The organism is Streptomyces wuyuanensis (assembly GCF_900103455.1).
GTDB classification, from domain to species: domain Bacteria; phylum Actinomycetota; class Actinomycetes; order Streptomycetales; family Streptomycetaceae; genus Streptomyces; species Streptomyces wuyuanensis.
Map to the genome: position 1 here is coordinate 57,672 of NZ_FNHI01000001.1, position 57,671 is coordinate 115,342.

The 57,671-nt window shown below is 71.5% G+C and carries 45 protein-coding genes and 1 pseudogene (2 of these 46 cut by a window edge); 35 read left to right on the top strand and 11 right to left on the bottom strand.

Going from position 1 to position 57,671, the window contains the following annotated elements; genetic code table 11:
• The 5 genes from BLT82_RS00245 to BLT82_RS00265 all read left to right on the top strand — a co-directional run.
• Positions 1-559, top strand: the 3' portion of a protein-coding gene (locus BLT82_RS00245) for a diaminobutyrate--2-oxoglutarate transaminase family protein (RefSeq protein WP_093651706.1). Its footprint begins 818 nt before the window's first position; 559 of the gene's 1,377 nt are visible here — the last part of the coding sequence; its start codon lies beyond the left edge, outside the window; the stop codon is at positions 557-559.
• A 28-nt stretch (positions 560-587) separates the two neighbouring features.
• Positions 588-2,579: an IucA/IucC family protein gene (locus tag BLT82_RS00250; protein WP_093651707.1), complete on the top strand. Its 1,992-nt coding sequence runs from the start codon at positions 588-590 to the stop codon at positions 2,577-2,579.
• A 122-nt stretch (positions 2,580-2,701) separates the two neighbouring features.
• Positions 2,702-3,499, top strand: coding sequence for a GNAT family N-acetyltransferase (locus BLT82_RS00255; RefSeq protein ID WP_093651708.1), 798 nt, complete (start codon positions 2,702-2,704; stop codon positions 3,497-3,499).
• Positions 3,500-3,558: 59 nt separating this feature from the next.
• Entirely contained in the window at positions 3,559-5,361 is a 1,803-nt protein-coding gene (locus BLT82_RS00260; protein WP_093652190.1) for an IucA/IucC family protein, read from the top strand.
• Between the two features lie 61 nt (positions 5,362-5,422).
• Positions 5,423-7,396, top strand: a complete 1,974-nt coding sequence (locus tag BLT82_RS00265; RefSeq protein WP_093651709.1) for an ATP-dependent DNA helicase — start codon at positions 5,423-5,425, stop codon at positions 7,394-7,396.
• A 147-nt stretch (positions 7,397-7,543) separates the two neighbouring features.
• Here the strand turns inward: BLT82_RS00265 and lexA are convergent, their stop codons facing one another.
• Entirely contained in the window at positions 7,544-8,338 is a 795-nt protein-coding gene (gene lexA, locus BLT82_RS00270) for a transcriptional repressor LexA (protein WP_093651710.1), read from the bottom strand.
• A 525-nt stretch (positions 8,339-8,863) separates the two neighbouring features.
• Here lexA and nrdR point away from each other — a divergent pair.
• Both nrdR and BLT82_RS00280 read left to right on the top strand, forming a co-directional pair.
• Positions 8,864-9,376, top strand: coding sequence for a transcriptional regulator NrdR (gene nrdR, locus BLT82_RS00275; protein ID WP_093651711.1), 513 nt, complete (start codon positions 8,864-8,866; stop codon positions 9,374-9,376).
• A gap of 163 nt (positions 9,377-9,539) precedes the next feature.
• Positions 9,540-12,434 (top strand): vitamin B12-dependent ribonucleotide reductase, encoded by a 2,895-nt coding sequence (locus BLT82_RS00280; RefSeq protein WP_093652191.1) that lies wholly within the window; start codon positions 9,540-9,542, stop codon positions 12,432-12,434.
• A gap of 255 nt (positions 12,435-12,689) precedes the next feature.
• On the opposite strand, the gene BLT82_RS00285 is transcribed toward BLT82_RS00280, so the two are convergent.
• Positions 12,690-13,220: a TerD family protein gene (locus BLT82_RS00285; protein WP_093651712.1), complete on the bottom strand. Its 531-nt coding sequence runs from the start codon at positions 13,218-13,220 to the stop codon at positions 12,690-12,692.
• Positions 13,221-13,440: 220 nt separating this feature from the next.
• Between BLT82_RS00285 and BLT82_RS00290 the strand changes: the two genes are divergently transcribed.
• The 4 genes from BLT82_RS00290 to BLT82_RS00305 all read left to right on the top strand — a co-directional run bounded on the left by BLT82_RS00290 (position 13,441) and on the right by BLT82_RS00305 (position 18,075).
• Positions 13,441-14,046 carry a YdbC family protein gene (locus BLT82_RS00290; protein ID WP_093651713.1) on the top strand — a complete coding sequence of 202 codons (606 nt, stop codon included), beginning with the start codon at positions 13,441-13,443 and terminating at the stop codon, positions 14,044-14,046.
• A 171-nt stretch (positions 14,047-14,217) separates the two neighbouring features.
• Positions 14,218-14,877 (top strand): histidine phosphatase family protein, encoded by a 660-nt coding sequence (locus BLT82_RS00295; RefSeq protein WP_093651714.1) that lies wholly within the window; start codon positions 14,218-14,220, stop codon positions 14,875-14,877.
• Positions 14,878-14,889: 12 nt separating this feature from the next.
• Positions 14,890-15,798 carry an ADP-ribosylglycohydrolase family protein gene (locus BLT82_RS00300; protein ID WP_093651715.1) on the top strand — a complete coding sequence of 303 codons (909 nt, stop codon included), beginning with the start codon at positions 14,890-14,892 and terminating at the stop codon, positions 15,796-15,798.
• Positions 15,799-16,098: 300 nt separating this feature from the next.
• Positions 16,099-18,075, top strand: a complete 1,977-nt coding sequence (locus BLT82_RS00305; protein ID WP_404202393.1) for a DUF4153 domain-containing protein — start codon at positions 16,099-16,101, stop codon at positions 18,073-18,075.
• A gap of 299 nt (positions 18,076-18,374) precedes the next feature.
• Here the strand turns inward: BLT82_RS00305 and BLT82_RS00310 are convergent, their stop codons facing one another.
• Positions 18,375-19,928, bottom strand: a complete 1,554-nt coding sequence (locus BLT82_RS00310) for an MFS transporter (RefSeq protein WP_093652193.1) — start codon at positions 19,926-19,928, stop codon at positions 18,375-18,377.
• 124 nt (positions 19,929-20,052) lie between these two features.
• Between BLT82_RS00310 and BLT82_RS00315 the strand changes: the two genes are divergently transcribed.
• The 3 genes from BLT82_RS00315 (at position 20,053) to BLT82_RS00325 (ending at position 22,183) form a co-directional block, all read left to right on the top strand.
• On the top strand, positions 20,053-20,679 hold the full coding sequence (locus BLT82_RS00315; RefSeq protein ID WP_093651716.1) for a TetR/AcrR family transcriptional regulator: 627 nt from the start codon (positions 20,053-20,055) through the stop codon (positions 20,677-20,679).
• A 72-nt stretch (positions 20,680-20,751) separates the two neighbouring features.
• Complete coding sequence (locus BLT82_RS00320) at positions 20,752-21,462, top strand: ribonuclease HII (protein WP_093651717.1); 711 nt, start codon at positions 20,752-20,754, stop codon at positions 21,460-21,462.
• 103 nt (positions 21,463-21,565) lie between these two features.
• Entirely contained in the window at positions 21,566-22,183 is a 618-nt protein-coding gene (locus BLT82_RS00325; RefSeq protein ID WP_093651718.1) for a hypothetical protein, read from the top strand.
• Between the two features lie 365 nt (positions 22,184-22,548).
• On the opposite strand, the gene BLT82_RS00330 is transcribed toward BLT82_RS00325, so the two are convergent.
• Together BLT82_RS00330 and BLT82_RS00335 are read right to left on the bottom strand one after the other, a co-directional pair.
• Entirely contained in the window at positions 22,549-23,178 is a 630-nt protein-coding gene (locus BLT82_RS00330) for a hypothetical protein (RefSeq protein WP_093651719.1), read from the bottom strand.
• Positions 23,179-23,397: 219 nt separating this feature from the next.
• Positions 23,398-23,951: pseudogene (locus tag BLT82_RS00335) on the bottom strand (phosphoribosyltransferase family protein); the annotation flags it as partial.
• 254 nt (positions 23,952-24,205) lie between these two features.
• On the opposite strand from BLT82_RS00335, the gene BLT82_RS00340 reads away from it, so the two are divergent.
• Positions 24,206-24,649: a hypothetical protein gene (locus tag BLT82_RS00340; RefSeq protein ID WP_093651720.1), complete on the top strand. Its 444-nt coding sequence runs from the start codon at positions 24,206-24,208 to the stop codon at positions 24,647-24,649.
• Positions 24,650-24,802: 153 nt separating this feature from the next.
• Here the strand turns inward: BLT82_RS00340 and BLT82_RS38525 are convergent, their stop codons facing one another.
• Positions 24,803-24,925 (bottom strand): hypothetical protein, encoded by a 123-nt coding sequence (locus BLT82_RS38525; protein WP_280142439.1) that lies wholly within the window; start codon positions 24,923-24,925, stop codon positions 24,803-24,805.
• Positions 24,926-25,026: 101 nt separating this feature from the next.
• Between BLT82_RS38525 and BLT82_RS37670 the strand changes: the two genes are divergently transcribed.
• The 10 genes from BLT82_RS37670 (at position 25,027) to BLT82_RS00395 (ending at position 39,227) form a co-directional block, all read left to right on the top strand.
• Complete coding sequence (locus BLT82_RS37670) at positions 25,027-25,338, top strand: hypothetical protein (RefSeq protein WP_244291764.1); 312 nt, start codon at positions 25,027-25,029, stop codon at positions 25,336-25,338.
• Between the two features lie 10 nt (positions 25,339-25,348).
• A complete protein-coding gene (locus tag BLT82_RS00350; protein ID WP_093651721.1) occupies positions 25,349-25,960 on the top strand; it encodes a hypothetical protein in 612 nt (203 codons plus the stop codon).
• A 21-nt stretch (positions 25,961-25,981) separates the two neighbouring features.
• Positions 25,982-26,845: a histidine kinase gene (locus tag BLT82_RS00355; protein ID WP_093651722.1), complete on the top strand. Its 864-nt coding sequence runs from the start codon at positions 25,982-25,984 to the stop codon at positions 26,843-26,845.
• Positions 26,846-27,069: 224 nt separating this feature from the next.
• Positions 27,070-29,229 carry a RecQ family ATP-dependent DNA helicase gene (locus tag BLT82_RS00360; RefSeq protein ID WP_093651723.1) on the top strand — a complete coding sequence of 720 codons (2,160 nt, stop codon included), beginning with the start codon at positions 27,070-27,072 and terminating at the stop codon, positions 29,227-29,229.
• 181 nt (positions 29,230-29,410) lie between these two features.
• Complete coding sequence (locus BLT82_RS00365) at positions 29,411-31,123, top strand: DUF4192 family protein (RefSeq protein WP_093651724.1); 1,713 nt, start codon at positions 29,411-29,413, stop codon at positions 31,121-31,123.
• Between the two features lie 708 nt (positions 31,124-31,831).
• The gene (locus BLT82_RS00375) at positions 31,832-32,590 is read left to right on the top strand and encodes an NUDIX hydrolase (RefSeq protein ID WP_093651725.1); all 759 of its coding nucleotides are present in this window, start codon (positions 31,832-31,834) and stop codon (positions 32,588-32,590) included.
• 160 nt (positions 32,591-32,750) lie between these two features.
• The gene (locus tag BLT82_RS00380) at positions 32,751-35,123 is read left to right on the top strand and encodes an ATP-binding cassette domain-containing protein (protein ID WP_093651726.1); all 2,373 of its coding nucleotides are present in this window, start codon (positions 32,751-32,753) and stop codon (positions 35,121-35,123) included.
• 105 nt (positions 35,124-35,228) lie between these two features.
• Positions 35,229-36,170, top strand: coding sequence for a FadR/GntR family transcriptional regulator (locus tag BLT82_RS00385; protein WP_093651727.1), 942 nt, complete (start codon positions 35,229-35,231; stop codon positions 36,168-36,170).
• Positions 36,171-36,514: 344 nt separating this feature from the next.
• Complete coding sequence (locus tag BLT82_RS00390; RefSeq protein WP_280142440.1) at positions 36,515-38,086, top strand: RNA polymerase sigma factor; 1,572 nt, start codon at positions 36,515-36,517, stop codon at positions 38,084-38,086.
• Between the two features lie 307 nt (positions 38,087-38,393).
• A complete protein-coding gene (locus tag BLT82_RS00395; protein ID WP_093651729.1) occupies positions 38,394-39,227 on the top strand; it encodes a S1 family serine peptidase in 834 nt (277 codons plus the stop codon).
• Between the two features lie 231 nt (positions 39,228-39,458).
• Here the strand turns inward: BLT82_RS00395 and BLT82_RS00400 are convergent, their stop codons facing one another.
• A complete protein-coding gene (locus BLT82_RS00400; protein ID WP_093651730.1) occupies positions 39,459-39,689 on the bottom strand; it encodes a DUF7455 domain-containing protein in 231 nt (76 codons plus the stop codon).
• A 435-nt stretch (positions 39,690-40,124) separates the two neighbouring features.
• Between BLT82_RS00400 and BLT82_RS00405 the strand changes: the two genes are divergently transcribed.
• The 3 genes from BLT82_RS00405 to BLT82_RS00415 all read left to right on the top strand — a co-directional run bounded on the left by BLT82_RS00405 (position 40,125) and on the right by BLT82_RS00415 (position 44,530).
• A complete protein-coding gene (locus BLT82_RS00405) occupies positions 40,125-42,242 on the top strand; it encodes a DNA gyrase/topoisomerase IV subunit B (protein ID WP_093651731.1) in 2,118 nt (705 codons plus the stop codon).
• Between the two features lie 135 nt (positions 42,243-42,377).
• A complete protein-coding gene (locus tag BLT82_RS00410; RefSeq protein WP_244291765.1) occupies positions 42,378-42,941 on the top strand; it encodes a DUF485 domain-containing protein in 564 nt (187 codons plus the stop codon).
• The gene (locus BLT82_RS00415) at positions 42,938-44,530 is read left to right on the top strand and encodes a solute symporter family protein (protein WP_093651732.1); all 1,593 of its coding nucleotides are present in this window, start codon (positions 42,938-42,940) and stop codon (positions 44,528-44,530) included. Before BLT82_RS00410 ends, BLT82_RS00415 begins: the two co-directional genes overlap by 4 nt.
• Before the next feature lie 52 nt (positions 44,531-44,582).
• Here the strand turns inward: BLT82_RS00415 and BLT82_RS00420 are convergent, their stop codons facing one another.
• Both BLT82_RS00420 and BLT82_RS00425 read right to left on the bottom strand, forming a co-directional pair.
• A complete protein-coding gene (locus BLT82_RS00420; RefSeq protein WP_093651733.1) occupies positions 44,583-45,293 on the bottom strand; it encodes a response regulator in 711 nt (236 codons plus the stop codon).
• A gap of 13 nt (positions 45,294-45,306) precedes the next feature.
• The gene (locus BLT82_RS00425; protein ID WP_093651734.1) at positions 45,307-46,983 is read right to left on the bottom strand and encodes an ATP-binding protein; all 1,677 of its coding nucleotides are present in this window, start codon (positions 46,981-46,983) and stop codon (positions 45,307-45,309) included.
• Positions 46,984-47,122: 139 nt separating this feature from the next.
• Between BLT82_RS00425 and BLT82_RS00430 the strand changes: the two genes are divergently transcribed.
• The 5 genes from BLT82_RS00430 (at position 47,123) to BLT82_RS00450 (ending at position 53,306) form a co-directional block, all read left to right on the top strand.
• Positions 47,123-48,130: a LacI family DNA-binding transcriptional regulator gene (locus tag BLT82_RS00430; protein ID WP_093651735.1), complete on the top strand. Its 1,008-nt coding sequence runs from the start codon at positions 47,123-47,125 to the stop codon at positions 48,128-48,130.
• A gap of 154 nt (positions 48,131-48,284) precedes the next feature.
• Positions 48,285-49,766 carry an extracellular solute-binding protein gene (locus BLT82_RS00435; RefSeq protein ID WP_404202409.1) on the top strand — a complete coding sequence of 494 codons (1,482 nt, stop codon included), beginning with the start codon at positions 48,285-48,287 and terminating at the stop codon, positions 49,764-49,766.
• A gap of 3 nt (positions 49,767-49,769) precedes the next feature.
• A complete protein-coding gene (locus BLT82_RS00440; protein ID WP_093651736.1) occupies positions 49,770-50,735 on the top strand; it encodes a carbohydrate ABC transporter permease in 966 nt (321 codons plus the stop codon).
• 19 nt (positions 50,736-50,754) lie between these two features.
• Positions 50,755-51,630 carry a carbohydrate ABC transporter permease gene (locus BLT82_RS00445; RefSeq protein WP_093651737.1) on the top strand — a complete coding sequence of 292 codons (876 nt, stop codon included), beginning with the start codon at positions 50,755-50,757 and terminating at the stop codon, positions 51,628-51,630.
• A 26-nt stretch (positions 51,631-51,656) separates the two neighbouring features.
• A complete protein-coding gene (locus BLT82_RS00450) occupies positions 51,657-53,306 on the top strand; it encodes a glycoside hydrolase family 13 protein (RefSeq protein WP_093651738.1) in 1,650 nt (549 codons plus the stop codon).
• A gap of 183 nt (positions 53,307-53,489) precedes the next feature.
• Here BLT82_RS00450 and BLT82_RS00455 read toward each other — a convergent pair whose 3' ends face one another.
• Positions 53,490-54,731: a citrate synthase gene (locus tag BLT82_RS00455; RefSeq protein WP_093651739.1), complete on the bottom strand. Its 1,242-nt coding sequence runs from the start codon at positions 54,729-54,731 to the stop codon at positions 53,490-53,492.
• Positions 54,732-54,827: 96 nt separating this feature from the next.
• Here BLT82_RS00455 and BLT82_RS00460 point away from each other — a divergent pair, with 96 nt between their 5' ends.
• Complete coding sequence (locus BLT82_RS00460; protein WP_093651740.1) at positions 54,828-55,994, top strand: citrate synthase/methylcitrate synthase; 1,167 nt, start codon at positions 54,828-54,830, stop codon at positions 55,992-55,994.
• Positions 55,995-56,043: 49 nt separating this feature from the next.
• Positions 56,044-57,117, top strand: a complete 1,074-nt coding sequence (locus BLT82_RS00465; RefSeq protein WP_244291766.1) for a CobW family GTP-binding protein — start codon at positions 56,044-56,046, stop codon at positions 57,115-57,117.
• An 84-nt stretch (positions 57,118-57,201) separates the two neighbouring features.
• Here BLT82_RS00465 and BLT82_RS00470 read toward each other — a convergent pair whose 3' ends face one another.
• Positions 57,202-57,671: the final stretch of a DNA gyrase/topoisomerase IV subunit A gene (locus BLT82_RS00470; protein ID WP_093651742.1), read on the bottom strand. 1,978 nt of this gene lie beyond the right edge of the window; 470 of the gene's 2,448 nt are visible here — the last part of the coding sequence; its start codon lies off the right edge, out of view; it ends in the stop codon at positions 57,202-57,204.

Consider the following 57,671-nt stretch of genomic DNA (forward strand, 5'->3'; position numbering starts at 1 on the left):
GATCGTCCCCGACGTGATGGTGCTCTCCAAGGCCATCGGCGGTTCCCTTCCGCTTGCCGTGATCGTCTACCGCGCCGATCTGGATGTCTGGCAGCCCGGTGCCCACGCCGGGACGTTCCGCGGCAACCAGCTCGCCATGGCGGCGGGCGCGGCCACTCTGTCCTTCGTGCGGGAGAACCGGCTCGCGGAACGGGCCGCCACCCTCGGTGCGCGGATGCTGGGGCAGCTCCAGGGCCTCGCCGCCGCCCACCGCTGCATCGGCGACGTACGCGGCAGGGGGCTGATGATCGGCGTCGAGCTCGTGAACCCCGACTCCGACGACACGCAGGCCGACGTCCCGCCGGCCGACCCCGCCCTCGCCGCCGCCGTGCAGCGGGAATGCCTGCGCCGCGGGCTCATCGTCGAACTCGGCGGACGCCACTCCGGCGTCGTCCGTCTGCTGCCTCCCCTCACGCTCACCGACGAACAGGCCCAGGCGGTCCTGGACCGCTTCGCCGACTCTCTGGAAGCGGCCGTGAGCGCACCGCACCTCCGCCACGACACCGGACCGTCTCAGTGATCCCGGACGACACCACAAGGAAGTCCCCGTGAACCACACCCCCGCTGCCGACACCCCAGCACCCGACGGCCGTCCCACCGCGGACCACCACACGGGGCAGAACGGGACGGCGGCCGTCCCCCTCACGGTCGAGCCGGCGACGGTGCCGCGGCAGTCGTCGGGGTCCCCGGAGGCGCAGGACGCCGTTCCCGCACCGGGCACGGCCACGGAGACGGCGGAAGCGCCCGCCGGCACCCCGACGGGAGCGGCGGCCGATCCGCTCGACCACCCCGACCCCCTGGTCGCCGCCGACGCGGGAGCCGTCGAGAACCTCCTGCGCTGCTGGGCCCGGGAGAACAACCTGCCCGCGCCCGAGGGCGACGTCCTGCGCATCCCGCTCCACGCAAGCGGCACCGCCCTGCTCGTGCCCGTCCTCCACTGGTCCTTCGCCGGCTGGCACCGTTTCGGCCCGCCCGCTATCGAAGGCGCTCCGACCGAGGCGCCCCCCGCCGACGCCGTCACCGTCGCCGTTCTCCTCACCCGTGAGCAGGGCGGCAGCGGCGCCGGAACCGGCGGGCCGGCGAGGGGGGACGCGGAAGGGAACCGGTCCGAGGCGGTCGACCTCGCCGGACGTGTCGCGGACTCCGTCCGCCGCACGGCCGAGTTCATCGACGACCGACGGCGGCGCCCCGGCCCGCAGCACGGCGCCGACCTCTTCCTGACGGCCGAGCAGTCACTGATCCTGGGGCATCCGCTGCACCCCACTCCGAAGAGCCGCGAAGGGCTCTCCGACGCCGAAGCCCGGCTCTACTCGCCGGAGTTGTACGGCTCCTTCCCGCTCCACTGGCTGGCCGTCGACCGGGCCGTGCTGGCCGGCGACTCGGCCTGGACGGAAGAAGGCCGCATGGTGCCCGCCGAGCAACTCGCCTCCCGGCTGGCCGGCGACCTTCGCCTCCCTCCGGGAACCGTGGCCCTGCCGCTGCACCCCTGGCAGGCCCGCGAAGTGGCCCACCGCCCGGAAGCCACCGCGTTGTTCGACGCGGACCTGCTGCACGATCTCGGCCCGGCCGGTGAACCATGGCACCCCACCTCGTCCGTCCGTACCGTGCACCGGCCCGGCGCACCGGCCATGCTCAAGCTCTCGCTCGGCGTGCGCATCACCAACTCCCGTCGTGAGAACCTCCGCAAGGAACTCCACCGCGGAGTGGAGGTCCACCGCCTCCTCCGCAGCGGTCTGGGTACGCAATGGCGGGCCGCGCACCCCCGCTTCGACATCGTCCGCGACCCCGCATGGCTCGCCGTGGACGCCCCGGACGGAACGCCGCTGACCGGACTGGACGTCATGATCCGGCACAATCCGTTCGGCGCGGGGGACGACGCCGTCTGCCTCGCAGCCCTCACCGCCCCCCGGCCCTGGCCGGGCCGGACGGGCATCCACTCGCGTCTCGCCGAGGTCATCGGCGGGCTGGCCTCCCGCACGGGCCGCCCCACGGGTGCCGTCGCCGCCGAGTGGTTCCTCCGCTATCTCGACCAGGTCGTGCGTCCGGTGCTGTGGCTGGATGCCACAGCCGGAGTCGCCCTCGAAGCGCACCAGCAGAACACCCTGGTGATCCTCGATCCCCAGGGTTGGCCCGCCGGCGGCCGCTACCGGGACAACCAGGGCTACTACTTCCGCCAGTCGCGCCGTGCCGAGCTCGACCGCCGGCTTCCCGGCATCGGCACCGTCAGCGACACCTTCGTCGACGACGACGTCACGGACGAGCGCTTCGCGTACTACCTCGGCATCAACAACGTCCTCGGTCTCATCGGCGCCTTCGGCGCGCAGCGGCTCGCCGACGAGCGCGTACTCATCGCGGCCTTCCGCCGCTTCCTCGGTTCGGCCCGTGGCCTCGGCTCACCGCTGCCGGAACAGCTCCTGGAGAACCCGACTCTGCGCTGCAAGGCGAACCTCCTCACCCGGCTCCACGGCCTCGACGAGCTCGTCGGCCCGGTCGACACCCAGTCCGTCTACGTCACGATCACGAACCCCCTCAACTCCTGAGGGATACCCATCCCGAAGGGCATCCGCCTCCCCAGCACATACGCCTCCGAAGGAAACCGACCACCCGCGACCGGCACCCATGACAACCGGCCCGCCGAACTGCCGAGAGGAGAGCGCCACCCGTGCCTCCCACCGACGCGAGCGCCGAGACAGGCGGCTCCTCCACCTCCTCCACCGGAGGCGGCGTGGAGGACACCCTCGAACTGCGGCTGCCCGACGAATTCGTGGCGCTCTTCGAAGAGGACCGGCAATCCGGCCCTCCGGCAGCGGCCGACCAGGGCCCCCCGGGCACGACACCACCCGACGGTCCCGAGGGCAAACCCCCCGACCTCGTGCCCTTCCACGGCGAAGACCTGCTGGACGCCCTCGCCGAGTGGGGCGCGGTCGCCACCCCTATCGGTTCCTTCCAGCTCGTGCCCGTCCGGATCGAGCGCGATCTGCAACTGATCAGCCGTTGGATGAACGACCCCGCCGTCGCGGCCTTCTGGGAACTGGCCGGACCGGAATCCGTCACCGAGGCGCACCTCGGCAGCCAGCTGGCCGGGGACGGCCGCAGCGTCCCCTGCCTCGGCGTGCTCGACGGCGTACCGACGGGCTACTTCGAGATCTACCGTGCCGACCTCGACCCGCTGGCGCGCCACTACCCGGCCCGGCCCCACGACACCGGCATCCACCTCCTCATCGGAGGCGTGGCGGACCGCGGCCGCGGCGTCGGCACGACCCTGCTGCGGGCCGCAGCCGATCACGTGCTCGACCACCGTCCCCGCTGCGGACGCGTCATCGCCGAACCCGACCTGCGCAACACCCCCTCCGTCTCCGCCTTCCTCAGCGCCGGCTTCCGCTTCTCCGCGGAAGTCGACCTTCCCGACAAGCGAGCCGCGCTCATGGTCCGCGACAGAGCACTGAGCAAGGTGCTGTGAACGACCCGCTGCCCTCCATACACCGCTCGAACCGCATCGGTTCCATCCGAGGAGTCCCCGTGCCGAAGTCCCCTGCCACCCCAGACTCCGACGAGCCGTCCGCCCTGCTCGCCCCGGCCGAGCTCAACCCCGAGACCTGGCACCGGGCATCGGGCCGGCTGCTCGCCAAGATGCTCGGCGAATTCGCCTACGAGGAGATCGTCGACCCGCTTCCCCGGGGCCAGGACGACGGATACACGCTCCGCCTCGACGACGGGCAGGACCTCACCTTCCGCGCCCGGCGCGGCGCGTACGGCAGCTGGAGGGTCGTCCCCGGCTCCGTCAGGCTCGACGGAGCGCCCTTCGCCGATCCGCTCGGCTTCCTGGCCGCCGCCCGCCACCTCCTCGGTCTCGACGGCGCCACCCTCGGCCACCTCGTACGCGAGCTGAGCACGACCCTGGCAGCCGACTGCAGGCTCGACCACACCGCGCTCCCCGCCGCCCGGCTCGCCGACCTCGACTACGCCGCGCTCGAAGGCCACCAGACCGGTCACCCCTGGCTCGTCCTCAACAAGGGCCGTCTCGGCTTCTCCGCCCGCGACGCCGGACGGTGGGCGCCGGAAGCACGGACTCCGGCCCGTCTTCCGTGGATCGCCGTCAGCACCGGCCTGGCCGCCTACCGGGGCGTGCCCGGACTCGAGACGCCCGAGCAGCTCTACGCCGCGGAGCTCGAGGCCCCCGTCCGCGACGCCTTCACCAGAGCGCTCCGCGAACGCGGCCTCGACCCCTCCGCCTACCTCTGCCTGCCCGTGCACCCCTGGCAGTGGGACCAGGTCCTGCTGCCTCTCTACGCCCCTTCGATCGCCTGCGGCGAGATCGTCCCGCTCACCACGGACGGCGACCTGCGACTGCCGCAGCAGTCCATCCGCACCTTCCTCAACATCAGCCGCCCCGACCGGCACACCGTCAAGCTCCCCCTCTCCGTGCTCAACACCCTCGTCTGGCGGGGGCTCCCCACCGAGCGCACGCTCGCCGCACCCGCCGTCACGTCATGGGTGCACGGGCTGCGCGACGCCGACCCCTTTCTCCGCGACGAGTGCCGAGTGATCCTGCTGGGGGAGGTCGCCTCGGTCACCGTCGAGCACCCGCACTACGACCGGTTGCCCGAGGTGCCGTACCAGTACCGGGAGCTGCTCGGAGCCATCTGGCGCGAGCCCTTGCGGCTGCCCGCCGGGGAGCGGGCCCGCACTCTCGCCTCGCTCCTGCACACCGACGCCGCGGGGCGCGCCTTCACCGCCGAACTGGTCCGACGCTCCGGGCTGACCCCCGCCGTCTGGCTGCGCCACCTCTTCGCCGCCCTGCTCCCACCCCTGCTGCACTTCCTCTACCGCTACGGCACGGTCTTCTCCCCCCACGGGGAGAACGCCATCGTCGTCTTCGACGACCAGGACGTTCCCGTACGCCTCGCGATCAAGGACTTCGTCGACGACGTGAACGTCAGCGCCCGGACGCTGCCGGAACTCGACACCATGCCCGACGACGTGCGCGCCGTCCTGCTCACCGAGGAGCCCGCCTTCCTCACCCAGTTCATCCACTCCGGGCTCTTCGTCGGGGTGTTCCGCTACCTCGCCCCGCTGTGCGAGGAGCAACTGGGAGTGCCCGAATCCGAGTTCTGGTCACTCGTACGCGCGGAGATCCTCCGCCACCAGGCCCGCTTCCCCGAGCTGAAGGAACGCTACGCACTGTTCGACCTGCTCACTCCGCGTATCGAGCGCCTCTGCCTGAACCGCAACCGGCTCCACCTCGACGGCTACCGCGATCGCTCCGAGCGCCCGCACGCCGCCGTCCACGGCACGGTCCGCAATCCACTGGACACGTTATGACGCCACGCGACGGCCGGGACCGGAACGCGCTGTCAGCGGCGCCCCTTAGGGTGGGCGGTCTATGACGAAGCCATCCCTCCCCGAGCTCCTCCACGCCGCGGTCGACGCCGTCGGCGGGGTGGAGCGGCCTGGCCAGGTCACCATGGCCGAGTCCGTCTCCGAGGCCATCGACGACGGGTCCCATCTGCTCATCCAGGCCGGCACCGGCACGGGCAAGTCCCTCGGTTATCTGGTGCCGGCCCTGGCCCACGGGGATCGCGTGGTGGTCGCCACGGCGACACTGGCGCTTCAGCGCCAGCTCGTGGAGCGTGACCTTCCGCGGACGGTGGAGGCCCTGCACCCGCTGCTGCGCCGCCGGCCGGAATTCGCCATGCTCAAGGGCCGGTCGAACTATCTGTGTCTGCACCGGCTCCACGAGGGCGTCCCCCAGGAAGAGGATGAAGGGCTCTTCGACCCGTTCGAGGCCGCCGCCCCCACGAGCAAGCTGGGCCAGGACCTCATGCGTCTGCGCGACTGGTCGGACGACACGGAGACCGGGGACCGGGACGACCTCACCCCCGGCGTCTCCGACCGGGCGTGGTCACAGGTCTCCGTGTCCTCCCGGGAGTGCCTCGGCGCGAGCAAGTGTGCATACGGGGCGGAGTGCTTCGCGGAGATGGCCCGGGAGCGCGCCAAGCTCGCCGAGGTCGTCGTGACGAACCACGCCCTGCTCGCCATCGACGCGATCGAGGGCGCCCCGGTGCTGCCGCAGCACGAGGTGCTCATCGTGGACGAAGCCCATGAGCTCGTCTCGCGGGTCACCGGCGTGGCCACGGGCGAGCTCACGCCCGGGCAGGTCAATCGCGCGGTGCGACGCGCCGCCAGACTGGTCAACGAGAAGGCGGCCGACCAGCTCCAGACGGCCGCCGAGGGTTTCGAGAGGCTGATGGAGCTCGCGCTGCCCGGCCGCCTAGAGGAGATCCCGGAGGACCTCGGGTACGCGCTGCTGGCACTGCGTGACGCCGCCCGCACGGTGATCTCGGCACTGGGCGCCACCCGCGACAAGTCCGTGCAGGACGAGGACGTCGTGCGCAAGCAGGCGCTCGCCTCGGTCGAGTCCGTCCACGAGGTCGCCGAGCGGATCAGCCACGGCTCCGAGTACGACGTGGTGTGGTACGAGCGCCACGACCGCTTCGGGGCGTCCCTGCGCGTCGCCCCGCTCTCGGTCTCGGGGCTGCTGCGGGAGAAGCTGTTCGCCGATCGCTCGGTGGTGCTCACCTCGGCGACGCTCAAGCTGGGCGGCGACTTCAACGGCGTGGGAGCGTCGCTGGGGCTGGCCCCCGAGGGGACCGAGGGCGAGGATCTGCCCGTCTGGAAGGGCGTCGACGTCGGTTCGCCGTTCGACTACCCGAAGCAGGGCATCCTCTATGTCGCGAAGCATCTGTCCCGCCCGGTCCGGGACGGCGGCCGCGACGACATGCTCGACGAGCTCACCGAGCTGATCCAGGCCGCCGGAGGCCGCACCCTCGGACTGTTCTCCTCGATGCGGGCCGCCCAGCTCGCGGCCGAGGAGCTGCGCTCCCGCATCCCCGAGTTCCCGATCCTGCTCCAGGGCGAGGAGACGCTCGGAGAACTGATCAAGAACTTCGCGGCCGACCCCAGGACCTGCCTGTTCGGCACCCTGTCCCTCTGGCAGGGGGTGGACGTCCCCGGTCCCAGCTGCCAGCTGGTGGTGATGGACAAGATCCCGTTCCCTCGCCCGGACGATCCCCTGATGAGCGCGCGCCAGAAGGCGGTGGAGGAAGCGGGCGGGAACGGCTTCATGGCCGTCGCGGCGACACATGCGGCGCTGCTGATGGCCCAGGGCGCCGGCCGGCTCGTACGGGCGACGGGAGACCGCGGTGTGGTCGCCGTGCTCGACCAGCGGCTTGCCACGGCACGGTACGGAAGCTACCTGAAGGCGTCACTGCCCGACTTCTGGTACACGACGGACCGTAACCAGGTGCGCCGCTCCCTCTCCGCGATCGACGCGGCGGCGAAGGCCGACGGGAAGTAGACCGCGGATCGCCGCGGGACCGCTTCTCGAAGCGGTCCCGCCATGCCCCGCGACGGTGCTTCCAGTCCGTGACGCGCAGCGGACACAACAGGGCCCCGGGACCGGCGCAGTGGGTCCCGGGGCCCGGCCAGAGCCGACGGCGTGCGCTCACACCCGCCGAAGCACCGCGACCACCTTGCCGAGGATCGTCGCCTCGTCACCGGGGATCGGCTGATACGCAGCGTTGTGGGGCAGGAGCCATACGTGGCCGTCCTCGCGCTTGAAGCGCTTGACCGTGGCCTCACCGTCCAGCATGGCCGCGACGATGTCGCCGTTCTCCGCGACGGGCTGGCGGCGGACGGTGACCCAGTCGCCGTCACAGATCGCGGCCTCGATCATCGAGTCGCCGACGACCTTGAGGACGAACAGCTCGCCGTCGCCGACGAGCTGCCGGGGGAGGGGGAAGACGTCCTCGACCGACTCCTCGGCGAGGATCGGACCACCGGCGGCGATCCTGCCGACCAGCGGCACATAAGAGGCCGCGGGCTTGCCCGTGGTGTCCGTGGGCTGCGTGGCGGGCTGGTCGGAGCCGCGCACCTCGTAGGCCCGGGGCCGGTGCGGGTCGCGGCGGAGGAAGCCCTTGCGCTCCAGGGCCATCAGCTGGTGGGCCACGGAGGACGTGCTGGAGAGGCCCACCGCCTGGCCGATCTCACGCATCGACGGCGGGTATCCACGGCGCTGCACCGAGTCGCGGATGACCTCGATGACCCTGCGCTGGCGGTCCGTGAGGCCGGAGCTGTCCGCGCGGATCCCCGGAGGTCGACCGGGCAGCGAACGAGCGGGGCGCGCGGGCTCGGCGCCCTCCGGGGTCGTGGCTGCGTCATTCATGGCATGCACCGGCTCGAATCGGTTCTGGGAGCGGTCCTGGGCAGTGATGGTGGCACTGTCAGCGGTGGTGGTCACGTCGGCCCCTCTCGAGATGGTCTCCCTAGCTGGACAACGGTAGTTGCTTTCGAAAGGTTGCGCCAAACACACGTTCGAGTGAAAAAACGCAGATCACCTTACGCTCGCACGTGACTGGGTGTATGGGGGGCGGCGGTCGCGCCGGTGGTTCGGGTCATCACAGTAGCCCTCACGGCCGGGCGCGAGGCCGCGGGGGTGTCCGTCCCAGTCTGTCACCAGAGACCGGGGAAGGGGGCGACCGCGGCCCCCGGAATCGGCCGTGCCGGGCGTCTGCCGTAACCTCGTGGCCGGCCCGGCGGGCGCCGGTGAACCGCGCGGCTCGCACCCCGGCCACGCGACACGCGTCGGGGCGGGATTGGCAGCCAAACCCCAGATCTAGTGGTTGGATTGTCCCGGCCACCCAGAAGTTGTGGTCCCCGGTCCATCAAGACCGCGGCGATCGCCTATGCTTGTGGCTGCTTCGAGGGGGGGCTCATGCGCCCCTGCGGGGCTGTTCAGTCGTGCTGCGAAGGAGGGTTGGGAACCATGCACTGCCCCTTCTGCAGGCACCCTGACAGTCGTGTCGTCGACAGCCGGACCACCGACGACGGCACGTCGATCCGCCGCCGCCGCCAGTGCCCCGACTGCTCCCGTCGTTTCACGACGGTCGAGACGGCGTCGCTGATGGTGATCAAGCGCAGCGGGGTGACCGAGCCCTTCAGTCGCAACAAGGTCATCTCCGGCGTGCGCAAGGCGTGCCAGGGGCGGCCCGTGACCGAGGACGCCCTCGCCCAGCTCGGCCAGCGGGTCGAGGAGGCGGTGCGCGCCACCGGAAGCGCCGAGCTGACCACCCACGACGTGGGTCTGGCCATACTCGGCCCCTTGCAGGAGCTCGACCTCGTCGCGTACCTGCGCTTCGCGTCCGTGTACCGAGCGTTCGACTCGCTCGAAGACTTCGAGGCCGCCATCGCGGAGCTCCGTGAGCAGCGGCCACCCGCAGAGGAGGGCGGGCCCGGTGCGACCCAAGAGGTCCCCGAGCCCGCCAGAGCCGCCGACTGATCCACCGGCCCGCGGGGGCGGGCCCGGGGATCGGCCGCAGAGCGGCTGACGAGACATGTCACGGGTCCTGCGCACGGCGCTGCGCCCGTGACAACAGACAGAGACCGTGCCACGGGAAGAACTGGGCACTTCAGGGCGTTTTTGCCCGTATATGGGAGGCGGCATGACAGAGACGACGAGCGGCCCGGCACGAGGTTCCCGAGCCAAGGGGACCAAGGCTGCCGCGGCCCGACAGGGGCTGCGCATCGAGCGCGTCCACACCACCCCCGGCGTGCACCCGTACGACGAGGTGGCGTGGGAGCGCCGTGACGTCGTCATGACCAACTGGCGCGACGGCTCGGTCAACTTCGAGCAGCGTGGCGTCGAGTTCCCCGACTTCTGGTCGGTGAACGCGGTCAACATCGTCACCAGCAAGTACTTCCGCGGGGCCGTCGGCACCCCGCAGCGAGAGGTGAGCCTCAAGCAGCTCATCGACCGCATCGTGAAGACGTACCGCAAGGCCGGTGAGGACTACAAGTATTTCGCCTCGCCCGCCGACGCGGAGATCTTCGAGCACGAGCTGGCCTACGCCCTCCTGCACCAGATCTTCAGCTTCAACTCGCCGGTGTGGTTCAACGTCGGCACGCCCCAGCCGCAGCAGGTCTCCGCCTGCTTCATCCTGTCCGTCGACGACTCCATGGAGTCGATCCTCGACTGGTACAAGGAAGAGGGCATGATCTTCAAGGGCGGCTCCGGAGCCGGCCTGAACCTCTCCCGGATCCGCTCCTCCAAGGAACTGCTGTCCTCCGGTGGCAACGCCTCCGGACCGGTCTCCTTCATGCGCGGCGCCGACGCCTCCGCCGGGACGATCAAGTCCGGCGGTGCCACCAGGCGGGCCGCCAAGATGGTCATCCTCGACGTCGACCACCCCGACATCGAGGACTTCATCGAGACCAAGGTCAAGGAGGAGGAGAAGATCCGCGCGCTGCGCGACGCGGGCTTCGACATGGACCTGGGCGGCGACGACATCACGTCCGTCCAGTACCAGAACGCCAACAACTCCGTCCGCGTGAACGACGAGTTCATGAAGGCCGTCGAGTCCGGCGGGAAGTTCGGCCTCCGCGCCCGTATGACCGGCGAGGTCATCGAGGACGTCGACGCGAAGTCGCTCTTCCGCAAGATGGCCGAGGCCGCGTGGGCCTGCGCCGACCCGGGCATCCAGTACGACGACACCATCAACCACTGGCACACCTGCCCCGAGTCCGGCCGGATCAACGGCTCGAACCCGTGCAGCGAGTACATGCACCTGGACAACACGTCCTGCAACCTCGCCTCGCTGAACCTGATGAAGTTCCTGAAGGACGACGGCAAGGGCAGCCAGTCCTTCGACGTCGACCGCTTCCAGAAGGTCGTCGAGCTCGTCATCACGGCGATGGACATCTCCATCTGCTTCGCGGACTTCCCGACCCAGAAGATCGGCGAGAACACCCGCGCCTTCCGCCAGCTGGGCATCGGCTACGCCAACCTCGGCGCACTGCTGATGGCCACGGGCCACGCGTACGACTCCGACGGCGGCCGCGCTCTGGCCGGTGCCATCACCTCGCTGATGACGGGCACCTCCTACCGGCGCTCCGCCGAGCTCGCCGCGGTCGTCGGCCCGTACGAGGGCTACGCCCGCAACGCCGAGCCGCACCAGCGGGTGATGAAGCAGCACGCCGACGCCAACGGCACGGCCGTCCGCATGGACGACCTGGACACCCCGGTCTGGGCCGCGGCCACCGAAGCCTGGCAGGACGTGATCCGCCTCGGCGGGAAGAACGGTTTCCGCAACGCGCAGGCCTCCGTCATCGCCCCGACCGGCACCATCGGTCTGGCGATGTCCTGCGACACCACCGGCCTGGAGCCCGACCTCGCGCTGGTCAAGTTCAAGAAGCTGGTCGGCGGCGGCTCGATGCAGATCGTCAACGGCACCGTGCCGCAGGCCCTGCGCCGCCTCGGATACCAGGAAGAGCAGATCGAGGCGATCGTCGCCCACATCTCCGAGCACGGCAACGTGATCGACGCCCCGGGTCTGAAGACCGAGCACTACGAGGTCTTCGACTGCGCCATGGGCGAGCGTGCCATCTCCCCGATGGGCCACGTCCGCATGATGGCCGCGATCCAGCCGTGGATCTCCGGCGCCCTGTCCAAGACGGTCAACATGCCGGAGTCGGCGACCGTCGAGGAGGTCGAGGAGATCTACTTCGAGGCCTGGAAGATGGGCGTCAAGGCCCTCGCGATCTACCGCGACAACTGCAAGGTCGGTCAGCCGCTCTCCGCCAAGAAGAAGGAGGAGGAGAAGGCCGAGATCACCGAGAAGGCCGAGGAGACCATCCGCAGCGCGGTCGAGAAGGTGGTCGAGTACCGCCCCGTCCGCAAGCGCCTCCCGAAGGGCCGTCCCGGCATCACGACCTCCTTCACGGTGGGCGGTGCCGAGGGCTACATGACCGCCAACTCCTACCCGGACGACGGTCTCGGCGAGGTCTTCCTGAAGATGTCGAAGCAGGGATCCACCCTCGCGGGCATGATGGACGCCTTCTCGATCGCCGTCTCGGTCGGTCTGCAGTACGGCGTGCCGCTGGAGACCTACGTCTCCAAGTTCACGAACATGCGCTTCGAGCCGGCCGGTATGACGGACGACCCGGACGTGCGGATGGCCCAGTCGATCGTCGACTACATCTTCCGCCGCCTGGCGCTGGACTTCCTGCCCTTCGAGACCCGCTCGGCGCTCGGCATCCACTCCGCCGAGGAGCGTCAGCGGCACCTGGAGACGGGTTCGTACGAGCCTGCCGACGACGAGGTGGACGTCGAGGGCCTGGCCCAGTCCGCCCCGCGCCAGCAGGAGAGCCTGAAGCCGGTCGCCCAGCCGAAGGCCGAGGTTCCGGCCCCGAAGCAGGCGCACACCTCCGCGGAACTGGTGGAGATGCAGCTCGGCATCAGCGCGGACGCGCCGCTCTGCTTCTCCTGCGGCACGAAGATGCAGCGTGCGGGTTCCTGCTACATCTGCGAGGGCTGCGGCTCGACGAGCGGTTGCAGCTGATCACGAGCGGCGCGCGCCGGGTCTGAGACCCGGCGCGGCCGAACCCGAGGCGTGAACCCCGAGGGAGGGACGCCGGCTCCTCGCCGGCGTCCCTCCCTCGGGCTCTGCGGCCGTGCGGGGGAGCGGTCCGCTCCGACGGCCTTCCGCCGACGGTCTTCCCGGGCGGTGTGGACGGCGGGGGACCGTCCCGCGACCGCCCCCGGAGGGGGTGGCGGGCTCGAACGCCGGCCGGAGCGGGCGACTCCGGAGGCTCGGTCAGGCCGGCGCCGCGCCCATCAGACCGGCGAACTCGGCCGGATCCGCGGTGAAACCGCGCAGGATCGGGCGCAGTTGCCATGCTCCGGCGTCGTCCCTGGTGAACTCCGCGATCGTGGCGGCCGAGGCGTCCGGGACGCCCGAGAGGTCGTCGCTCGCCAGCTCCACCGGGCCGTCGAGTATGCGGACCCCGGTGTTCGGGATGTCGGAGAAGGACTTCTCGGCGTTCCTCTGCTGGATGACGACGCCGACGACGACCCTCGCGTAGGCCGCCGCCAGCCGCTCGAGCTCGAGGGTCATCACCTCGTCCGCGCCGAAGCCCTGCCCGGTGCGGCTGTCCCGGTCCAGGGTGATCGTGCCGTCGGGCGAACGGCTGGCGAAGTGCACGAGGTAGGCGGGCGTGCCGTGCGGGGCGTCCGCCGTGTACGTCGCGGCGACGAGGTCGAGGTCGTGCGCGCCGGCTCCGATGGGGCTGGGGTCCCATTTGAGCGTCACCTGGACCTTCCGGAGCCCTTTGCTGAGACTGCTCACCCGATCTTCCTTCCTCGTGGACGGCGGTGGCTCCGTGCGGGACGGTGGCTTCGGCCGTCAACTCCCGGCACCACGTGCGAACTGTCATCGTGTCATGTGACCGGCGCGCTCCGGGGGCGACCGGGAAGGGGCGGCTCGAACCGTTCGGGCGGGTGACCGGAGGTGCACCTTCACCCGGGAGAGTGACCAAGGCCACGTCCCCTGGCCGTACGATGGCGCGGTGCTGGTCAAGTGGATTCGCTGCACCGTCGTGGACCGCCGAGGGTTCGAGCGCGGGCAGCGGAAATGGGCGGGGCTGCTGGGTGAGCCGGGTTTCCGGGGGCAGGGCGGCGGCTGGAGCAGAGGGCGGCCGGACGTCGCGCACGTCTTCGCGTTCTGGGAGACCCGCGCGTTCTACGACTCCTTCATGGCGCGGTCGCACGACCGGCTCGCGTCCGCGCAGTCGGGCACGTACAAGAACCTCCGGGCGAAGCTCTTCGACCACCGCTTCGACGTGAAGACCGGGTTCGAACCGCGTTTCACGGACGCCGACGTGGTGCGGGTGGCGCACTGCAAGGTACACGAGCACAGGGTCGAGCACTACTCCCTGATGCAGGAGAAGGTGTGGAACCCGGCGATGGCGGGCTCCCCTGGCATGGTGCGGGGGCTCTTCGGCGAAGCACCGGGCAACGAGTTCCTGGTCCTCTCCATGTGGCAGTCGGCCGCGGAGCACGGCAAGTACCGGGTGGAGCGGGTGGAACGGCTGTCCCTCCGGGCGCAGACGGAGGCGGACATCGCCGCGCTGGCCGGTGACGTCGTGGAGCTGGAGCCGTCCTGGACCGTGTGATCCTCCCGGCCGGCTCGGACGCGCGCGACCCCGCCCTGCGGAGGGACGTCCCGGCGGACCGCGGCTTCCGGAGCGGACGGGAGCCGTGGCCGTGTGCACGTGATGTGAGGACACGCCGCCCCCGGCCCTCGGCGCTCCTCGTGCGGGCCGCTCCGATCTAGGGTTTGTCCTATGGCACGACCACGGCGCATCGTCCTCGTCCGGCACGGCGAGTCGGAGGGCAACGCCGACGACTCGGTGTACGAACGCAAGCCCGATCATGCGCTGAGCCTCACCGACCGGGGATGGCGCCAGTCCGAGGAGACCGGCAACCGGCTGCGCGGACTGTTCGGCCACGAGCGCGTCAGCGTCTACGTGTCGCCTTATCGACGTACCCACCAGACCCTCCACGCCTTCCGGCTCGATTCCCGGCTCGTCCGCGTCAGGGAGGAGCCGCGGCTGCGCGAGCAGGACTGGGGAAACTGGCAGGAGAGGGACGCCGTGCGGCTGCAGAAGGCATACCGCGACGCCTACGGCCACTTCTTCTACCGCTTTCCGCAGGGCGAGTCGGGAGCCGATGTGTACGACAGGGTGGGGGCCTTCCTGGAGAGCCTCTACCGGAGCTTCGAATCGCCCGAGCACCCGCCCAACGTCCTGCTCGTCACCCACGGGCTGACCATGCGCCTCTTCTGCATGCGCTGGTTCCACTGGACGGTGCCCGAATTCGAGTCACTGTCGAATCCCGACAACGGCGAGACGAGGATGCTGCTGCTCGGCGAGGACGGCCGGTACACACTGGACAGGCCCTTCGAGCGCTGGTGCACACCCGAGTGGTACGGGATCACCGGATAGAGTGGCGAGGCGATGACCGCTGACTCCTCTCTCGACCGGCGCCTCGACCGCGCCCTGGCCAGCCTGCGCGGGCTGTCCGTGGGAGACGCCCTGGGCTCCCAGTTCTTCGTACCCTCGAACCATCCGCTGCTGAAACGGCGCGCGCTTCCGGCCGGGCCCTGGCAGTGGACCGACGACACCGAGATGGCCTGCTCGGTGGTGGCCGTACTGGCCGCACACAGCCGCATCGACCAGGACGCACTCGCCCGGTCCTTCGCGGTCCACCACGACTTCGACCGGGGCTACGGGCCCGCCGTGAACCGGATGCTGCGGCTGATCCGGGAGGGCGGCGACTGGCGCGAGCTGGCCGCCGAGCTCTTCAACGGACAGGGCTCGTGGGGCAACGGGGCGGCGATGCGCATCGCCCCGCTCGGTGCCTGGTACGCCGACGACCCCGAGCAGGCCACCCATCAGGCGGAGATCTCCGCGTACACGACGCACCAGCACCGCGAGGCGGTCGTCGGGAGCATGGCGGTCGCTGCGGCCGCGGCGCTCGCGGGCTCCCCGGACGGGCCTCCGACGCCGGCCGACCTGCTCGACGGAGTGATCGCGCTCGTGCCGCGCAGCGCGGTGGGACAGGGCCTGCGCCGGGCACGCGACATGCTCGACTACGGCGACGTCGGTACGGTCGCCGCGGTGCTCGGCCGGGGCCGGCGCACGAGCGCGCACGACACCGTTCCGTTCGCGCTCTGGTCCGCGGCCCGGTCGCTCGGCGACTTCGAGACGACCTTCTGGACCACCGCCCAGGTGGGTGGGGACGTCGACACGACCTGCGCCATCGCGGGGGGAGTGGTCGCGGCCGCCGGGGCCGGCGCCCCGCCCGCGCACTGGCTGGAGCAGACCGAGGCACTTCCCGACTGGCTGCCCGCCGGCGTGGCCTGACCGCCGGAGTCCTCCTGGTGCGGAGGGGCGCCGTCCGGCCTGCCCGCCGCACTGTCACGGTCCTGCCACAACCCGGCCTCGACGGGGCCTTCCACGGTGGCCGGGGCTAGCCTGTCGGCCACGCCGCAGCGTTGATCATGACGAGGCGTGCGCCGATGAGACGCCGGGACGACGGGAAGGCCATACCGGCCCCACCGCGGGGCCCGGTGGGGAGGGGGTCCCGTGCCAGACGTACCGTCCATACCGCAAGCCCCGGATTCCGGGCCCGAGCCCGAGCGGGGTTCCGGGCAGGAATCGTTCGTGCAGGACCGGATCCCGGACCGGGACGGCACTCCCGGCGAGGGCTCCGGTGCCGGGCAGCGCTCCGACCCGGTCCCGGCCGCGGAGCCGGCGGGGCCGCCCGAAGTGGGGCCGGAGGACGGGCGCGAGCGGGCCACCGGCAAGGGCGGCGAGACCCGCCCCCGTGCAGAGACGGATGCTTCGTCCGAAGGGGCGGATGCGTCATCGCAGTCGGGCGGACCTGTTGCGGCGGCCGGGCCCGCGGCGGTCGGCATGCCGCGGGAGGGCGCCCGGCCGCACGATGCCGTCGGTGGTGATCCGCGCGCCGGGGTCCCCGGCCCGGCGGTCCCGCCCGGGGCCGGACCGGGCCCCGCCCGCACACATGCGCACCCGCTGCACGGACAGCAGCCGTGGCCGCCACCGGTCAGACGGCCCGAGCCCTGGCTTGCTTCCATCCGGCCCACCCGTCGCGCGCCCGCGCGAGTGGCCACGCTCTGGTGCGCCCTCGCCACCGCTCTGCTCAGCGGCCTGCTGCTCGGTGACGGTCTCGGGGTGAATCTGCTGATCGTCGCGGTGCCCGCCGCGCTGGCCGCGTTCTTCGCGGCCCGGGCCGCCGACCGCCGGCTGCGCCCCTGGACCGCCGTCTGGGCGCTCGGGGGTCTCGCGCTGCTCGTCGTCCCCGCCCTGCGCGACGCGGGCTGGCCGACGTTCCTGGCCGTCGTCACGGCGCTCGCCGTCGGCTCGCTCGCACTTCACGGGGGCCGCACCTGGCCGGGCGTCGTCCTTGGCTCGGTCGGTGTGCTGGACTCGGTGGTGACCGGTCCGGTGTGGGGGTGGCGCGGACTGCGCGAACGGGCGGACGGCTCCCGGGGCCGCTGGGGTCCCGCTCTGCGCGCGACCGGGGTCGCGGCGGTGCTCGTCGTCGTCTTCGGCGCGCTGTTCTCGGGCGCCGACGCGGCGTTCGCGGATCTGCTCGGCGAGCTGATCCCGGACGTCTCCGGAATCGACGCCCCGTGGCGGTTCCTGTTGTTCCTCGTGGGACTGGCCGGAGCCCTCGCCGCGGCGCACACCGCCGCTGCCCCGCTGCGCTGGGACCGTCTCACCCTGCGCCGGGGCGGCGCGAGGGGCAGGGTCGAGTGGGCTCTTCCCCTGATCGTCCTGGACCTGCTCTTCGCGGCCTTCATCGCCGTCCAGCTCGCGGTCCTCTTCGGCGGGTACGACAAGGTGCTCCGCGAAACCGGACTCACGTATGCCGAATACGCACGGCAGGGCTTCTGGCAGCTGCTCTGGGCCACGTTGCTCACCCTCGTCGTCATCGGGCTGGCACTGCGCTGGGCGCCGCGCGACGGGGCGCGCGACCGCGCTCTCGTCCGCGCGGTGCTCGGGACGCTGTGCGTGCTCACCCTGGTGGTCGTGGCCTCCGCGCTGCGCAGGATGGACCTCTACGTCGACGCGTACGGGCTGACGCGGCTGCGGATCTCGGTGGCCGCCATGGAGCTGTGGCTCGGACTCGTCCTCGTGCTGATCATCGCCGCGGGACTCCTCGGGAGCCGCTGGCTGCCGCGCGCGGTCGCCGGCAGTGCCGCTGCCGCCGTCCTCGCCTTCGGCCTCGTCTCGCCGGACGCGCTGGTCGCGGAGCGCAACGTGGAGCGCTTCGAGGCCGCCGGGAAGATCGACGTCCGCTATCTCCGCGACCTGTCGGCGGACGCCGTTCCCGCTCTCGACGCCCTTCCCGAGCCGGTGCGCTCGTGCGCGCTGCGGGAGATCGAACTCGACCTGCGGGAGACGGAGCAGTCCTGGTACGACACGAGCTGGGGTCAGGCCCGGGCAAGGGAGATCCTGGAGAGGCGGCCCGCGTCGGCGGGCGGACCGTCCTGCCCGGACCACGGGCGGTACGGAGGGGACGGGGACCCGTACGACGGAACCCGTGACGGGTACGACGAGGACGCCGACCCCGGCGACCTCGAGGACTTCGACCCGGGTACCGGCATGGACTGACGGCGCCCCGCACGGGCGCGTGCCGGCACGGACCCGCCGCACGCCGCCCGTACGGTTCGGCATGCGGCGGGGTGCGGTCCGCTCCCCCGAGGACGGACCGCACCCCGCCCGACTGCCCGCCGACCCAGGCGGTGTTCGGGAACCGGCGCCCTCCGCCCCGCAGGGCGGGCTCGCTGCGCCTCGTGCGTGCAGTCGCACGGCGGAGATCACCCTCGTACCGGACGTACTCGGATGACTCCGGCCGCACGGCGACTGCGCGTGGTCGGACGTCGTGAGGCGGCGGGAGTGCCCGCACACGCCTAGGCGACAGGGCCGCCCGATCCGGCGTTCCCGGCGAGCGCGTCCAGGTCGCTCCTGCGCACGCGTACCACCAGGACCGCCGTGAGCAGCGCCAGGAGCACCATGCCGACCGCGGCGAGGAACGACGTCGAGATCCCCTCGGTGAGGACTTCGTGGCCCCAGGGGGCCGGCAGCTCCCGCGTCCTGGCGAACTCCGCCTGTTGCTCGGGGGAGGCCTGGGCCATGAACGCCGGGGCCTGCCGCTCCGCCTCGTCCCGGCTCGCCGTCCCGAACACGGTGACCAGGATGGACAGCCCCAGCGAACCACCCACCTGCTGCGTCGCGTTGAGCAGTCCCGAGGCCGCGCCCGCCTCGTGCGGGGCGACGCCGGAGACGGCGGTCAGCGTCAGCGTCACGAAGTTCAGTCCCATGCCGAAGCCGAAGAGCACCATCGGTCCGAGGACTCCGCCGAGGTACGAGCTCTCCGGGCTGATCAGCGTCTGCCAGAACAGACCCAGCCCGGTGATGGCGGAACCCGTGACCATGAAGGGCTTCGGGCCGAGCACGGGAAGCAGCCGCTGCGAGAGGCCCGCGCCGGTGATGATCGCGACCGTGACCGGAAGGAAGGCCAGACCGGCTTCGATCGGGCTGTAACCGAGCACGTTCTGCACGAACAGGACGATGAAGAAGAACATGCCGAACATCGCCGCGGCCAGGCTGAGCATGATCACGTACGTGCCCGAACGGTTCCGGTCGGCGAACATCCGCAGCGGCGTGATCGGCTCCCTGGCCCGGGACTCCACGAGGGCGAACGCGCCGAGCAGGAGCACCGCGGCGCCGAACGAGCCCAGGGTGAGCGTGTCCCGCCAGCCCTCCTCGGAGGCCCGGATGAACCCGTAGACCAGTGAGGCCATGCCGGCGGTGGACGTCAGTGCCCCCGCCACGTCGAACCTGCCCGGATGCCGCTCCGACTCGCTGATGTACAGCGGAGTCAGGAAGGCGATCAGTATGCCGATGGGCACGTTGACGAACAGGACCCAGCGCCAGTCGAGCCACTCCGTGAGCATTCCACCGGCGAGCAGTCCGATGGCGCCTCCCCCGGCGGAGACGGCCGCGAAGACGCCGAACGCCCGGTTGCGCTCGGGACCTTCGGGGAACGTGGTGGTGATCAGCGCCAGTGACGTCGGTGAGGCGATCGCACCGCCGACGCCCTGGAGCGCACGCGCCGCGAGCAGTTGCCAGGGCTCCTGGGCGAATCCGCCGAGGAGCGAGGCGAGGGTGAAGATCAGGATGCCGGTCATGAACACCCGGCGCCGTCCGAGGATGTCACCGGCCCGGCCGCCGAGGAGCAGCAGTCCGCCGAAGGTCAGCGTGTAGGCGCTGAGCACCCAGGAGAGGTCCGTGGTCGAGAAGGAGAGCGCGTCCTGGATGTGCGGAAGCGCGATGTTCACAATCGTCGCGTCGAGTACCACCATGAGTTGGCAGGCCGCGATTACGGTGAGGGCGATGCCGGGACGGCCTTCCCGGCGGGCCGCTCCCCGCCTGCCCTGTTTTTCCAGCTGAGAGGTGGTCACCATGGTCCCCCCGTCCATGAGTCAGTGAACGGTCCCGTTCACTGCGTCGTCCACGGTAGTGAGTCCCCAACAGTGAACGCAAGCGTTCACTGCGCTGCCGCACTGCTTCAACGGAGAGTTCTTGATGGGTACTTCGCGATCCGGGGCCGCCGCTCGGCCGGGGTCGGTGACGCTGCGCCGCCGCGGTCCGGTGCTGGAGCAGGCGATCCTCGACGCCGCGCTCGAACAGCTGAGCACGGTGGGCTGGGGCGGTCTCACCATGGAAGGGGTCGCGGCCGGCGCCAGGACGGGCAAGGCCGCGGTCTACCGCCGCTGGCCCTCCAAGGAGGACCTGGTCGCCGACGCGCTGGAGGCCGGGCTGCCCTCGCTCGGGGAGGCGCCGGATCACGGATCGGTTCGTGAGGACCTCTATCAACTCGCCCGCCGGATGCGGGCGGCGATGTTCTCGAAGCCCGGATGCGCGCTGCGTGCGGTTCTTCACGAATGCGACACGACAACGGCCGAGCGCTTCCACGGGCTGATCGCCAGCGGCGTCATCGAGCCGTCGGTACGGCTCTTCCGGCAGGTGGTGCGCCAAGGTGTGGCCCGCGGTGACGTGCGTTCCGACGCCATGGACGACATGGTCTTCGACGTGATCCCGGCGATGATGATGTACCGGTCCAAGGTGTGCGGAAGCGAATGGCGGGACGCGGACATCGCCGACATGATCGATCGCGTCATGGTGCCGCTGCTGTGTCCGCGGGACGGCTGAGGGCGGGCGCGTCCGGCAGAGGGGGAGCCGGGGTGTCGCCGCCGCGCCGCGCGGCGTAATCTGTCTGGCGCCATGCCGTACGAACCACCCACGCACACCGTTGAGCGCTCACTCCGCGCCACCACCGGTGCCAAGATCATCGCCGGTGTCGACGAGGTCGGGCGAGGGGCCTGGGCCGGTCCCGTCACGGTGTGCGCGGCCGTAACGGGGCTGCGCAGGCCCCCCGAGGGGCTGACCGACTCCAAGCTGATCACTCCCAAGCGCCGGGCTGCCCTGGCGGCGGAGCTGGAGACGTGGGTGACCTCCCACGCGCTCGGCCACGCCTCACCGGAGGAGATCGACGACCTGGGCATGACGGCGGCCCTGCGGCTTGCGGCCGTGCGGGCTCTGGACGGGCTTCCGGTCCGGCCCGACGCGGTGATCCTGGACGGCAAGCACGACTACCTGGGCGTGCCCTGGCGGGTCCGGACGGTCATCAAGGGCGACCAGTCGTGCGTCGCCGTCGCTGCCGCCTCGGTGATCGCCAAGGTGCGGCGGGATGCGCTGATGGCCGAGCTCGGACTGGAGTCGGCGGCGTTCGAACCGTACGCGTTCGCCGAGAACGCCGGCTACCCGTCGCCCGTGCACAAGGCGGCGCTGCACGAACTCGGCCCCACGCCCTTCCACCGGCTCTCCTGGGCCTATCTCGACGCGATGCCCCGCTGGCGGCATCTGAAGAAGGTCCGGATCTCCGTGGAGGCGGCCGCTCTGGAAGGCGGGGGCCAACTCGGCTTCGACTTCTGAACCGGCCGTACCGGGAGTACTGTGCCGACCGGCCTGACCACCGGTCGCACTCATGTGCCACCCGCCGGTGCGCGTCGCACCGGCGTTTGATAGATATCCACTCATGCCTCTCATCCCCGAGGAGCCTCAGATTCACGAGAGTGCCCAGGGTCCCCGCGCTGCATCGGCCGCAGGCCGCATCGCGCCGACCCCCCGTCCCGTACCCGGTCCGCGCAGCGTGGCCGCTTCCCGTCCCGGGCGCCCCGGCCCCGGGCCGGCCAGGCCCGCTCCGCCCGCGCAGCGCGTGCACGGCTCCGCCACTCCGGCGTCGCCACGGCAGGAGAATCGTTCCGCGCCGCAGATCCAGCTCATCCCCGCACCCGCCGAGGGCGCGCTCGACGCCGCCGGCGAGGCCGTCGACCTGCTGCTCGACTCGGGGCGCGCCCCGGGCGAGATCCTGGTGCTGACCACGGGCGAGCAGCACCCCTGGGCGGCCCACGAGCTGTCCTTCGGTGAGACCGCCTACTGGGCCCAGCACGACGCCGCCGACGACGTCTTCTACGCGGACGCCGCCGCGGTGGACCGCGCTTCGTCCCGTCCCGTGGTCGTCGTCGCCGTGAACGGCGGCAACGACGACGAAGCGGCTCGGGCGCTGCCCGTCGCCCTGGGGCGTGCGCGTGCGCTGCTGATCGTGTGCGGTGACCCGCAGCGGGTCAACGCGGCGCTCGGCGCGGGCGTCTGAGCCGACCCGACGGCGCGCACAACCGGACCGGGCGTGGCACCCGAGCCCGTCCGGTGCCACCGTCTGCCCGATGCCCCGTCCAGTCGCGCACGGCGCGGCGGGCGGTGCGCCGGCACACCCGTCGGGCCGTCGTCCGGGTGCGTCACCGTCGGCGAGCGGGCGCCGCCTGAGTCGGTCCGCGAGGCCGCCGTTCGTTCGGCGGCGGGTCGCGTTCGGCGGCTGCCGTCGGGCTGGGGGCCGGTGCCATGACGCCGCCTCAGGCGCAGGCGCGCGCCTCCGGACTCAGCCGGGGGTGCGAGCCCCGGGCTCGGTCGGAGGCGTGAGCCTCCGGGGCCCGAGGCCCGGAACCGCGCTCACCGTGCGACTCAGCGGGCGGCCGTACGCCGCATCGCTTCGGCGGCGCCGCTCGCCGTACGCAACGGTGCCCCGCCGGGACCGGGCAGCAGATCCGCGAATCCGCTCGACCGGGAATCGGAGCTGGGTCGCCGGCCGCCGCGCCCTTCGCCCAGGACCTGCCACCCGCCGCGCGTCAGCGTGATGTACGCCCCGCAGCGCAGACCGTGCAGCGTGCAAGCGTCCCGCAGCCCCCACATCCAGGCGCCGTCCTCCTCCGTCCAACGCTCGTCGCCCTCACGGCAGTAGAGCAGCACGGCGGTGCGCACCGGTGAACGGCGGCGCAGGTCGTGCGGGATGACCCGCCGCAGCTGGGCCAGCAGCGCGTTGCGGAACTCCCAGCCGTCGACCGGGACGGCCCGCCGGGCGAACGAGGCGCTGGCGATGAGCCGTTCCTCGGGATCGAGCACGGCGACGACGGCCGTCGAAGGCGTGGGCTCATGGCGAACGTGCAGGCCGCTCACGACCTCGCGTGGGTTGCGCAGGAGAGGTATCCCCGCTTCCGCCCACTCCGCGGGTTCCAGCAGCCTGGCGAGGCGACTGGCGGAGCCGGCCGATCCATTGAACGTAGTGGCTGCGGACGAGGCGAATCCGAAGGTCACGGTCCTCCCTTCGCATACGCGCCCACAGTGCGGGCAGGGTCGGGTGAGGGCGCACCGCGGCATAGCCCTTGCGGACCGCGACCGGACCGGGCGGGGGGCGGTGGTTCCAATTCTTGCGGGCTCGAGGGCAGGCGGCAACGAGCAATTGAGGCCGCTGACTGGAATGGGCAGAAATGGTGCTCATATCCCTGCCCGGCGATGCGCACTGTCACGCTCCCCTTACGCCTGAACTGCCAGGACCAGCGGAAACACCCCCTCAGCTCCCGCTCGGCGCAACAGACGTGACGCGACGGCGAGGGTCCAGCCGCTGTCCGAAAGATCGTCCACGAGCAGTACCGGGCCGCCGGCTTCCGCCACCGCCCGCGCCAGATCCGTTGGGACGACGAGGCATTCGTGCAGCCCGCGCACCCGCTGTGCGCTGTTCGTGCGCGAGATGTGCCGGTCCTCCGAACCGTCCGCATACTCGACGGTGCCGAGCAACGGCATCCTCCCGACCTCCGCGATGCGGGCCGCGAGCGAGCCCACGAGCCGCGGCCTGCCGCGCGAGGCGACGGTCACCACCCCCACCGGGCGGGCGTGTCAGCGGCTCCGCAGGACCAACCACCCGGGCCCCGGGCCCAGTCGGCGAGCACGCCGACGACGGCAGCGGCCACATCGGCGGGCACCGGGCCCTCCGGACCCTGCGCGGCGAGCATCGGCCGCAGCCGGTTGCCCCAGCCGATGTCGGAGAGCCGGCCCAGCGCCCGGCCCGTGAACGCCTGCTCGTCCGCGGGAGTGGAGATCGCGTTCACGATCTCCCGCGTGGCTGTGGCAGCGCGTCTCGGCGCATCACGAACCGCCTCTGAGGATTCTCCACGTTCACCATCCGATCCTCACAAATCCTCAATTACCTTCGGATTGCCGCGGAGTTGTCCTCGGCGGGAACCGAAGTCGAGGTCGCCGCGTGATCGATTCTGACGCCCTGCGGTGTCGGACGTACAATGCGACGCGAATTCGTGATCACTGGAGTCGGGGGGTTTGGCGCACGGTGGGCTTTGACGAGGAATGGGCCGAGCTGCGGGCCCAGGCGGCCGAACGCCGCTCCGCGGCCATGCGTTTGAACCAACTCCCCGAGAGCGGACCGGCCCCCGGACCCAGCGGCACGCCCGAGCTCGCCTCGATGCCGGCCGAGAAGAGCGCCGCCGCAGGCGTCATCGAGAACGAGCTGCTGACCAGGACCAGGAAGGCGGGCGGGCATGCGGACGAGGCCAACGGCAGCGCCGTCGGCGCGTTCAGCGGTTGGGCGACGGCGGCCGCGCTGAGAAAGGTGCAAACCACCTGGGACGGGCAGGTGGAGACGCTCATGGGCCGCCTGGGCAAGGAGCGCGACGGGCTCAGGAATACCGTCACCACCCTGACGGGAGTCGACACCGGCCGACGCGACCGCATCAACGGCATCAGGACGCCGTCGGTGTTCAACGGCTACGAGTGAGCGACGGAGAGTTCGCCGGACGGCTCCGAATCGCCCCAGGGAAAAGGGCATGCTGACATATCGCGAAGTCATGACGACCGACTTCGGAAAGCTCTCCACCGCTGCCGACAAGTGGAATTCGATGGCGGAGGAATTCGCGAAGGTCGAGAAGCGCTATCGGGACAGCGTCCAGAAAATCGCGCTCGGCGACGCGTGGAAGGGCGAGAGCGCGAACGCGGCCTCCATGAACTTCGCCGCGACCCGGTACGAGTACCAGGCCGCCCAGACCCAGGCCAAGGCGACGGCGACACTGCTCCACAATGCGCATGCCCAGTTCGTCGAACTGAAGAAGCAGTTGGAGACCGCACGCGCCGACGCCGTCGGCGACCGCCTACGGCGTGGCGAACCTGGCCACGTACGACGCGGACATGATCAAGGCCAACCCCTCGAAGTTCGCCACCGATCTCGGCGGAACGGCGTTCAGCGCGTCGATGACCGCGCTGACCGTGGCTCCCAACCCGGTCACGGCCGGCCTGGCGATCGGCACAGGCGTGGTGTACGCAGGCTGCCTGATCTGGGACAACCACGAGGCCATCGGCGACGGAATCGAGAAGGCCGGCGACTGGGTGGGCGACAGGGCCTCGGATCTCGGCGACGGTATCGCCGAGGGGGCGAAGAAGCTGGGCAGCGCCCTCAACCCGTTCGACTAGCGAGGAACACATGCACACGACCATCAGCCCGTTCACGCTTGCCCAGTGGAAGGAAAAGCAGCCCGCCGGGCGCACGAAGTTCGGCTGGCAGGGCACTTCTCCGGAGCTCGGCGACATCCGGGTGGTGTACCCGGCGGGTCCGGACGTGCCCAACGCGATCGTCACCGCTGTGCACGGCGGTCTGATCCCCACGGCCACGTTCGAGACTCGTGGCATGCACACGGATGTCGTGTCGATGCCGACCCTCAACCGCGCGACGCTCCGGGTGGGCGACGGGCTCGTGCGGATGAGCCGGAACCGCTGGGCGCCGACGCACCGGGGGCGTTCCCTGCACATGACGTATCTGGGCGACGCGTACAGGCTCACGGCGATCAACCGCCGGGCTTACCAGCTGTTCCGCCGGCCGGATGCCGAAGACCCCGGTGTCGTCATCACGGTGCGGCAGTCGGGCCTCGGAAGCGGCAGGAAGATGACCGTGCAGGCGGTGGGACGCGTCCTGCCCGCCGACGTCTCCCTCGCGGCTCTCTTCTCCGGGGTCGACCGGTCCGTGCTCACGCGGCGCGGCGCCGCGCGGGCGGGATTCTCAAGGATCTTCAACTTCTGGGCCGAGTCCCAGTCCTGAGTGACTACCAAGTGAGTGTGTATGCCTTCGTTCGACGTTTCCCGGTCCCGCTTCCGGCTGGCCGACGAGCATCTGATCGTCCTCTCCGAGCTGGCGACGGGGGACGTGGTCCCCGACGAGTTCGCGGCGGCCCGGAAGGAACTGCTGGACTGCGGTCTGATCGATGAGGACGGGAAGCTGTCCGCCGTTCTGCTGCCGCTCGCGGAGACGGTCCTCACCCCGGGCGTGGTCATCTCGCTGGAGACTGCCGGCCGGCAGGGCAAGCTGCACCACGGCGTGCTCATCGGTGAGGAACACGTCGTCGCGCACGAGGCGTGGCCGGGCGCGACCGAGGCCGAGTACTCCTGCGTCGAGCCGAGGATGCTGGTCTGGAAGCTCGCCGACATGGTGAACCTCAAGCAGTCCTCGACCGGCCGGGAAACAGCTCTCTCCGTCGTCGAGACGACCATCGGCACCGTCGAGGCCGGCCTCGCGGTCCTGGAAGGCGAGGACCTCGTCCGGTCCGCTGACGACGAGCGCGAGGCGATCCTCCGGGCCCTCGCGACGGGCGACAGCCTCGGCGAGGCGGCGCTGACGCTCGTCGCCGACCTGATCTCCGGGCTCCGGTCGAGCTGGCGTCTGACCGCGGCCTGGCAGGCTCACCACGAGGGTCGGGACGGTGTGGAGACGCGCGGCTTCGCCGTCTGGGACTGCGGCCCTCTCGGCTACTGGCTGCGGGAACTGCCCGCCGAGCCTGTGGCCGCGCAGCGGATCACCCCGGAGAGCACCTTCAGGCTCGTCCGGGTGGACGCCGAGACGATCTGGACCCGGATCACCGGCCTCCTGCCCGACGAAGGCGAGCTCCGGCACGCCGGCCGTGTCAGGGACGGCCTCGCGCTTTCCTGAACGGACCGGCCCCCGCTGGCCTCCCGCCGCCCAAAGGCTTCGGATTCCGGGTGTCATGGAGGCTCTGACCTGCGAAGGCGCGGGGATCGGGAGCGGGAATCGTCCTGGTCCAGTGCTCGGCCCCTGCCGTCCGCGATCAGTGCGTGGCAGGCGCACCCTTCGTGAGCCCCGCCTCACGCCGGGTGGATTCGCTGATTGTCGGTGCCATCGGGTTGCATGGGGGCATGGACAACCTGGAGCTCCGTGCCGAAGCCGATGCCGTCCTCGCTGAGCTCGTCGGTGCCCCGGGGGGCTCGGCGCGGCTGCGGGAGGATCAGTGGCAGGCGGTGGCGGCCCTGGTGGAGCAGCGCCGGCGCGCACTGGTGGTGCAGCGCACCGGCTGGGGCAAGTCGGCGGTGTACTTCGTCGCCACCGCTCTGCTGCGCCGTCGGGGCTTCGGGCCCACCGTGATCATCTCGCCCCTGCTGGCGCTGATGCGCAACCAGGTCGAGTCGGCGTCGCGGGCGGGCATCCAGGCGCGCACGATCAACTCGGCCAATCCGGAGGACTGGGACACGATCCACGGCGAGGTCGAGCGCGGTGAGACCGACGTTCTCCTCGTCAGTCCGGAGCGCCTGAACTCCGTGGACTTCCGCGAGCAGGTACTTCCCAAGCTCGCGACCACGACCGGCCTGCTCGTGGTCGACGAGGCGCACTGCATCTCCGACTGGGGCCACGACTTCCGCCCGGACTACCGCCGGCTGCGGGCCATGCTCGCCGAGCTCGCCCCCGGAGTCCCGGTGCTCGCCACAACCGCGACAGCCAACGCGCGGGTGACCGCGGACGTGGCTGAGCAGTTGGGCACCGGTGCAGGCGAAGCCCTGGTGCTGCGCGGTCCGCTGGAGAGGGAGAGCCTTCGGCTCGGTGTGGTTCGGTTGCCGGACGCGGCGCACCGCTTGGCATGGCTCGCCGAGCACCTGGACGAGCTGCCGGGCTCGGGGATCATCTATGCGCTGACGGTCGCCGCGGCTGAGGAGGCCACCGCTTTCCTGCGGCAGCGCGGGTTCAAGGTGGACTCGTACACGGGCCGGACGGAGAACGCCGACCGGCTCCAGGCCGAGGCGGACCTCCAGCAGAACCGGGTGAAGGCGCTGGTGGCGACGTCCGCGCTGGGCATGGGGTTCGACAAGCCGGACCTGGGTTTCGTGATCCACCTCGGGTCGCCGTCCTCTCCGATCGCGTACTACCAGCAGGTGGGGCGCGCCGGTCGTGGGGTGGAGCACGCCGACGTCCTGATGCTGCCGGGCAAGGAGGACGAGGCGATCTGGCGCTATTTCGCCGACGCCGCTTTCCCGCCCGAGGCTCAGGTCCGCCAGACCCTGGCGGCTCTCGCCGACGCGGGACGGCCGCTGTCCGTGCCGGCTCTGGAGGCGGCGGTGGATCTCCGGCGGACCCGGCTGGAGACGATGCTCAAGGTCCTGGACGTGGACGGCGCGGTGCGCCGGGTGAAGGGCGGCTGGACCAGCACGGGACAGCCCTGGGTGTACGACACGGAGCGATACGCGTGGGTGGCTCGGCAGCGGGCGGCCGAGCAGGAGGCCATGCGCGAGTACGTGAGCACCTCCCAGTGCCGGATGGAGTTCTTGCGCCGGCAGTTGGACGACGAGGGAGCGGCCCCGTGCGGCCGGTGCGACAACTGCACCGGCGCCTGGATCGACTCCGCCGTTTCGTCCGAGGCGCTGACGGGGGCCGCGAAGGAACTGGACCGCCCGGGCGTGGAAGTCGAGCCGCGCCGGATGTGGCCGACGGGGATGCCCGCACTGGGTGTCGACCTCAAGGGGCGCATCCCGGCCGGCGAGCAGTGCTCCACAGGCCGTGCCCTCGGACGGCTCTCCGACATCGGCTGGGGCAACCGACTGCGCCCGCTGCTTGCCGAGAACGCCCCCGACGGACCGGTCCCCGACGACGTGCTGAAGGCCGCGGTGGCCGTCCTCGCCGACTGGGCGCGCTCGCCGGGCGGCTGGGCGCCGAACGTCCCGGACGCCTCCGCCCGGCCGGTGGGGATCGTTGCCGTGCCTTCCCTGTCCCGCCCGCAGTTGGTCGGCTCCCTCGCTCAGGGAATCGCGTCCATCGGTCGCCTCCCCTACCTCGGCACCCTGACGTACACCGGGCCGGACAGCGGTCACGCGGCCCGCCGCAGCAACTCGGCCCAGCGCCTCAAGGCGCTGTCCGGAAACTTCACCGTGTCCGAGGACCTGGCCGTCTCCCTGGCCGGATCCTCCGGCCCCGTGCTGCTCGTCGACGACTACACCGATTCCGGCTGGACCCTCGCAGTGGCCGCCCGCCTGCTCCGCCGGGCAGGCAGCGCACAGGTCCTTCCGATGGTCCTCGCTGCGGCGGGCTGAGCTTCCCCCGCTCGTGAGCGGACGCAGGCACTGACGTGGTCGAGTGCCGGGCGGTGGTCGTCCCGCGCTCGAACCACCTCCGCGACCACGCGGACGTCCTCCGGCCGCTCCTCCGGTCAGCCTGTGGATAACGTTATCCACAGGGGTCGCGGTCCGCGGTGGTCCGCGAGACCGTCGGGCCATGAACAAGCACCACGAACCCACCGGGCCGGCCGACGAGCAGCAGCAGATCACTCTGCGCGGGCCGGCCGAACTCGCCGACGCCCTGCCGTACATGCTGGGTTTCCACCCGACCGATTCGATCGTGCTCGTCGCGCTCCACGGCGGGCGGGGCCGCTTCGGCGGCCGGCTCCGTCTGGGAATCCCCGAGTCGCAGCACGAGTGGCTGCCCGTCGCCCGCCACCTCGCCGAGTGCCTCATCGAGGGCAGCGAGCGGCGGGGCGCCCGGCCCGACGGCATCGTCGTCTTCCTGTGCCAGGATCCCGCGGAGGCGGAGACAGGCCGGGCGGTGATGGAGCGGCTGCGCCCGCTCGCGCAGTGGCTCCGCACCTCCTGCGGAGCGCTCGACGTCCCGGTCCCAGAGGCGCTGTGCATCTCCGGCGGCCGGTTCTGGAGTTACTGCTGCCCGGATACCCGCTGCTGCCCGGCGGAGGGGACGGCGATGGCGGTTCCCGGTACCTCGGTCATGGCCGCGGCAGCGGCTTACGCGGGCATCCAGGTCAGGGGCTCGCTGCGGGAGATGGAGTCGCGCATCCAGCCGCTGCGGAGCCCGGCCATGGCCGAACAGGAGCGGGCGCTGGACTCCGCGGGTGCGGCCCTGCTGCCGAGGATCCTGCACGGAGGGAGCAGGGAGCAGGTCGGGGCCGAGACCCTGCGGCTCGCCCGTCGGCTGATGAAGCGCCTGGGGGAGAGGGCGACGCTGGACACGAGCCGGTCCTCGGCGGACGCACGCGACGACAGGCTGATCTCCCACGCCGAAGCGGCCGCGGTGATTCTCGGACTTCAGGACCGCGACACCCGGGACCGGGCCGCCGCGTGGATGGAGGGTCCGGACGCCCACCGTGCGCTGCGGCTGTGGCGGGCGCTGGCCCGGCGCTGTGTCGGTCCCTACGCGGAGCATGCGGCCGCTCCGCTCTCGCTGGCCGGCTGGGTGTCCTGGTCCACGGGCGACGAGCCGAGCGCGCGAGTCGCCCTCAGCCTCGCCCTCCGCGTGGATCCGGAGTACGTCTTCGCACGGCTGCTCCACCAGGCGTGCAACGACGGGCTGGACCCCGAGGACCTGCGGCGCTGTCTGCGCACGCCGGGCGCGGCTTTGGAGTCGGCGCAGGCGGCGACGTCCGTGCCCGCCCCGGTCGCCGCCGCTTCCGTGGCCGGCCCGGCGGGATCGGAATCGGCAGTTGCGGAGCTCACGGTCGGCTGTGCGGGGTCCGACCCGGCTTCACCGGAGCTCGCGGCCGGGTCCGCCGGTGGGGAGCCGGCCGCTGCCGAGCCCGGCACCGTGCCGGCGGTTCCCCAGGAGGCCGCTCCGGACACCTCGTCCCCCACCCCCTCCGAACCAGCTGTCCCCGCACCCGAAGTCCCCGAGACGGGAAAGGACACATCCGTCGCCATGGCGAGCCCCGGCGCGGCAGGGGAGCCCGGGCCGCGGACGCCCGGCTCGGTGCAACCCCCGTGTCACCGCAGCGAGGGGGCGCGCAGGCCGCAGTCGCGCTCCGGTCCGGTGCGTCCGGCAGCCCTGAGGAAGAACACGGCTGGCCGAGCTGCCGCTCCGGGAGCCACCCCGTCCACCAGGCGGCGCTCCTCCGAGGTCGACGGCGACACCGCTGCACGGCGCCGGGCCCGATCGGTGGAGCGGCCCGGTGACCGCGGTAGGGGAACGGGTGACGGAGCATGATCGGTCGATCGAAGACCTGGGAGGCGCGGCGGAGCGTGATCGTCCCGTCTCCGCGAGGGCCCGCGTCCGGCCTACCGGCGGTGCCGCACCGCCGGAACCCCGGGCCGTGAGGCGGCCCCGCCCGGTCGGGTCCGGTGCGGTTTGACCGGTGGTGCCCTACGGCCGGACCTCGTGGATCGGGAGGCGCGCCGGGCGAGGCCCCCGCCCGGCCTTCGGGCCGGTTCCTCGCTGTCCCACGCCTCGTCCTGATTCGCCGTCGCCGTCGCCGTCGCCGTCGCCGTCGCCGTCACAGTCGCTGTCGCTGTCGCTGTCGCTGTCGCTGTCGCTGTCGCTGTCGCCGGCCGGTCCGGACCGGCCCGGTGCGGCCGCGTTCGGTCCTGCCCCGACTGCGCCCCGGCGGGTCCTGCCCCGGCCCCGACCCCCGGCACGGGCCGGGCCGGTCAGTCACCGGCCCGTGGCGTCCGGCCGTCCCGGCCCCCGTCCGGCCGGTGACGGGCGCCGCCCGGTGGCCGGGTCATCGGCGGAGCCGAACCAAGGGAGGGCGGAGAGCCGTCGAAGACGTCGTCGGGAGCGCGGGGAGGGCGTAGTTGGGGGTGCGAGTACGGCGGGTCCGGCGCGCGACGGGGCTGTCGATCCGGATCGCCAAGAAGCCGTTGTTCTGATCGCGAAGGGAGTGTTTATCGTCAGGAAGACGACTATGATCGCGGCATGCCCTACGACCCGTCGGCTTTCCCGCCCTTCGCTGTCACCGTCGACCTGGTGGTGCTCACCGTGCGGCGTGATGCGCTGTGCGCTCTGGTCGTGCGCCGCGGTGAGCAGCCGTACCAGGGCCGGTGGGCGCTGCCCGGGGGATTCGTCAGGGCCGACGAGGACCTCACTGGGGCGGCGGCGCGCGAACTCGTCGAGGAGACGGGGCTCTGCGTGCACGACCCCCACTCGCCCGCGCCCGACAACGGCGCCCACCTCGAACAGCTCGCGACCTACGGCGACCCGAAGCGCGACCCGCGGATGCGGGTGGTGAGCGTCGCACATCTGGCACTCGCTCCGGACCTCCCGGCGCCCCGCGCCGGAGGCGATGCGAACAGTGCGCGCTGGGCACCCGTCGAGACGTTGCTGGGCCAGGAGGGCGGTGCGCGGGGCGAGGAGCAGTCCGGGCAGCTCGCCTTCGACCACACACAGATCCTGGCGGACGGCGTGGAACGGGCCCGCTCCAAGATCGAGTACTCGTCGCTGGCCACGGCGTTCTGCCCACCGGAGTTCACGGTCGGCGAGCTGCGGCGGGTGTACGAGGCGGTGTGGGGCGTGGCCCTGGACCCGCGGAACTTCCACCGCAAGGTGACCGGCACCCCCGGCTTCCTGGTGCCCGCGGGCGGCACGACGACCCGCCAGGGCGGTCGCCCCGCACAGCTCTTCCGGGCCGGTGGCGCGACCTTGCTCAATCCGCCGATGCTGCGCCCCGAGGTCTGACTGCAGGGCGGCGTGTGCGCGCAAATGCCGCCCTCGCCCTGACACCCGGCACTACGAGGCTGCGTAGAAAGTCCGAAATGTCGCGTTATCGTGCTGCGGTATCCGCACCTGCCGTGTACCCGCACAGCCGCCGAGCGGTCTCACCTCCGCAAGGGAAGCGATGCTCCAGGCCATCGGACTCACCAGCACCTCCCGTCGGTACCTCACGCCGGCCGTGGACGACCTGACCTTCGAGGCGAGACCGGGCGGCGTCACCGCCCTTCTCGGGGCCAGGGGTTCGGGGAAGAGCACCGCCCTGCGGCTGATGCTCGAACTCGAGGACGGCAGGGGCGTCACGTACTTCCGGGGGCGCCCCCTGCACGCCATCGCGAACCCCGCCCAAGAGGTGGGGGTGCTGTTGGGCGATGTACCGGGCCACCCCGCCCGCACGGCGCGGAGCCAGCTCCGGATGCTCTGCGCCGCCGCGGGAGTGCCGGTGTCGCGCGCGGACGACATGCTCGACCTCGTGGGCATCGCCGCGCTGCGGGACGCGAGGCTGGGTTCGCTCTCGCTCGGCATGGACCGCAGACTGGGTCTGGCCGCAGCGCTGTTGGGGGACCCGCACACGCTCCTGCTCGACGCACCGTCCCGGGGACTCTCACCGCGTGAGCACAGCTGGCTGTTCGGCCTGCTGCGTGCTCATGCCGCGCACGGCGGGACCGTCCTCTACACGACCGCGGACCCCAAGGAGGCCGCCAGGACCGCGGATCGCGTGGTGACGATCGACGGGGGCCGGCTCGTCGCCGACCAGGACGTGGCCGACTTCGCCCGCACGCGACTCCGGCCGCGGGTCGCGGTCCGGACCCCGCACGCCGTCCGGCTCGCCGCGGCGCTGCGCAGTGAGTCACGAGCCGCGCGGCGCTCGGTCGAAGTGGTCACCGAGGACGGCAACCGGCTCTCCGTGTACGGGAGCAGCTGTGCGGAGATCGGTGACGCCGCCTTCCGCCACGGCGTTCTCGTCCATCAACTCGCCGACGAGATCGGAGACGCGGGCCCTCGTCCGGTACCCGCGCCCGAGCAGCGCGCCGAGGCCCCGAGCGGAGTCGCCCTCGCAGCGCCCGAGGCCGGCGCCGCACCCGCCCCGGACCTCCCCGCCGGCCGACGGCTCGCCGAGCGGGACGGCAGCGTTCGCCGGGCATTCCCGCACGGCGGCCCCGCGCATGCGGCGGCGCACCATTCAGGCCCCCGCCCCGCTGCGCCGTACGCTCCCGGCCGCCACCCGGAGCCCCTGCACCGCGCGGCCCCCCTTCCCCAGGCCGCGCTCCACTCCACCCCCGGTTCGGCCGCGGCCGCCATGCCTTCGGGCACCCCGGCCCACGGGGCCGGCCGCGATCCCGACGCCCTCCGTACCGACGCCCTCCGTACCGACGCCCTCCGTCCCGAAGTCCCCGGTTCTGCCGCACTCGGTTCTGTCGTCTCGGGCCCTACTGCCTCCCGCTCTGACACCCCGTCCCACGGTGCCTCCCGCTCCGCCGCCTCCGGTTCTGACGCCTCCCGCCCCGACGCCCTCCGTCTGGAGGCCAAACCCCCTTCTGCCTGGGGTCGCGACGCCTCCGGCAGCCGTTCCCCCGCAGGCATGTCGCGACCCGCGGACGCCCGGGCAGATCGAGCCGATTCCCTCCGAGGCGGTCGGGCCGAACTCCTGGAGCGGGGCCGGGACGCCACGGCCGAAGAGAGCCCATTCCGCCTCCGCCGCGGGGCACCCGGAACCCGGCGGGCTCCGTCGCAGCCGCTCCAGCCGCTGCGGTACGAACTGCGCCGTTTCCTCGGGGTCCGGACGACGTACCTGGTCGCGGCGGCCGTGCTCGTCTGCTCCGCCGCGCTCTCCGCCCTGCTCGCGTACGCCGGCCGCACTCCGCTGCCGGGCCTCCTCGCGGCCTGGCCCGAGGCGCTGCCCCTGCCACCCGCAGCCTTCGGGGCCGGTGTCCTCGGCGCCCTCTCCTTCGGGGAGGAGTCCCGCTATCCCGCGCTGGCGACCGCGCGCGGAACCGTGCCCCGCCGGCTCGGCCTGCTCCTCGCCAAGCTCACGGTGACGGGCACCGCTGCCCTCCTGATCGGCTGTGCCGTCGCCGTACTGGACGCCCAGGTGCTGTGGCTCCTGTACGGGTCGGACCCCGTGCCGTCTGTCGGCAACTGGCGGGCCCTCAGCCTGAGTTGGGCCGGTCTCCTGATCGGCTGCGCCTGGACGGGCCTGCTCGCAGCGGGCACCTTCCGCCCCACGGCCGCGGGTGTGGCGGCGGTACTGGCCGTACCGATGGCGGTCGCCCCGCTCGTGCGGCAGGCGTTCGCCGGACCGTCCGGGCGCTCGGTCGAGGGATTCCCGGGCCGCCTGCGGGAGCTGGTCTGGCTGCAGTGGCCGCATGAGGTGGACCGCTGGTTGCTCGCGGCCGTGCGGGCGCTCGTTCAACCGGTGGGAACGGCGCTGACGTTGTCGATTTCGGTCCTGCTCTGCGCGTACCTGCTCATCAGCCTTCGCGGCAAAGCTCGTTGGTGACCGATTCTGATCACAGTGCGATGAGCTGCCCGTAACTCCCCGAAGAATGACCGTTTCTTCCCGATAAGGCGTCAATTGCGGGGCGAGCGCCGATCACCCTTTCGTGTGCTTTTCACCAAAGACCTCAAGGGCGGCTCGGGGCGCGCCGACAAAGGATGCGTGAGTACCCTTGCGCACACCATGATGACCGCCGCCCGCCCCGTCGAGTCCGGCCTCGCCGGCCCGGGCGATCTCGACCGATACCCCTACCCGGAGGTGCCCGGCGTCGACCGGGTCGGCCCCCCGGCCTGGGACACCGCGGAAAGCGAGTTGGGCCGGGCCGGCCGCCGTGCCGCGGGCAGCCGGGGCCGCGGGCTCCACGGTCAACTCGTCCAGCAGCTGGGCCAGATGATCGTCTCCGGAGACCTCGGGGCCGATCGTCCGCTCGTGCCGGAGGAGATCGGCCAGCGCTTCGAGGTGTCCCGCACCGTGGTCCGCGAGTCCTTGCGGGTCCTCGAGGCCAAGGGCCTCGTCAGCGCCCGTCCGAACGTCGGCACCAGGGTCCGTCCGGTCAGCGACTGGAACCTGCTCGACCCCGACATCATCGAGTGGCGCGCCTTCGGTCCCCAGCGGGACGACCAGCGCCGTGAGCTGACCGAGCTCCGCTGGACGATCGAGCCGCTCGCCGCCCGGCTGGCGGCCGGGCACGGCCGGGAGGACGTCCAGCAGCGCCTCGGCGACATGGTCGAGATCATGAGCCACTCGCTCACGCAGGGCGACGGGATCACCTTCACCCGCGCCGACGCCGAGTTCCACTCGCTCCTGATCCAGGTCGCCGGGAACCGCATGCTGGAGCACCTGTCCGGCATCGTCGCCGCCGCGCTCCAGGTCTCCGGGGGTCCGGCCGCGGGCTGCGACCGCCCTTCCGAGGCCTCCCTCGCCCACCACGCCCGGATCGTCGACGCCCTCGCCGCCGGCGACGCGAACGGCGCCGAATCGGCGATGCGGCAACTTCTCACCGTGCACCCCGAGGTGGAGCGCGTGGTCCCGGCTCCGCGCGAGCACTGACCCGCGGCTGCGGCCGGGCGTTCGAGGCGTACCCATCGTGTGTCGCCGGACCCTGTGGTCCGGCGGCACGATTGTGGGGTCGAATGCTGAATGGACCCCCATTTGGTCGTTTCGTCGCAAATGAGGTGTGACTCGGGCCACGCGGATTGGGCGTAACACTCCTCGAGACAGTGCGATGACCTAAGAGGTGACAGCCGAGGAGGGAATACGGGCGCCGATCACGGCGCTGTTCACTCTCCGAGGTTCATCCCGCGCCGTCGGTACATCCCCAGCCGGCGGTCGTCGGCTCCGGCCCGAGCATGGGCGGGGCCGGAAGCCGTTTCCATCGTTCCGAGAGGTTGTTCGTGTCGGCCAGCACATCCCGTACGCTCCCGCCGGAGATCGCCGAGTCCGAGTCTGTGATGGCGCTCATCGAGCGGGGAAAGGCTGATGGGCAGATCGCCGGCGATGACGTGCGTCGGGCCTTCGAGGCTGACCAGATTCCGCCAACCCAGTGGAAGAATGTTCTGCGCAGCCTCAACCAGATCCTCGAGGAAGAGGGTGTGACGCTGATGGTCAGTGCCGCGGAGTCGCCCAAGCGCACCCGCAAGAGCGTCGCAGCTAAGAGCCCGGCAAAGCGCACCGCCACCAAGACCGTCGCCGCCAAGACGGCCACGGCCAAGACCGCCGCCGCCACCGCGGCGTCGTCGGCCACGGCCGCCGACGACGAGGCCACCACGGCGGACGTCGGCGAAACCGGCGCGCCCGCGAAGAAGACCGCCGCGAAGAAGACGACGGCCAAGAAGACGACGGCCGCGAAGAAGACCGCCGCGAAGAAGACCGCGGCCAAGAAGACGACGGCGGCCAAGAAGGACGCCGAGGAGCTGCTCGAGGGCGAGGAGGCGCTCGAGGAGCCCCAGACGGGCAAGGCGGGCGGCGACGAGCCCGAGGGCGCCGAGAGCGCCGGCTTCGTGCTGTCCGACGAGGACGAGGACGACGCCCCCGCGCAGCAGGTCGCCGCCGCCGGTGCCACCGCCGACCCGGTGAAGGACTACCTGAAGCAGATCGGCAAGGTCCCCCTGCTCAACGCCGAGCAGGAGGTCGAGCTCGCCAAGCGCATCGAGGCGGGTCTGTTCGCCGAGGACAAGCTGGCGAACTCGGACAAGCTCGCCCCGAAGCTCAAGCGCGAGCTGGAGATCATCGCCGAGGACGGCCGCCGGGCCAAGAACCACCTGCTGGAGGCCAACCTCCGACTGGTCGTCTCGCTGGCCAAGCGTTACACCGGCCGCGGCATGCTCTTCCTGGACCTGATCCAGGAGGGCAACCTCGGTCTGATCCGCGCCGTCGAGAAGTTCGACTACACCAAGGGCTACAAGTTCTCCACGTACGCCACCTGGTGGATCCGTCAGGCGATCACCCGCGCCATGGCCGACCAGGCCCGCACCATCCGTATCCCGGTGCACATGGTCGAGGTCATCAACAAGCTCGCGCGCGTGCAGCGCCAGATGCTCCAGGACCTGGGCCGCGAGCCCACCCCGGAGGAGCTGGCCAAGGAACTCGACATGACCCCGGAGAAGGTCATCGAGGTCCAGAAGTACGGCCGCGAGCCGATCTCGCTGCACACCCCGCTGGGTGAGGACGGCGACAGCGAGTTCGGTGACCTGATCGAGGACTCCGAGGCCGTCGTCCCGGCCGATGCCGTCAGCTTCACGCTCCTCCAGGAGCAGCTGCACTCGGTGCTCGACACGCTCTCTGAGCGCGAGGCCGGCGTGGTCTCGATGCGCTTCGGCCTCACCGACGGCCAGCCGAAGACGCTCGACGAGATCGGCAAGGTCTACGGCGTGACGCGTGAGCGGATCCGCCAGATCGAGTCCAAGACGATGTCGAAGCTGCGCCACCCGTCCCGCTCCCAGGTCCTGCGCGACTACCTGGACTAGGACGAGGACGACTCGCACGGCACAGGGCCCGGCTTCCGGCGGAGGGAGCCGGGCCCTTCGTCTGCCGTGGTCCGGAACCTGCCGACCTGCCGTGCTCCGAGCGTGCCGACCGTGTCCGGCCGCGTCCTTCACGCCGCGGGCGGATCCGCCTCCGCTCCGCTCTGCTCCTGCCGGACGATCGTCCGCAGCGCCCGTCCGGGTTCGGCTGCCGGCATCGCCGCTCGCGCAGCGACGTGGCGCGGGTGCGGACGGTGCCCGACTGGCTGACGCTGAGTGGACGGAGAGTACCGGAGAGTCAGGAGAGCGCATGCGACGTCCCATCACCCGACCCTTGACGACGGCCTTGGCCCTGGCCTCCGCTGCGGCTCTGACGCCACTGGTCTCCCCGGCTCCGGCGGCCGCCGACAGCGTGATCATCGGAGGGGCCGCTGTCCGGTCCTCGGAGATCCCCTGGGTCGTCGCGCTGTCCAGCCGTGACCGGTTCGGGGGTACCAGGGCCGGTCAGTTCTGCGGTGGCGTGGTGGTGGCACCGACGAAGGTGCTCACCGCGGCCCACTGCCTCAGCCGCGAGGTGCTGGGGACACCGGTGAGCGAGGTACGGGACCTGCGGGTGATCGCGGGGCGCGAGGATCTGCGCGGGCCCGGCGGGCAGGAGATCCCCGTGCGGAGGGTGCAGCTCGCGCCCGGGTACGACCCCGTGACCAGCTCCGCGGATCTGGCCGTGCTCACTCTCGGCGTCGCGCTGCCCGCGCAGCACGCCATCGCGACGGCCCGTCGCGGGGACGAGGCGTACCGCCCGGGCACGGCGGCGACGGTCTACGGCTGGGGTGACACCACGGGGGCCGGCACGTACGCCCGCACGCTGCACGCCGCGCAGGTGCAGGTGCAGCCGGACTCGGTGTGCGCGCAGGCGTACCCCGGAAGCGTGATGGGGGGTCGCTACATGCCCGCCACCATGATGTGCGCCGGAGACGCGAGGGGCGGACACGACGCCTGTCAGGGCGACAGCGGCGGTCCGCTCGTGGCGCAGGGGCGGCTGATCGGGATCGTCTCCTGGGGCAGCGGATGCGGCCGGGCCGACTCCCCTGGGGTCTACACCCGGGTCGGAGAGGTGCTGCCGACGGTGACCGACAAGCAGTGAGAACAGCGCCCCAGTTGGTGCTGCGCCGAACACTTTCGGCCATGATCGGGCCGAAGTTGGCACCCTGCTGACCGCAGGGAAGGCATAGACGGTCGCTGGGCGTGGTCGCACGAGGACGTCACGTCACCGGCCGGAGCGTGGCATCAAGAGAACGGGCGGCCACCCCCGCGGAGGGGTGGCCGCCCGTCAGCCGGTCCTGGACCGGCCCCTGGCTCGTCGTGGGATGCGAGGTCAGCGCTCGTCTTCTCCGGTGCTGGCCGGTACGGCCGTCAGACGGTCCGTCTCATCCTGTATCTCAGCGGCGATCTTCTTGAGTTCCGGCTCGAACTTGCGCCCGTGGTGGGCACAGAAGAGCAGCTCACCGCCGCTTGTCAGGACGACGCGCAGGTACGCCTGGGCGCCGCAGCGGTCGCAGCGGTCAGCGGCCGTCAGCGGGCTCGCGGGGGTCAGAACAGTAGTCACGTCGCCTCTTCTCTAGCTCGACGAGCTGTCGTACCAGGGTCAACATCCAACCAGGCCGAAAACGTTCCCGCTCGGGCCTTTTCCCTGAAACTTCTTCGTCAAGGTGGCTGTCTGCTGCCGGTTGGCGGCGAATGTGCCGTATTGCTTAGCTTTACGGTTTCGCTTGGTTCTCTGGGCCTTGGGTCCTCCCGGCTGGGTTGCCGGTTGTTCATGAGGACGTGCCCGGAGCCTAAATGGTTCATGCCTGGAAGGGAACGTGATGTGCGCGTCACCCCATCGAGGGATCGAACGTGTATGCGACTCTGGACTAGCATGTTGAATCATGAGGGTGGCGTTACATCGGCTCTACCAGGCCTCGGTACCCTCTGACCGGCGACCGACGCCGGGCCAATACCCCCACACGGCCATATTCAAATTCAGCGAGGAGCGAACCGCGTGACCGCCGAAACGTCCGTGCCGTCCAGTGCGCTGCTGACCGCAGACCGTGACGGTTCCAACTACACCGCGCGGCACCTGCTCGTCCTCGAGGGGCTCGAGGCTGTTCGCAAGAGGCCGGGCATGTACATCGGCTCGACCGACAGCCGCGGCCTGATGCACTGCCTGTGGGAAATCATCGACAACTCGGTGGACGAGGCCCTCGGCGGCTACTGCGACCACATCGAGGTCATCCTCCACGAGGACGGCTCGGTCGAGGTCCGCGACAACGGCCGAGGCATCCCCGTCGACGTGGAGCCCAAGACCGGGCTGTCCGGCGTCGAGGTCGTCATGACCAAGCTGCACGCCGGCGGCAAGTTCGGCGGCGGGTCGTACGCGGCCTCGGGCGGTCTGCACGGCGTGGGCGCCTCCGTCGTCAACGCGCTCTCCGCCCGCCTGGACGTCGAGGTCGACCGGGGCAGTGCGACCCACTCGATCAGCTTCCGCCGGGGCGTGCCCGGCATCTTCACCGAGTCCGGCCCGGACGCCCCGTTCGACCCGGCCAACGGGCTGATGAAGGGCAAGCGGGTGCCCAAGAACCGCACCGGCACCCGGGTCCGCTACTGGGCGGACCGGCAGATCTTCCTCAAGGACGCCAAGCTCTCGCTGGAGACCCTCCACCAGCGTGCGCGCCAGACGGCGTTCCTCGTGCCCGGTCTCACCATCGTCGTGCGCGACGAGCGCGACCTGGAGGGCGAGGGCAAGTCGCAGGAGATCTTCCGCTTCGACGGCGGCATCAGCGAGTTCTGCGAGTACCTCTCCCAGGACAAGGGCGTCTGCGACGTTCTGCGACTGAGTGGTCACGGCACGTTCAAGGAGACCGTCCCGGTCCTCGACGACCGCGGCCACATGACGCCCACCGAGGTCACCCGCGAACTCGGCGTCGACATCGCGCTGCGCTGGGGCACCGGTTACGACACGACGGTCAAGTCGTTCGTGAACATCATCGCCACCCCCAAGGGCGGCACCCACGTCACCGGCTTCGAGCGCTCCGTCACCAGGACGATCAACGAGGTGCTGCGCTCCGCCAAGCTGCTGCGCGTCGCCGAGGACGACATCGTCAAGGACGACGCCCTCGAAGGGCTGACCGCCGTCGTGACGGTCCGGCTCGCCGAGCCGCAGTTCGAGGGTCAGACCAAGGAGGTCCTCGGCACCTCCGCGGCCAACCGGATCGTCGCCAACGTGGTCGCCAAGGAGCTCAAGGCGTTCCTGACCTCGACCAAGCGCGACGCCAAGGCGCAGGCCCGGGCCGTCCTGGAGAAGGCGGTCGCCGCCGCGCGCACACGGATCGCCGCCCGCCAGCACAAGGAGGCGCAGCGCCGGAAGACCGCTCTCGAGTCGTCCTCGCTGCCCGCCAAGCTCGCGGACTGCCGCAGCGACGACGTCGAGCGCAGCGAACTCTTCATCGTCGAGGGCGACTCGGCGCTCGGCACGGCCAAGCTCGCCCGGAATTCGGAGTTCCAGGCCCTGCTGCCGATTCGCGGCAAGATCCTCAACGTGCAGAAGTCGTCGGTCTCCGACATGCTCAAGAACGCCGAGTGCGGCTCGATCATCCAGGTCATAGGGGCGGGCTCCGGCCGGACCTTCGACATCGACGCGGCCCGCTACGGCAAGATCGTCCTGCTCGTGGACGCCGACGTCGACGGCGCGCACATTCGCTGTCTGCTGCTCACGCTCTTCCAGCGCTACATGCGGCCGATGGTCGAGGCCGGCCGGGTCTTCGCCGCCGTGCCGCCGCTGCACCGGATCGAGCTGATCCAGCCCAAGAAGGGCCAGGACAAGTACGTGTACACGTACTCGGACAACGAACTGCGCTCCACGCTGCTGGAGTTCCAGCGCAAGGGGGTCCGCTTCAAGGACTCCATCCAGCGCTACAAGGGCCTCGGCGAGATGGACGCCGACCAGCTCGCGGAGACCACGATGGACCCGCGCCACCGCACGCTGCGCCGGATCAACATCGGGGACCTGGAGGCGGCGGAGCAGATCTTCGACCTGCTGATGGGCAACGAGGTCGCGCCGCGCAAGGAGTTCATCACCAGCTCCGCGGCGACCCTGGACCGCTCGCGCATCGACGCCTGATCCCACGCCAGGGGCGGAGCGCCGGCTTCCGTCACCTGATGGGGTGAAGAGCAGAAGAGAAGAGTCCGGGATCCCCCCGTTCTGTCCATCCTTGGGCAAGCGGCCGTAACGGTTCGCTGACAAGGAGAGCTGAGCGTGGAGAAGCAGCAAGACCGGGACGACGGTGCGGTCCGCATCGACGACCCGTGGTACGACGCGCTGGCCTCCGGCTGGGGCGAACCGGGCGGTGCGGACGAGACCGCGCCCCCGGCGCCCCCTGCCGCGGGAGCCGGCGGCCACCGCCACCGGGCGAGCGACATCTACCTGGAAGTGCACCGCAGCGCGGCCTTCCAGGAGGTCCGCAGCCGCTATCGGCGGTTCGTCGTACCGGCGACCACCGCGTTCTTCATCTGGTACGTGGCGTACGTGATCACGGCCACCGCGGCCCCCGCGCTGATGGCGCGGCCGGTGATCGGCGCCGTCAACGTGGCGATGGTGGCCGGGCTGGGCCAGTTCCTCAGCACCTTCCTGCTGACCTGGGCGTACGCGCGTCATGCCCGGCTGCGCAGGGACCGTGCCGCGCTCGACCTCCGCTGGGCGGTCTTCGACCGGACACGGGACGCGCAGCCGGCACTCGGCGACGACGGCGGGAAGGCGGAGCCCGCCGAGGGACTCCCCCTGCCCCGGCAGGCCGACGCGGCGCGGGAGAACGAGCGTTGACGGGCGATCACCAGACCCTGGCCCTCGTGCTGTTCAGCGCGTTCATCGCGGTGACCCTGGCCATCACCACCTGGGTCAGCCGCAACCGGCGCGGCTCGGCCGAGGAGTTCTACGCCGGCGGACGGCTGTTCTCACCGATGGAGAACGGCTTCGCCATCGCCGGCGACTACATGTCGGCGGCCTCGTTCCTCGGCATCTCCGGGCTGATCGCGCTCTACGGCTACGACGGCATGCTCTATTCCGTGGGCTTCCTCGTCGCCTGGCTGGTGGTGCTGTTCCTGGTGGCCGAACTGGTCCGCAACTGCGGCCGGTTCACGCTCGCCGACGTCGTCGCCAGCCGGATGAGCGAGCGCCCCGTCCGGATCGCGGCGGGAACCTCCTCGGTCGCCGTGTCCGTGCTCTACCTGGTCGCGCAGATGGTGGGAGCGGGCAGCCTGGTCGCCCTGCTCCTGGGCGGGACGAGCGAAGCCGCGCGCTCGTGGACCGTCATCGGCGTCGGCGCGCTGATGGTCGTCTACGTGTCCATGGGCGGAATGCGGGCCACCACCTGGATCCAGATCGTCAAGGCCGTACTGCTGATGGCCGGCGCCACCGCGCTCACCGTGCTCGTCCTGGTCCGCTTCCACGGCGACGTCAACCAGCTGCTCGACTCCGCCGCCGCGCAGAGCGGACACGGCAAGGACTTCCTCTCGCCGGGACTGCGGTACGGCACGGACTGGACCGCGCGTCTGGACTTCATAAGTCTCGGGCTCGCCCTGGTGCTGGGGACCGCCGGCCTGCCGCACATCCTGTCCCGCTTCTACACCGTGCCCACGGCCCGGGCGGCCCGCCGCTCGGTCGTCTGGTCCATCGGGCTCATCGGCAGCTTCTACCTGATGACGATCGTGCTCGGATTCGGTGCGGCGGCCATCCTCGGCACCGACGAGGTGCGCTCGTCGAACGCGGCGGGAAACACCGCGGTCCCGCTGCTCGCCCTCGACCTGGGCGGCGGCGCGGGCTCCACCGGAGGCACGGTGCTCTTCGCCGTCGTCGCCGCCGTCGCCTTCGCGACCATCCTCGCCGTCGTCGCGGGCATCACCCTCGCCTCGTCGGCGTCGGTCGCTCACGACCTGTACGCGTCGCTGAGGCGGCGGCGCGGCAAGGGGTACAGCGAGGTCGCGGTGGCGCGGGTCGCCGCCGCGGTCATCGGCGCGGCCGCGATCGCACTCGGCCTGCTCGCCCGCGACCTCAACGTGGCGTTCCTGGTGGGCCTCGCTTTCGCCGTCGCCGCCTCGGCGAACCTCCCGGTGCTGCTCTACTCGCTGTTCTGGCGGAACTTCACCACGCGCGGCGCGGTGTGGTCGGTGTACGGCGGGCTGGTGCCGGCGGTCCTGCTCGTGGTGCTCTCACCGGTGGCGTCGGGCAGCCCCGAGGCGCTGTTCCCCGAACTGGACTTCCAGCTCTTCCCGTTGCAGAACCCCGGCCTCGTCTCCATTCCGCTCGGCTTCCTCGCCGGCTGGCTCGGCACGGTGACGTCCTCCGAGGCCCCGGACGAGGCGAGGCACGCGGAGACGGAGGTCCGGGCGCTGACGGGAGCGGGCGCGGTCTGAGCGCGACGGCGCACCGCCGGCGGCAGCCGGCACCGGGCGGGGGTGTCCGTGGTCAGGCCCGGCCGTCGCCGCTCGCCGTCCAGGTGTAGCGGTGCTCCGGGCGGCCCGTCTCGCCGTAGCGGAGGCTGAGCCGGACGCGGGCCGAGCGTTCCAGGAGCTTCAGATAGCGCTGTGCGGTCTGCCTGCTCACACCCGAGCGTTCCGCGATCTCCTGGGCGGAGAGCGGGGCGTCGGCGGCCATCAGCACCTTGCGCACCAACCCGGCGGTCGTGGGGGAGTGGCCCTTGGGGAGGTCCGCGGAGGGCGTTGCGGAGAGGGCGCCGAAGATGCGGTCCACCTCGGCCTGTTCGGCCTCGCCGCCGCCCTCCAGGGTGCGCCGCAGACCCGCGTAGGCCTCCAGCCTGGCGCGCAGTCCCGCGAAGTTGAACGGCTTGACCAGGTACTGGAGTGCGCCGTGCCGCATCGCCGCCTGGACGGTGGCGACATCGCGCGCCGCGGTCACCATGATCACATCGGTGTGGCGGCCGAGGCGGCGCAGTTCCCGGACCACCGCGAGCCCGTTCTCGTCCGGCAGGTAGTGGTCCAGCAGGACGAGGTCGACCGGCCCTTCGGCGATCCGTTCCAGTGCCTCGGCGGCGGAGTGCGCCATTGCCGCGACCCGGAAGCCGGGCACCTTCGCCACGTACGCCGCATTGATCTCGGCGACGCGGATGTCGTCGTCCACGACCAGGACCTCGATCGGCGCGTCGGCACCTCGCGTCATCGCATGTCACCCGTCATCGCATGTCACCCGTCGTCGTGAGTCCCGCTTCGAGGTCCGCGTCGGCCAGCGCCTCCGGCAGTACGACGGTGAACTCCGCGCCCCCGCCCGCCGTCGGGCAGGCCTCGGCCACCCGGACGCTCCCGCCCTGCCGCTCCGCGAAGCGCCGGACCAGCGCCAGGCCGAGCCCGCGCCTGCCGTGCGCGGGCGGCTCCTTCGTGGACCAGCCCTCGGTGAAGATCAGTTCCTGCTGCTCGGCCGGCACTCCCGGACCGCTGTCCGAGACCCGCAGGACGACGGTGCGGTCCTCGGCGAGCACCTCGATCTCGATGCGCGGGTCCTCGGACGCGGCAGCCGCGTCCAGCGCGTTGTCGACGAGGTTGCCGACGACGGTCACCAGGCCGCGCGGGTCGACGAGACGGTCCGGAAGCAGCGTGCCGGACGCGATCCGCAGCGAGACGCCCCGCTCGGCCGCCACCGTCGCCTTGCCGACCAGCAGTGAAGCCAGCAGAGGATCTCGGATCCTCTCGGTGACCTGCTCGGCCGTGGCCCGGTGCACGCCCACGGCCTCGGTCACGAACTCGACGGCCTCCTCGTGCATCTCCAGCTCCAGCAGCCCCAGCAGCGTGTGCATCCGGTTGGCGTGCTCGTGGTCCTGGGCGCGCAGTGCGTCGATCAGTCCGCGGGTCGAGTCCAGTTCGCGGCCCAGCTGCTCCAGTTCGGTGCGGTCGCGCAGCGTGGCGACGGCGCCGCCGTCGTCCGTCGGCATCCGGTTGGCGATCAGTACGCGATGGCCCCGTACCGTCACCAGGTCCTCACCCGTGACCCTCCCGGCCAGCACATCGGCGGTGCGGCCGGGGCCGAGCGCGTCTTCGAGCAGCCTGCCGGCGGCTTCGGGGCCGAGCCCGAGCAGCCGCTGGGCCTCGTCGTTCATCAGCCGGATCCTCCCCGCTCCGTCGAGGGCGACCACGCCTTCCCGGATGCCGTGGAGCATCGCCTCGCGCTCGGCGAGCAGCGCGGAGATGTCGGAGAACGCGAGGTCGTGGGTCTTCCGCTGGAGCCGGCGGGAGATCATGTAGGCGGCGAGCGCACCGACGGCGAGGGCACCGCCGGCATAGGCGAGGAGGCCGGGGATCGCGCCGAGCAGCCGCTCGCGGACGCTGTCGTACTCGATACCGACGGAGACCGCGCCGATGATCCGCCCGTCGTCGTCGCGCAGCGGCACCTTGCCCCGGGCCGAGCGGCCCAGCGTGCCGCTGTCGATGCCCATCACATGCCGGCCGGCCAGTGGCTGGCTGGGGTCGGTGGAGACGACCTCGCCGATCTGCTCCGGGTCGGTGTGCGACCAGCGCACCCCGCGCCGGTCCATGATCACGACGTACTCGGCACCGGTGTTCCGCCGGATCCGTTCGGCCTCCGTCTGGACGGGGCCGTTCTCGGACGGCTCGGAGCCGAGGAGGTCCTCGGCCACCTGTGGTGACGCCGTCGTCTCGGCGATGGCCAGCGCGCGGCGCATCGCCTGGTCGTCCAGCTGGGAGCTGAGCGGCGCCAGGAAGAGGCCGGTGGCCAGGACTGTCACACCGGTGGCGATGGCCAGCTGCATCAGCAGGACCTGCGCGAAGACCCGCCTCGGCCAGCCGAACCGCCGCCGTCTCGGGAACACGCCTGAGGGGCCGGTCGATGCGGGGCTCATACGGATGCACGGTAAGCGTGCGGGACGGCCTTCGGGAAATCCCGTCCCCCACCGCGGCCGGACGGTACGGACGCCGCCGGAACCGTACGGACGAAACTTGACGCAAGTGGCTTGCGTTGCTTGCGCTAGTCTTGCGTTCATGACGCGACGACTTGCTCAGGTGGCGAAGAAGGTGGGGGTCAGCGAGGCGACGGTCAGCCGGGTCCTCAACGGCAAGCCGGGCGTCTCCGACGCCACCCGTCAGGCCGTGCTGACCGCGCTCGACGTCCTCGGCTACGAGCGGCCCACACAGCTGCGCGGTGAGCGCGCCCGGCTCGTCGGACTGGTCCTGCCGGAGCTGCAGAATCCCATCTTCCCCGCGTTCGCGGAGGTCATCGGCGGTGCACTCGCCCAGCAGGGGCTCACTCCGGTGCTGTGCACCCAGACCAAGGGCGGTGTCTCCGAAGCGGACTACGTCGATCTGCTGCTCCAGCAGCAGGTGTCCGGAGTGGTCTTCGCCGGCGGTCTGTTCGCCCAGGCGGACGCCCCGCACGAGCACTACCGCCGGCTCGCGGAGCGGCGGATCCCCGTCGTCCTGGTCAACGCGGCCATCGACGGTCTCGACTTCCCCTGCATCGCCTGCGACGACGCGGTCGCCGTCGAGCAGGCCTGGCGGCACCTGGTGTCGCTCGGGCACGAGCGGATCGGGCTGGTCCTCGGCCCTCCCGACCACGTGCCGTCCCGGCGCAAGCGCGCTGCCGCGCGGGTGGCGGCCCGGGCCGCGGGCGGCGAACTCCCCGACGAGTTCCAGGAGAGCTCGATGTTCTCCCTGGAAGGCGGGCAGGCGGCGGCCTCGCGGCTGCTGGACCGCGGGGTCACCGGCATCATCTGCGCGAGCGACCCGCTGGCCCTGGGGGCCGTGCGGGCGGCGCGCAGGCGAGGGCTGTCCGTGCCCGGGGAGGTGTCGGTCGTGGGCTACGACGACTCCGCGTTCATGAACTGCACCGAGCCGCCGCTGACCACCGTCCGCCAGCCCATCGAGGCGATGGGCCGCGCGGCGGTCGAGCTGCTCTGCGCGCAGATCCACGGGGGCGTGGTGCCGCCGGACGAGCTGTTGTTCGAGCCCGAACTGGTGGTCCGAGGCTCCACGGCACCTCCCTCTCGCTGATCTGCGGCTGTCTGTCGAATATTTACAAAGCCTGCGCGACATATTGCGGACTTCTGTGGGCGGTGCTTGAGTGAGCGACGCCCCGGCGGTGCGGCTGTCCCCAGTGGCACGCCTGCCGAGGGCCTTCCACGCTCATGCCCGAAGGGGACCACCGATGAGAAGTGTTCGGTCGAGCAGTGCCAGGTTCCGTCGTACGAGCACCACGAGCACCACGAACGCCCTGCGTGCTGCGAGCGGCGCGCGTCGCAGTCGCCGCACCTTCGCGGCCGCCCTCCTCGCCGCCCTCGCGCTCACCGCGCTGGCCGCCTGCGGTACGAGCAGCAGCGCCGGCGGCGGCGATGCCGAGGGCGGCGGCTCCTCCGATCCGTCGGCCCCCCTGGACCCCAAGGCCAAGGTGACGCTCACGATCGACTGCATGCCGCCGACCGCCAAGGCCGCCGAGCGCAAGGAGTGGAACGAGGACGTCCGCACCTTCAACAAGACCTATCCGAACGTCCGGATCGAGGGGAAGTCGACGCCCGGGCAGTGCCTGGAACCGCCCCGCTTCACCGCCATGCTCAAGGCCAAGTCCCAGCCCGACGTCTTCTACACGTACTTCACCGACCTGGAGCAGGTGCTCGACAACGACGGCGCGGCCGACATTTCCGCGTACGTCACCGACAGGACCGTGCCCGCCCTGAAGGACATCGACCCGGACGTCATGGGCTCGCTCACCAAGGACGGCAAGCTCTACGGCCTGCCCACCAGCAACTACACCATGGGCCTGCTGATCAACCGGAAACTCTTCCGGCAGGCCGGGCTCGACCCCGACCACCCGCCGCGCACCTGGCCGGAGGTCCGCACCGCCGCCAGGGCCATCGCCGGCCTCGGCGAGGGCATCGCCGGATTCGGCGAGTACAGCGCCGGCAACACCGGCGGCTGGCACTTCACCGCCACCACCTACGGCCTCGGCGGCGACATCGTGGACGCGAGCGGCCGGAAGGCCGCGTTCAACAACGACCTGGGACGGCAGATCCTCGGGAACCTCCACGCCATGCGGTGGCAGGACGACAGCATGGGCCGCACCCAGCTGCTCAAGTGGGGCGATCTGCAGAAGCAGATCGCGTCCGACAGGCTCGGCATGTTCCTGGCCGCGCCCGACGACATCACGTACATGGTCCAGCAGCTGGGCGCGAAGTACGAGAACTTCGGCATGGGCCCGATGCCCGGCGAGAAGACCACCCTCTTCGGAGGCAACAACTACATGATCAAGAAGGGGAGTTCCCCTGACAAGATCAAGGCCGCCGTCGCCTGGCTGAACTTCAAGAACCTGACCGTCGGCAAGGGCCAGTTCGACTGGTCGCGCACCAAGGCGGACGGTCTGCCCGTCGGCCTCCCGCAACCGAACTTCTGGCTGAACGCCAGCAAGACCGCCGACGACGCCGAGCGCGCCCGGCACGCGACGATGCCGGTCGCCAACTTCAAGACCTTCATGGACAACCCGGTCAAGGGCAAGGCCGAGCCACCGCGGGCGCAGGAGATCTACAAGGTTCTCGACAACGTGATGTCGGGCGTCCTCACCGACGAGGACGCCGACATCGCCAAGCTGCTGGCAACGGCCGAGCAGCAGGTGAACCGGATCCTGGCGAACCGCTAGCCCATGCCGTCCGCATCCGCACTCCCATCGAGCGAGCGGCCGGAGGCGCGCGCACAGCGTGACTCCGGCCCCCGCCCCGCCCCGGCCCGCGCCGCACTGCTGCGGTCCCTCGGACACCACCTGTCGGCGCACGCGTTCCTGATCGGTGCGGTCCTCTGCTTCTCCCTGTTCTCCTGGTACCCGATGGTCCGGGAGTTCCTGCTGGCCTTCCAGCGGACCGAGGACGGACGGACCTACTGGGCCGGCTGGGACAACCTCCGCACCGTCCTCGCCGACCCGGCCTTCTGGCAGGCATGGCGCGGCACACTGCTGTTCACCGGCCTCGCACTGGTCCTCGGCTTCGCCGTGCCGTTCGTCGTCGCGCTCGTGATCAACGAGTTCCGGCACGCACAGGCGTATCTGCGGCTGCTCGTGTACCTGCCCGTGATGCTGCCGCCGGTCGCCTCCGTGCTGCTCTTCAAGTACCTCTACGACCCCGGCCACGGCCTGTTCAACAGCGTTCTCGCCGCACTCGGGCTGCCCGAGCAGCAGTGGCTGCAGGACCCCGACACCGCCATGCTCTCCGTCGTCGTCGCCGCCACCTGGATGAACATGGGCGGGGCGACGCTCATCTACCTGGCCGCGCTCCAGTCCGTCCCGGGCGAGCTCTACGAGGCGGCCGAACTCGACGGCGCGGGACTGCTGCGCAAGATCTGGCACGTCACCGTCCCCCAGACCCGCCTCGTGCTCTCGCTGATGCTGCTGATGCAGATCATCGCCACGATGCAGGTCTTCACGGAGCCGTTCCTGCTGACGAACGGCGCCGGCCCGGAGGGGGCCACGACCACCGTCGTCTACCTCATCTACCAGTACGCCTTCAACTTCAACGACTACGGGGCCGCGGCGGCGCTCGGTCTGCTCCTGCTCGTGCTGCTGTCCGGCTTCTCGGCGGCGTACGTCCGGCTGAGCCGCACCGCCGAGGACGCATGAACGGGGGAGCGGAACGCACATGACCACCAGGACGCTCGTCTCACCCGCGCAACTCGCCAGGCCGCGCGCCCGCTACGTGTACTGGACCGCGCTCGTCCTCGTGCTCGTCCTGTTCACGGCCGTCTTCCTGGGCCCCCTGTACTGGATGGTCACCGGAGGGCTGAAGAGCACCCAGGAAGCCGTGCAGTCGCCGCCGACCCTCGTCCCCTCGTCCTTCCATCCGGAGACATACGCCAGGGCCTGGGAGGTGATGGACCTGGCCCGGCTGCTGCTCAACACGCTCTGGTACGCGTTCGGCGCGCTCGCCTTCCAGCTCGTGCTCGACGTGTCCGCCGCGTACTCGCTGTCGCGGCTGCGGCCCGTCCTCGGCAAGGCGATCCTCGGGATGATGCTGGCCACGCTGATGATCCCGGCGGCCGTCCTCGTCGTACCCCAGTACCTGACCGTGCTGGACGTCCCCGTCGTGCGGCGCAATCTGCTCGACTCGCCGTGGGCGATCTGGCTCCCGTCCGTCGCGAACGCCTTCAACATCTTCCTGCTCAAGCGGTTCTTCGACTCGATCCCGCGGGAGATGCTCGACGCCGCGGCGGTCGACGGCGCCTCACGGCTGCGCATCCTGTGGTCCGTGGTGCTGCCCGTCTCCCGGCCGATCCTCGGCGTGGTGTCCATCTTCGCCGTGGTCGGGGTCTGGAAGGACTTCCTCTGGCCGATGCTCACCCTGCCCGACCCGACCAAGCAGACGCTGAACGTCGGGATCTACTCGCTCGCCAGCGGAGTTCCGGAGAACGTCCTCATCGCGGCCCTCACCATCGCCTCCGTGCCCACGCTGCTGATCTTCCTCGTCTTCCAGCGGAACATCATGAGCGGACTGACGGCAGGCGGACTCAAGGGCTGATGCCTCTCCCACCCGAAAGGATCGACGTGTCCGCACCGGATTCGGACTGGTGGCGCTCGGCCGCCATCTACCAGGTGTACGTACGCAGCTTCGCCGACGGCGACGGGGACGGCACCGGCGATCTCGCCGGCGTACGGGAGAAGCTGCCCTACCTCGCCGAACTGGGCGTCGACGCACTCTGGTTCACGCCCTGGTACGTCTCCCCGCTGGCCGACGGCGGCTACGACGTCGCCGACTACCGCGCCATCGACCCCGCGTTCGGCACGCTCGCCGAGGCCGAGAAGCTCATCGCCGAGGCCCGCCGGCTGGGACTGCGGACGATCGTCGACATCGTCCCCAACCATGTGTCCGACCGGCACGTCTGGTTCCGTGCGGCCCTCCTGGGGCGCCCCGGAGGGCCGGAGCGAGCGTTGTTCCACTTCCGGCGGGGCCGCGGCACCGGCGGCGAACTCCCGCCCAACGACTGGGAGTCCGAGTTCGGCGGCAGCGCCTGGACCCGGGTGCCCGACGGCGAGTGGTACCTCCATCTGTTCGCGCCGGAACAGCCCGACCTGAACTGGTCCCACCCGGCGGTCCGCCGCGAGCACGAGGACATCCTGCGCTTCTGGTTCGAGCGCGGGGTCGCGGGCGTACGGATCGATTCGGCGGCCCTGCTCGCCAAGGACCCGGCCCTGCCCGACTTCGAGCCCGGCAGGGATCCCCACCCCTACGTCGACCGCGACGAACTGCACGGCATCTACCGCTCCTGGCGGGCGGTGGCCGACGCGTACGGCGGCGTCTTCGTCGGGGAGGTGTGGCTGCCGGACTCCGAGCGCTTCGCCCGCTACCTCCGGCCCGACGAACTGCACACCGCCTTCAACCTCGGCTTCCTGGCATGCCCCTGGGCCCCCGCACGGCTGCGCCGCACCATAGACGAGGCCCTCGCCGAGCACGCCCCCGTCGGAGCCCCGGCGACCTGGGTGCTGTGCAACCACGACGTCACCCGCACCGTCACCCGCTACGGGCGCGCGGACACCGGCTTCGACTTCGCGACCAAGTCCTTCGGCACCCCGACCGACCTCACCCTCGGCACGCGGCGCGCCCGGGCCGCCGCACTGCTGTCACTGGCGCTCCCGGGCTCCGTCTACCTCTACCAGGGTGAGGAACTGGGGCTTCCGGAGGCCGAGATACCGCGCGAGCGCATCCAGGACCCGATGTATTTCCGTTCGGGCGGCAGCGATCCCGGCCGGGACGGCTGCCGGGTGCCGCTGCCGTGGACGGCCGCCCGCCCGGCCGCCGAGCCATGGCTGCCGCAGCCCCGGGACTGGACGTCCTACGCGGCCGACCGCCAGGCCGCCGACCCCGCCTCGATGCTCACTCTGTACCGCACCGCCCTCGGGCTGCGGCGGACCGAACCGGGCTTCGGCGACGGGCCGTTGACCTGGTTGCCGTCCGGACCGGGAGTCCTGGCCTTCGCACGGGGGGACGGGCCGGTGTGCGTGGTCAACCTGGGGCGGGAGCCGGCCGGTCTGCCGCCGCACGAGGCGGTCCTGCTGGCGAGCGGCCCGTTGACGGCGGGCGAACTCCCTCCGGACACGGCGGTGTGGCTGCGGGGCCGCGGCGTACCGGGCACGGCACAGCCGGATGCGGATGCGGAAGCGGCGGGCGGGGGCGGCCGCGGCGGGGTGCGGCGGTGACGGACGCCGCGCCGTCGCGGGATCCGGCCCCGGGGATCGTGCCGGGCCGTCCCAGACGTCCTGCGGCTCCCCGACGCCCCGCCGACTGCCCGCGGCGGGTCCGCCGGCCTTCCTGCCGAGCCGTCGAGTCGTCGAATCGTTGAGTCGTCGAGCCGTCTTGCCGTCCTCGCGTCGTGCCGTCGGTCAGGGCACGGGCCGCGGTGGCCGGGGCCCGTTGTACCGGCCACTCGGCCGCATGCGCAGCGGCCGCTCGTCGTACTCCTCCAGGGCATGGGCGATCCAGCCCGCCGTGCGGGCCACCGCGAAGACCGTCTCCCCGGCCTCGGCCGCCATGCCCGCCGACACCGACAGCGCCGCCAGCGCCAGGTCGACGTTGGCGTGCAGATCCGTCTGCCCGGCGGCGGTCGCCTCGACCTCGCGCGCGGCCTCCAGCGAGGGCCGGGCGTCCGGGATCTCCGCCAGGGCGCCGAACAGGGCCTCGGCGCGCGGGTCCCGCGCCGGATAGAGGCGGTGGCCGAGCCCCGGTACCCGGCGCCCCGCCCGCAGGTGGTCCGCCACGACCGGCGCCGCGCTGCCGCGCTCCAGCACCTCAGCGAGCATGCGGTGGGCGAGTCCGCTGGCCGCCCCGTGCAGGGGCCCGTCCAGCGCGCCGAGTCCGGCCGAGACGACGGCATAGGGATGCGCCCGGGCGGAGGCCGCGACCCGCACCGCCAGGGTCGAGGCGGCGAGATCGTGGTCGATCAGCAGGGAGAGCGCGAGGTCCAGGGCGCGCAGGGAAGGCTCGTCCGGCTGCCGTGCGGTCAGGCGTGACCACAGGCGCACGGCGAGCCGGTCCTCGCCGCCGTGGGCGGTGCCGATGACCGGCAGGGCGTCGACCAGCGTCGGGATGAGCATGCGCCCGACGCCGGTCACGGCCGACGGGCTGAGGTCGAAGCGGAGCGGGTCCGCCGCCGCCGCGGCGACGGCGGCCACCCGCAGCCGGTCCGCCGAGCCGCTGTGCGCGGGCAGGGCTTCCACGGCCCGGCGGGCGGCGGCGAGGGGTTCGGGCGGGGCGGTGAAACGGATGCCGCGCTCCAGGGTGCCGGTCCAGAGCCAGTCGGCGATCTCCTCGTAGTGGTGGCGGCGGGCGAGCTCGGTCGCGTCGACCCCGCGGAAGTAGTACCGGTCCTTGTCGATCAGCGTGATGCCGGTGCGGACCACGGGTGTGCCGTCACCCGCGGCCGCGGCCTGCCGGCGGCCGCGGCGGACCAGCGCGTCGACCTCCCCGGCGTCGAAGGTGCTGCCGCGCCCGCCGGGATCCCGGCGGCTGCCGAGCTGTCCACGGCTGACGTACGCGTACACCGTTTCGGGCTTCACCCCGAGCCGTTCGGCGGTCTCACGCGTGGTGAGCCGGTCTCCGTCCGCGCCCTGGTCCTGATCCGTCATGGGGACACCGTACACAGCGAGCCATGCATTGATTCAATCAATATTGACAGTGATCGAGTCAAGGATGGACAGTCGAGTCAATCGAGGGAGGACCACATGCTCAGCACCAACGGCGCAGCCGCGCCCCTGGACGTACCGCGCGGCCTCGCGGGTGTCGTCGTCACCGAGACCGAACTCGGCGACGTCCGAGGCCGGGAGGGCTTCTACCACTACCGCCAGTACTCGGCCGTGGAGCTCGCGGAGAGCCGCGGGTTCGAGGACGTCTGGCATCTGATGTTCCACGGCCGGCTGCCGGACGCCGCCGAGCGCGAGGCCTTCCTCGCCGGGACGGCCGCACTGCGCAGGCTGCCCGACGAGGTGCGCGCCGCCCTGCCCGCCGTCGCCCGGACCTGCGCGCCCTCCGGACCGCTCGCCGGACTGCGCACCGCACTGTCGCTGCTGGGGGCGTCGGCGGGGTTCCGGCCGGTGTACGACCTCGGCCCCGACGAGCGCCGCGCCGACGCGCTCGCGGCCTGCTCCGCCGTGCCCACCCTGCTCACCGCCCTGCACCGGCTGGGCCGGGGCCTGGAGCCGGTGGAGCCGCGCGAGGACCTGCAGTACGCCGCCAACTACCTCTACATGCTGACCGGTTCGGAGCCCGACCCGGACCGGGCGCGAGCCGTCGAGCGCTACCTCGTCTCCACCGTCGACCACGGGTTCAACGCCTCCACCTTCACCGCGCGGGTGATCGCCTCGACCGGGGCCGATGTCGCCGCCTGTCTGGTCGGGGCGATCGGCGCCCTGTCGGGACCGCTGCACGGCGGCGCCCCGAGCCGCGCCCTGGACACGCTCGACGCGATCGGAACTCCGGACCGCATCGACTCCTGGATCAGGCAGCGCGTCCTCGCCGGAGAGCGGATCATGGGCTTCGGGCACCCCGTCTACCGCACCGAGGACCCCCGCTCGCGCATGCTGCGCGCCGTCGCGGAGGGCTTCGGCGGCCCGTTGGTGGAGTTCGCCGTCGACGTCGAGGCGCGGGTCGAGGCGATCCTGGCGGAGCTGAAGCCCGGCCGGGAGCTCCACACCAACGTCGAGTTCTACGCGGGCGTCGTCATGGAGCTGTGCGGACTGCCGCGGGAGATGTTCACCCCCACCTTCTGCGCGGCACGGGTCGTCGGCTGGAGCGCCAACATCCTGGAGCAGGCCCGGGATTCCAAGATCATCCGACCCGCCGCGCGCTATGTCGGGCCGCAGCCGCCCCAGCCGCTCCCGAAGGCCTCCTGAACGCCCCATATCCTGGGACCGAACCTGCGAAAGCCCCAGGAGGTCCGTCTTGAGCCGCCAGCAGATCCCCGTCGTCGTGCTCGCGGGCTTCCTGGGGTCGGGCAAGACGACCCTGCTCAACCATCTGCTGAGAGCGAGCCGCGGCACCCGGATCGGCGCGATCGTCAACGACTTCGGGGCGATCGAGATCGACGCCATGACCGTGGCCGGCCGGCTCGGCGACTCCACCGTGTCCCTCGGCAACGGCTGTCTGTGCTGCGCCGTGGACGCGAGCGAGCTGGACGTCTTCCTGGACAAGCTCACCCGGCCCGCCGCCCGCCTCGATGTGATCGTCATCGAGGCGAGCGGACTCGCCGAGCCCCAGGAGCTGGTCAGGATGGTCCTCGCCAGCGAGAACGAGCGGATCGTGTACGGAGGTCTCGTCGAGGTCGTCGACGCCGCCGAGTTCGAGGCGACCCGCGAGCGGCACCCCGAGATCGAACGGCATCTCGGCATAGCCGATCTGGTCGTGGTCAACAAGACGGACCGGCTGGACGCCGACGGGCGGCGCAGCCTGGTGGAACGGATCACCGGACTGGCGGGCGGGGCCGCCGTGATCGAGGCGACGTACGGGCGCATCGACCCCGAGCTGCTCTTCGAATGCCGCCCGCCCCGTGAGCGGGTGGGCCAGTTGTCCTTCGACGACCTCCACGAGGACGGCGAGGGCCACCACGACCATCTGCACGCGGCCTACGAGACCGTGTCGTTCGAGGCGGCCGAACCCCTCCACCCGCGCAGACTGCTGGACTTCCTGGACTCGCGGCCCGAAGGGCTGTACCGGATCAAGGGTTTCGTGGACTTCGGCGAGGCCGATCCCCGCAACCGCTACGCGGTCCACGCGGTGGGCCGGTTCCTGCGTTTCCATCCGGAGCCCTGGCCCGCCGACGGCACCGGCCGGGCCACCCGGCTCGTGCTCATCGGCTCGGGCACCGACACCGCTGCGCTGATCGGCCGGCTGGACGCCGCCAGGATCACCGGCCCGGACGACCGCCCGGAGGAGCACAGCATGTGGGGCGTGCTGCGCTACGTGCCCGAGCAGCGGGACGCCCGGGAGGAGCGGCCCCGGGACCGAACCGGGTCCTGACGGATCATCACCACGACGGCGAACCGCCCCCTTCCGCGCTCCGGCGGAAGGGGGCGGTCCCGGCTTCGACGGCGACCGGTACCGTCAGGCCACCGGACCCGCCACCGCGGCGACAGGCTTGGGCGGCGGCGTACCCGAACCGTCCCGGCGAGGGTCGATCTCCGGAAGCTCCGAAGGGGATCCGTTCTGCTGCGCGGCGCGTGCCGGGGTCGCACCCGCCCAGGCGAACACCAGCTTGTCCTCGCCCTTGAGGAAGCGCTGGCAGCGCACACCACCGGTCGCCCGGCCCTTGCGCGGGTACTGGTCGAAGGGCGTCAGTTTCGCCGTCGTCACCGAGTCGTCCAGCGTCCCGCCGGAGCCCGCTGCCGTGAAGACCACCGCGTCCGCGGCCGGGTCCACGGCGGTGAACGAGATCACTTCGGCTCCCTCCGCGAGCTTGACGCCCGCCATGCCACCCGCCGGCCTGCCCTGCGGCCTGACCTGCGACGCCTGGAAGCGCAGCAACTGGGCCTCGGAGGTGATGAAGACCAGGTCCTCCTCGCCCGTGCGCAGTT

Coding starts and splice junctions, on each gene's coding strand:
- BLT82_RS00365 (WP_093651724.1), top strand. CDS start 29,411: ATGAACAAGCACCACGAACCCACCGGGCCGGCCGACGAGCAGCAGCAG.
- BLT82_RS00265 (WP_093651709.1), top strand. CDS start 5,423: ATGACGAAGCCATCCCTCCCCGAGCTCCTCCACGCCGCGGTCGACGCC.
- BLT82_RS00425 (WP_093651734.1), bottom strand. CDS start 46,983: ATGAGCCCCGCATCGACCGGCCCCTCAGGCGTGTTCCCGAGACGGCGG.
- BLT82_RS00355 (WP_093651722.1), top strand. CDS start 25,982: ATGCCTTCGTTCGACGTTTCCCGGTCCCGCTTCCGGCTGGCCGACGAG.
- BLT82_RS00360 (WP_093651723.1), top strand. CDS start 27,070: ATGGACAACCTGGAGCTCCGTGCCGAAGCCGATGCCGTCCTCGCTGAG.
- BLT82_RS00420 (WP_093651733.1), bottom strand. CDS start 45,293: ATGACGCGAGGTGCCGACGCGCCGATCGAGGTCCTGGTCGTGGACGAC.
- BLT82_RS00315 (WP_093651716.1), top strand. CDS start 20,053: ATGGGTACTTCGCGATCCGGGGCCGCCGCTCGGCCGGGGTCGGTGACG.
- BLT82_RS00375 (WP_093651725.1), top strand. CDS start 31,832: ATGCCCTACGACCCGTCGGCTTTCCCGCCCTTCGCTGTCACCGTCGAC.
- BLT82_RS00280 (WP_093652191.1), top strand. CDS start 9,540: ATGACAGAGACGACGAGCGGCCCGGCACGAGGTTCCCGAGCCAAGGGG.
- nrdR (WP_093651711.1), top strand. CDS start 8,864: ATGCACTGCCCCTTCTGCAGGCACCCTGACAGTCGTGTCGTCGACAGC.
- BLT82_RS00300 (WP_093651715.1), top strand. CDS start 14,890: ATGACCGCTGACTCCTCTCTCGACCGGCGCCTCGACCGCGCCCTGGCC.
- BLT82_RS00350 (WP_093651721.1), top strand. CDS start 25,349: ATGCACACGACCATCAGCCCGTTCACGCTTGCCCAGTGGAAGGAAAAG.
- BLT82_RS00445 (WP_093651737.1), top strand. CDS start 50,755: ATGACCACCAGGACGCTCGTCTCACCCGCGCAACTCGCCAGGCCGCGC.
- BLT82_RS00380 (WP_093651726.1), top strand. CDS start 32,751: ATGCTCCAGGCCATCGGACTCACCAGCACCTCCCGTCGGTACCTCACG.
- BLT82_RS00460 (WP_093651740.1), top strand. CDS start 54,828: ATGCTCAGCACCAACGGCGCAGCCGCGCCCCTGGACGTACCGCGCGGC.
- BLT82_RS00430 (WP_093651735.1), top strand. CDS start 47,123: ATGACGCGACGACTTGCTCAGGTGGCGAAGAAGGTGGGGGTCAGCGAG.
- BLT82_RS00440 (WP_093651736.1), top strand. CDS start 49,770: ATGCCGTCCGCATCCGCACTCCCATCGAGCGAGCGGCCGGAGGCGCGC.
- BLT82_RS00295 (WP_093651714.1), top strand. CDS start 14,218: ATGGCACGACCACGGCGCATCGTCCTCGTCCGGCACGGCGAGTCGGAG.
- BLT82_RS00435 (WP_404202409.1), top strand. CDS start 48,285: ATGAGAAGTGTTCGGTCGAGCAGTGCCAGGTTCCGTCGTACGAGCACC.
- BLT82_RS00320 (WP_093651717.1), top strand. CDS start 20,752: ATGCCGTACGAACCACCCACGCACACCGTTGAGCGCTCACTCCGCGCC.
- BLT82_RS00325 (WP_093651718.1), top strand. CDS start 21,566: ATGCCTCTCATCCCCGAGGAGCCTCAGATTCACGAGAGTGCCCAGGGT.
- BLT82_RS00455 (WP_093651739.1), bottom strand. CDS start 54,731: ATGACGGATCAGGACCAGGGCGCGGACGGAGACCGGCTCACCACGCGT.
- BLT82_RS00395 (WP_093651729.1), top strand. CDS start 38,394: ATGCGACGTCCCATCACCCGACCCTTGACGACGGCCTTGGCCCTGGCC.